This is a genomic window from Actinosynnema sp. NPDC049800, assembly GCF_040656635.1.
GTDB lineage: Bacteria > Actinomycetota > Actinomycetes > Mycobacteriales > Pseudonocardiaceae > Actinosynnema.
The window spans coordinates 1-56,860 of the sequence record NZ_JBFAMT010000042.1 but is presented as its reverse complement, the minus strand read 5'-3'; the positions used below and the strand labels follow the sequence as shown (position 1 = coordinate 56,860).

The 56,860-nt window shown below is 71.7% G+C and carries 55 protein-coding genes (1 of these 55 cut by a window edge); 17 read left to right on the top strand and 38 right to left on the bottom strand.

The annotated features are described in order from the left end of the window. From AB0I91_RS32895 to AB0I91_RS32825, 15 genes are all read right to left on the bottom strand, one after another. Positions 1-629, bottom strand: the 5' portion of a protein-coding gene (locus AB0I91_RS32895) for an NUDIX hydrolase (protein WP_498778797.1). It extends 349 nt beyond the left edge of the window; 629 of the gene's 978 nt are visible here — the first part of the coding sequence; the start codon lies at positions 627-629; the stop codon falls past the left edge of the window. Then, complete coding sequence (locus AB0I91_RS32890; RefSeq protein ID WP_498778799.1) at positions 626-1,747, bottom strand: glycosyltransferase family 4 protein; 1,122 nt, start codon at positions 1,745-1,747, stop codon at positions 626-628. Before AB0I91_RS32890 ends, AB0I91_RS32895 begins: the two co-directional genes overlap by 4 nt. After that, positions 1,744-2,676: a phosphatidylinositol mannoside acyltransferase gene (locus AB0I91_RS32885; protein WP_499640469.1), complete on the bottom strand. Its 933-nt coding sequence runs from the start codon at positions 2,674-2,676 to the stop codon at positions 1,744-1,746. Before AB0I91_RS32885 ends, AB0I91_RS32890 begins: the two co-directional genes overlap by 4 nt. Positions 2,677-2,687: 11 nt before the next feature. After that, entirely contained in the window at positions 2,688-3,296 is a 609-nt protein-coding gene (gene pgsA, locus AB0I91_RS32880; RefSeq protein WP_230565608.1) for a phosphatidylinositol phosphate synthase, read from the bottom strand. Positions 3,297-3,356: 60 nt separating this feature from the next. After that, positions 3,357-4,196 (bottom strand): helix-turn-helix domain-containing protein, encoded by an 840-nt coding sequence (locus tag AB0I91_RS32875; protein WP_499619121.1) that lies wholly within the window; start codon positions 4,194-4,196, stop codon positions 3,357-3,359. Between the two features lie 207 nt (positions 4,197-4,403). Further along, complete coding sequence (locus AB0I91_RS32870; RefSeq protein ID WP_498778805.1) at positions 4,404-5,126, bottom strand: zf-HC2 domain-containing protein; 723 nt, start codon at positions 5,124-5,126, stop codon at positions 4,404-4,406. Then, on the bottom strand, positions 5,123-5,632 hold the full coding sequence (locus AB0I91_RS32865) for a sigma-70 family RNA polymerase sigma factor (protein WP_498778937.1): 510 nt from the start codon (positions 5,630-5,632) through the stop codon (positions 5,123-5,125). The genes AB0I91_RS32870 and AB0I91_RS32865 overlap by 4 nt, the downstream gene beginning before the upstream one ends. Before the next feature lie 15 nt (positions 5,633-5,647). After that, positions 5,648-6,472 (bottom strand): enoyl-CoA hydratase/isomerase family protein, encoded by an 825-nt coding sequence (locus tag AB0I91_RS32860; RefSeq protein ID WP_499640447.1) that lies wholly within the window; start codon positions 6,470-6,472, stop codon positions 5,648-5,650. Positions 6,473-6,481: 9 nt separating this feature from the next. Continuing rightward, complete coding sequence (locus AB0I91_RS32855) at positions 6,482-7,696, bottom strand: hypothetical protein (protein WP_498778808.1); 1,215 nt, start codon at positions 7,694-7,696, stop codon at positions 6,482-6,484. Then, positions 7,693-9,204: an amino acid adenylation domain-containing protein gene (locus AB0I91_RS32850; RefSeq protein WP_498778810.1), complete on the bottom strand. Its 1,512-nt coding sequence runs from the start codon at positions 9,202-9,204 to the stop codon at positions 7,693-7,695. Before AB0I91_RS32850 ends, AB0I91_RS32855 begins: the two co-directional genes overlap by 4 nt. A gap of 230 nt (positions 9,205-9,434) precedes the next feature. Further along, positions 9,435-10,295, bottom strand: a complete 861-nt coding sequence (locus AB0I91_RS32845; RefSeq protein ID WP_499640446.1) for an alpha/beta fold hydrolase — start codon at positions 10,293-10,295, stop codon at positions 9,435-9,437. Positions 10,296-10,387: 92 nt separating this feature from the next. Next, positions 10,388-10,936, bottom strand: a complete 549-nt coding sequence (locus AB0I91_RS32840; protein ID WP_498778814.1) for an HIT family protein — start codon at positions 10,934-10,936, stop codon at positions 10,388-10,390. Continuing rightward, a complete protein-coding gene (gene thrS / locus AB0I91_RS32835) occupies positions 10,933-12,981 on the bottom strand; it encodes a threonine--tRNA ligase (protein ID WP_498778816.1) in 2,049 nt (682 codons plus the stop codon). Before thrS ends, AB0I91_RS32840 begins: the two co-directional genes overlap by 4 nt. 121 nt (positions 12,982-13,102) lie before the next feature. After that, positions 13,103-14,083, bottom strand: coding sequence for a hypothetical protein (locus AB0I91_RS32830; RefSeq protein ID WP_498778817.1), 981 nt, complete (start codon positions 14,081-14,083; stop codon positions 13,103-13,105). A 3-nt stretch (positions 14,084-14,086) separates the two neighbouring features. Continuing rightward, positions 14,087-14,299, bottom strand: coding sequence for a helix-turn-helix domain-containing protein (locus tag AB0I91_RS32825; RefSeq protein WP_498778818.1), 213 nt, complete (start codon positions 14,297-14,299; stop codon positions 14,087-14,089). Positions 14,300-14,443: 144 nt separating this feature from the next. Here AB0I91_RS32825 and AB0I91_RS32820 point away from each other — a divergent pair, with 144 nt between their 5' ends. After that, a complete protein-coding gene (locus AB0I91_RS32820; RefSeq protein WP_499640444.1) occupies positions 14,444-15,094 on the top strand; it encodes a hypothetical protein in 651 nt (216 codons plus the stop codon). 2 nt (positions 15,095-15,096) lie between these two features. Here the strand turns inward: AB0I91_RS32820 and AB0I91_RS32815 are convergent, their stop codons facing one another. From AB0I91_RS32815 to AB0I91_RS32795, 5 genes are read right to left on the bottom strand one after another with little or no spacing between them, the layout of a single operon-like run. Then, positions 15,097-15,795, bottom strand: a complete 699-nt coding sequence (locus tag AB0I91_RS32815) for a FadR/GntR family transcriptional regulator (protein ID WP_499616201.1) — start codon at positions 15,793-15,795, stop codon at positions 15,097-15,099. Beyond that, entirely contained in the window at positions 15,795-16,562 is a 768-nt protein-coding gene (locus AB0I91_RS32810) for a 3-oxoacyl-ACP reductase (RefSeq protein WP_498778822.1), read from the bottom strand. Before AB0I91_RS32810 ends, AB0I91_RS32815 begins: the two co-directional genes overlap by 1 nt. 11 nt (positions 16,563-16,573) lie before the next feature. Further along, positions 16,574-17,932 carry an aldehyde dehydrogenase family protein gene (locus tag AB0I91_RS32805; protein ID WP_498778824.1) on the bottom strand — a complete coding sequence of 453 codons (1,359 nt, stop codon included), beginning with the start codon at positions 17,930-17,932 and terminating at the stop codon, positions 16,574-16,576. Continuing rightward, positions 17,929-18,654, bottom strand: a complete 726-nt coding sequence (locus AB0I91_RS32800) for a gamma-glutamyl-gamma-aminobutyrate hydrolase family protein (protein WP_498778825.1) — start codon at positions 18,652-18,654, stop codon at positions 17,929-17,931. The genes AB0I91_RS32805 and AB0I91_RS32800 overlap by 4 nt, the downstream gene beginning before the upstream one ends. Continuing rightward, a complete protein-coding gene (locus AB0I91_RS32795; RefSeq protein WP_499640442.1) occupies positions 18,635-19,975 on the bottom strand; it encodes a glutamine synthetase family protein in 1,341 nt (446 codons plus the stop codon). The genes AB0I91_RS32800 and AB0I91_RS32795 overlap by 20 nt, the downstream gene beginning before the upstream one ends. A 178-nt stretch (positions 19,976-20,153) precedes the next feature. On the opposite strand from AB0I91_RS32795, the gene eat reads away from it, so the two are divergent. After that, positions 20,154-21,569, top strand: coding sequence for an ethanolamine permease (eat, locus tag AB0I91_RS32790; protein WP_499640440.1), 1,416 nt, complete (start codon positions 20,154-20,156; stop codon positions 21,567-21,569). Positions 21,570-21,612: 43 nt separating this feature from the next. Here eat and AB0I91_RS32785 read toward each other — a convergent pair whose 3' ends face one another. Both AB0I91_RS32785 and AB0I91_RS32780 read right to left on the bottom strand, forming a co-directional pair. After that, positions 21,613-22,260 carry a hypothetical protein gene (locus AB0I91_RS32785; protein WP_499640438.1) on the bottom strand — a complete coding sequence of 216 codons (648 nt, stop codon included), beginning with the start codon at positions 22,258-22,260 and terminating at the stop codon, positions 21,613-21,615. Continuing rightward, entirely contained in the window at positions 22,257-22,772 is a 516-nt protein-coding gene (locus AB0I91_RS32780; RefSeq protein WP_499640436.1) for a SigE family RNA polymerase sigma factor, read from the bottom strand. The genes AB0I91_RS32785 and AB0I91_RS32780 overlap by 4 nt, the downstream gene beginning before the upstream one ends. Before the next feature lie 145 nt (positions 22,773-22,917). On the opposite strand from AB0I91_RS32780, the gene AB0I91_RS32775 reads away from it, so the two are divergent. Next, positions 22,918-23,379 carry a CAP domain-containing protein gene (locus tag AB0I91_RS32775; protein WP_499640434.1) on the top strand — a complete coding sequence of 154 codons (462 nt, stop codon included), beginning with the start codon at positions 22,918-22,920 and terminating at the stop codon, positions 23,377-23,379. A gap of 50 nt (positions 23,380-23,429) precedes the next feature. Here AB0I91_RS32775 and AB0I91_RS32770 read toward each other — a convergent pair whose 3' ends face one another. Next, positions 23,430-26,609: an NACHT domain-containing protein gene (locus AB0I91_RS32770; RefSeq protein WP_499640432.1), complete on the bottom strand. Its 3,180-nt coding sequence runs from the start codon at positions 26,607-26,609 to the stop codon at positions 23,430-23,432. A 50-nt stretch (positions 26,610-26,659) separates the two neighbouring features. Then, positions 26,660-27,682 carry a serine hydrolase domain-containing protein gene (locus tag AB0I91_RS32765; RefSeq protein ID WP_499640467.1) on the bottom strand — a complete coding sequence of 341 codons (1,023 nt, stop codon included), beginning with the start codon at positions 27,680-27,682 and terminating at the stop codon, positions 26,660-26,662. 118 nt (positions 27,683-27,800) lie between these two features. On the opposite strand from AB0I91_RS32765, the gene AB0I91_RS32760 reads away from it, so the two are divergent. From AB0I91_RS32760 to AB0I91_RS32750, 3 genes are all read left to right on the top strand, one after another. Further along, positions 27,801-28,664, top strand: a complete 864-nt coding sequence (locus AB0I91_RS32760) for a 3-hydroxybutyryl-CoA dehydrogenase (RefSeq protein WP_498778834.1) — start codon at positions 27,801-27,803, stop codon at positions 28,662-28,664. Between the two features lie 431 nt (positions 28,665-29,095). Beyond that, complete coding sequence (locus AB0I91_RS32755; RefSeq protein WP_498778836.1) at positions 29,096-30,190, top strand: tryptophan dimethylallyltransferase family protein; 1,095 nt, start codon at positions 29,096-29,098, stop codon at positions 30,188-30,190. Between the two features lie 9 nt (positions 30,191-30,199). Next, positions 30,200-31,567, top strand: coding sequence for a tryptophanase (locus AB0I91_RS32750; protein ID WP_499640430.1), 1,368 nt, complete (start codon positions 30,200-30,202; stop codon positions 31,565-31,567). A gap of 58 nt (positions 31,568-31,625) precedes the next feature. Here AB0I91_RS32750 and AB0I91_RS32745 read toward each other — a convergent pair whose 3' ends face one another. The 7 genes from AB0I91_RS32745 to AB0I91_RS32715 all read right to left on the bottom strand — a co-directional run bounded on the left by AB0I91_RS32745 (position 31,626) and on the right by AB0I91_RS32715 (position 38,286). Further along, positions 31,626-32,219 (bottom strand): GTP-binding protein, encoded by a 594-nt coding sequence (locus AB0I91_RS32745; RefSeq protein ID WP_053718069.1) that lies wholly within the window; start codon positions 32,217-32,219, stop codon positions 31,626-31,628. Next, the gene (locus AB0I91_RS32740; RefSeq protein ID WP_498778839.1) at positions 32,200-32,571 is read right to left on the bottom strand and encodes a DUF742 domain-containing protein; all 372 of its coding nucleotides are present in this window, start codon (positions 32,569-32,571) and stop codon (positions 32,200-32,202) included. The genes AB0I91_RS32745 and AB0I91_RS32740 overlap by 20 nt, the downstream gene beginning before the upstream one ends. Then, a complete protein-coding gene (locus AB0I91_RS32735; protein ID WP_230565585.1) occupies positions 32,571-33,008 on the bottom strand; it encodes a roadblock/LC7 domain-containing protein in 438 nt (145 codons plus the stop codon). The genes AB0I91_RS32740 and AB0I91_RS32735 overlap by 1 nt, the downstream gene beginning before the upstream one ends. A gap of 41 nt (positions 33,009-33,049) precedes the next feature. After that, positions 33,050-35,470, bottom strand: a complete 2,421-nt coding sequence (locus tag AB0I91_RS32730) for a sensor histidine kinase (RefSeq protein ID WP_499640428.1) — start codon at positions 35,468-35,470, stop codon at positions 33,050-33,052. A 211-nt stretch (positions 35,471-35,681) separates the two neighbouring features. Beyond that, complete coding sequence (locus AB0I91_RS32725) at positions 35,682-36,611, bottom strand: SMP-30/gluconolactonase/LRE family protein (protein ID WP_499640426.1); 930 nt, start codon at positions 36,609-36,611, stop codon at positions 35,682-35,684. 89 nt (positions 36,612-36,700) lie between these two features. After that, positions 36,701-36,964 (bottom strand): hypothetical protein, encoded by a 264-nt coding sequence (locus AB0I91_RS32720; protein WP_499640424.1) that lies wholly within the window; start codon positions 36,962-36,964, stop codon positions 36,701-36,703. Beyond that, positions 36,952-38,286 carry a hypothetical protein gene (locus tag AB0I91_RS32715; protein WP_499640422.1) on the bottom strand — a complete coding sequence of 445 codons (1,335 nt, stop codon included), beginning with the start codon at positions 38,284-38,286 and terminating at the stop codon, positions 36,952-36,954. The genes AB0I91_RS32720 and AB0I91_RS32715 overlap by 13 nt, the downstream gene beginning before the upstream one ends. A gap of 245 nt (positions 38,287-38,531) precedes the next feature. Between AB0I91_RS32715 and AB0I91_RS32710 the strand changes: the two genes are divergently transcribed. Together AB0I91_RS32710 and AB0I91_RS32705 are read left to right on the top strand one after the other, a co-directional pair. After that, complete coding sequence (locus AB0I91_RS32710) at positions 38,532-39,944, top strand: DUF1996 domain-containing protein (RefSeq protein ID WP_498778849.1); 1,413 nt, start codon at positions 38,532-38,534, stop codon at positions 39,942-39,944. A 2-nt stretch (positions 39,945-39,946) separates the two neighbouring features. Further along, positions 39,947-40,300 (top strand): Imm1 family immunity protein, encoded by a 354-nt coding sequence (locus AB0I91_RS32705; protein WP_499616176.1) that lies wholly within the window; start codon positions 39,947-39,949, stop codon positions 40,298-40,300. Positions 40,301-40,364: 64 nt separating this feature from the next. Here AB0I91_RS32705 and AB0I91_RS32700 read toward each other — a convergent pair whose 3' ends face one another. After that, complete coding sequence (locus tag AB0I91_RS32700; RefSeq protein WP_499640420.1) at positions 40,365-41,816, bottom strand: PucR family transcriptional regulator; 1,452 nt, start codon at positions 41,814-41,816, stop codon at positions 40,365-40,367. A gap of 201 nt (positions 41,817-42,017) precedes the next feature. On the opposite strand from AB0I91_RS32700, the gene AB0I91_RS32695 reads away from it, so the two are divergent. The 7 genes from AB0I91_RS32695 (at position 42,018) to AB0I91_RS32665 (ending at position 49,882) form a co-directional block, all read left to right on the top strand. After that, positions 42,018-42,905 (top strand): FAD binding domain-containing protein, encoded by an 888-nt coding sequence (locus AB0I91_RS32695; RefSeq protein ID WP_498778854.1) that lies wholly within the window; start codon positions 42,018-42,020, stop codon positions 42,903-42,905. A 2-nt stretch (positions 42,906-42,907) separates the two neighbouring features. Then, the gene (locus AB0I91_RS32690) at positions 42,908-43,393 is read left to right on the top strand and encodes a (2Fe-2S)-binding protein (RefSeq protein ID WP_498778857.1); all 486 of its coding nucleotides are present in this window, start codon (positions 42,908-42,910) and stop codon (positions 43,391-43,393) included. Then, positions 43,390-44,745 (top strand): 8-oxoguanine deaminase, encoded by a 1,356-nt coding sequence (locus AB0I91_RS32685; protein ID WP_499640418.1) that lies wholly within the window; start codon positions 43,390-43,392, stop codon positions 44,743-44,745. Before AB0I91_RS32690 ends, AB0I91_RS32685 begins: the two co-directional genes overlap by 4 nt. Next, positions 44,742-46,967 carry a xanthine dehydrogenase family protein molybdopterin-binding subunit gene (locus AB0I91_RS32680; RefSeq protein ID WP_499640416.1) on the top strand — a complete coding sequence of 742 codons (2,226 nt, stop codon included), beginning with the start codon at positions 44,742-44,744 and terminating at the stop codon, positions 46,965-46,967. The genes AB0I91_RS32685 and AB0I91_RS32680 overlap by 4 nt, the downstream gene beginning before the upstream one ends. Positions 46,968-47,048: 81 nt before the next feature. Next, positions 47,049-47,531 carry a nucleoside deaminase gene (locus AB0I91_RS32675; RefSeq protein ID WP_499640414.1) on the top strand — a complete coding sequence of 161 codons (483 nt, stop codon included), beginning with the start codon at positions 47,049-47,051 and terminating at the stop codon, positions 47,529-47,531. A 168-nt stretch (positions 47,532-47,699) separates the two neighbouring features. Further along, the gene (locus tag AB0I91_RS32670; RefSeq protein ID WP_499640412.1) at positions 47,700-49,124 is read left to right on the top strand and encodes an NCS2 family permease; all 1,425 of its coding nucleotides are present in this window, start codon (positions 47,700-47,702) and stop codon (positions 49,122-49,124) included. Between the two features lie 362 nt (positions 49,125-49,486). Further along, complete coding sequence (locus tag AB0I91_RS32665) at positions 49,487-49,882, top strand: allophanate hydrolase-related protein (RefSeq protein ID WP_499640410.1); 396 nt, start codon at positions 49,487-49,489, stop codon at positions 49,880-49,882. Here the strand turns inward: AB0I91_RS32665 and AB0I91_RS32660 are convergent. The 5 genes from AB0I91_RS32660 to AB0I91_RS32640 all read right to left on the bottom strand — a co-directional run bounded on the left by AB0I91_RS32660 (position 49,855) and on the right by AB0I91_RS32640 (position 54,046). Beyond that, a complete protein-coding gene (locus AB0I91_RS32660; protein ID WP_498778869.1) occupies positions 49,855-50,472 on the bottom strand; it encodes a response regulator in 618 nt (205 codons plus the stop codon). The genes AB0I91_RS32665 and AB0I91_RS32660 overlap by 28 nt on opposite strands. Further along, positions 50,469-51,665: a sensor histidine kinase gene (locus AB0I91_RS32655; RefSeq protein WP_499640408.1), complete on the bottom strand. Its 1,197-nt coding sequence runs from the start codon at positions 51,663-51,665 to the stop codon at positions 50,469-50,471. The genes AB0I91_RS32660 and AB0I91_RS32655 overlap by 4 nt, the downstream gene beginning before the upstream one ends. Positions 51,666-51,677: 12 nt before the next feature. Continuing rightward, on the bottom strand, positions 51,678-52,403 hold the full coding sequence (locus tag AB0I91_RS32650) for an ABC transporter permease (RefSeq protein ID WP_499640406.1): 726 nt from the start codon (positions 52,401-52,403) through the stop codon (positions 51,678-51,680). A gap of 4 nt (positions 52,404-52,407) precedes the next feature. Continuing rightward, complete coding sequence (locus tag AB0I91_RS32645; protein ID WP_498778872.1) at positions 52,408-53,316, bottom strand: ABC transporter ATP-binding protein; 909 nt, start codon at positions 53,314-53,316, stop codon at positions 52,408-52,410. A 148-nt stretch (positions 53,317-53,464) separates the two neighbouring features. Next, positions 53,465-54,046, bottom strand: coding sequence for a TetR/AcrR family transcriptional regulator (locus AB0I91_RS32640; RefSeq protein ID WP_499640404.1), 582 nt, complete (start codon positions 54,044-54,046; stop codon positions 53,465-53,467). Between the two features lie 81 nt (positions 54,047-54,127). Between AB0I91_RS32640 and AB0I91_RS32635 the strand changes: the two genes are divergently transcribed. Next, a complete protein-coding gene (locus tag AB0I91_RS32635) occupies positions 54,128-54,442 on the top strand; it encodes an antibiotic biosynthesis monooxygenase family protein (RefSeq protein ID WP_498778876.1) in 315 nt (104 codons plus the stop codon). Positions 54,443-54,448: 6 nt separating this feature from the next. On the opposite strand, the gene AB0I91_RS32630 is transcribed toward AB0I91_RS32635, so the two are convergent. Then, a complete protein-coding gene (locus tag AB0I91_RS32630) occupies positions 54,449-55,072 on the bottom strand; it encodes a DUF305 domain-containing protein (protein ID WP_499640402.1) in 624 nt (207 codons plus the stop codon). Between the two features lie 223 nt (positions 55,073-55,295). Between AB0I91_RS32630 and AB0I91_RS32625 the strand changes: the two genes are divergently transcribed. Continuing rightward, positions 55,296-56,726 (top strand): LVIVD repeat-containing protein, encoded by a 1,431-nt coding sequence (locus AB0I91_RS32625; protein ID WP_498778939.1) that lies wholly within the window; start codon positions 55,296-55,298, stop codon positions 56,724-56,726. Positions 56,727-56,860 lie beyond the last annotated feature (134 nt).

The following is a 56,860-nucleotide window of genomic DNA, read 5'->3' as shown; positions in this document are numbered from 1 at the left end:
TCGACCCCACCGCCCGCGGTGAACCAGAACGGCTCGTCCGGCCGGCTCGGGTCGAACCCCTCGAACAACAGCACCCGGTCCTCGACGTCCAGCAGCACGACCCGCGCCGACACGCGCTGGGTCAACGTGGACGCCTCGGCGTCACCGCCGGGTTCGGCGATCTCGAAATAGGACGGCGTCGGCGCGGTGCCCGCGAGCCGCAACCACCGCACGGACCGACGCCGGCGCAAGGCCAACGTGTCGCGCACGGCGTCATTGTGCACCCGACGGGCCAGCACCACCCGCTGTTCCGCATCGGACAGCTCGGCCGCCAGCGCGGGCTCCAGGACGGACCGGTCGAGCGCGTCCAGCAACGCCGACAACCGGTTCTCCGCCGCCTCGCGGTCCGGCCGCGCCGACCGCTCGGCCCGGTCCGCCGCCGCACGCAGCTCCGGCTTGCCGCACACCGCCGCCACCGCTCGCGTCACCACCGCGCGCCGCGCCAGGGCGGCGTCCAGCGCCGCCCAGGCCGCGTCCGTGCGCACGTGCAGCCGGTCGAGCCGGTTGGCCGTGCCGAGCGTCCACGGGCCGACCAGCACGGCCAACGCCAGCAACACCAGGAACGTCGTCGCGACGCCGGAGCTCGTCACGCCTCACCCACCCGACGCGGGTCCGCCGCCATGGCGCTCTCGTACACCCGCACCACCTGGTTCGCGACCACCGACCAGTCGAACATCATCACCCGCTGCCGCGCCGCGTCCACGTAGTCCGCCCGCCGGCCGGGGTCGGTCAGCAGCTCCCCTAACGCCCGGGCCAGCGCCGACGAGTCGCCCACCGGGGTCAGCACGCCCGCCTTGCCGTCGTCGAGCACGCGGCGGAACGCGTCGAGGTCGCTGGCGAGCACCGCCGCGCCCGCCGACATCGCCTCGGTGAGGATGACCCCGAAGCTCTCGCCACCGGTGTTGGGCGCGCAGTAGACGTCCACGCTGCGCAGCGCGCGCGCTTTCGTCTCGTCGTCCACCATGCCGAGGAACACCATCCGCGACGCCAGCTCCGGCCCCGCCTGCTTGCGCAGCTCGTCTGCGTCGCCGCGACCCACCACCAGCAGCCGCACGTCCGGCGCGTCGAGCTCGCGGAACGCCTCGAGCAGCACCGGCATGCCCTTGCGCGGCTCGGTGAACCGGCCGACGAACCCGACCGTGCCGCCGGGTCGCGGGTAGCCGTCCAGGGGCGTCGCGTCGGCGAAGAACCCGACGTCGACGCCGTTGGGGATCTCCACCGCGTCACCGCCGAGGTGCTCCACCTGCACGCGGCGGGCCAGCGCGGACACCGCGATCCGGGCGGTGATCTTCTCCAGGAACGGCTGCAGCACCGCCTGGAACGCCGAGAGCATCTTCGAGCGCGGCGTCGACGTGTGGAAGGTGGCCACGATCGGGCCGTCGGCCACCATCAGCGCCAGCATCGACAACGACGGCGCGGTCGGCTCGTGCAGGTGCAGCACGTCGAAGTCGTGCTCGGCGATCCACCGCCGCACGCGGGTGAACGACACCGGTCCGAACGAGAGTCGCGCCACTGAACCGTTGTACGGGATCGCGACCGCCCGACCGGCCGAGGTGACGAATTCCGGCACCGGCGTGTCGTCGTCGACGGGCGCCAGCACCTCCACCTCGTGCCCGAGGCCGCGCAGCGCGCGCGCCAGGTCGACCACGTGCGCCTGCACTCCCCCTGGCACTTCGAAGGAGTACGGGCAGACTATGCCGACCTTCACGCGGATTCCCCCCGGCGGGCCAGGACCCGGCGCAGCGCCTTCTGCCTGCTCTCCGGCAGGTCGGCCAGCCACAGCTGCTGCATCATGTGCCAGTCGGTGGGGTGCGCGGCGATGTCGGCGGCGAACACGTCGGCCATCTGCTGGGTCGCCGCGGGCACGCCCGCCGTGCCGGGGACCCGGATCGGCGGGTGCAGCCGGATGACCCAACCGTCCTCGGTGAACCAGAGGCCGGCCGGGATCAGCGCCGCGCCGGTGGTCGCGGCCAGGTGCGCGGGGCCGGCGGGCATCATGGTGCGCTCGCCGAAGAACGTCACGGGCACGCCACCCGCGGTGAGGTCGCGGTCGGCGAGCAGGCAGACGACCTGGTTCGCCCGCAGTCGTTCGGCGAGCACGAGCGCCGGGTTGCGGTCGCCGCCCGTCAGCGGCACGACCTGGAAGCCCAGGCTCTCCCGGAACGCGATGAACCGCCGGTACAGCGACTCGGGCTTGAGCCGCTCGGCGACGGTGGTGAACGTGCCGCAGTGCCCGACCAGCCAGACGCCCGCCATGTCCCAGTTGCCGCAGTGCGGCAGCGCGATGACCGCGCCGCGTCCCTCGGCCAGCGCCGCGTCCAGGTTCTCGACGCCGGTCATCGTCCGGTCCAGCTCGGCGTAGAGCTCCCGCTGGTCCAGCGACGGCATCCGGAACGCCTCGCGCCAGTACCGCGCGTAGGAGCGCACGGCCAGCCGGACCAGCTCGTCCAGCTCGGCCTCGCCCGCCTGCGGCACGACCCGGCGCAGGTTGGACCGCAGCTGGCGCACGCCACCGCCGCCACGCCCGGCGGCCCGGTCGGCGACCGCGTCGAACAGCGCCCGCGCCGCCTTCTCCGGCAGCAGCCGCACCAGGCGCCACCCGGCCGCGTAGCCCAGGTCGACCAGGGTGCCCTTGATGTCGCGAGCGGTCACGTACCGAGCTCCTTCGCGGCGCGGCTCACGGCCAGGATGCGCTGCACCACGGTGATCGACACCAGCGCGGCCAGCAGGTACAGCGCCACCGGCAGGACGTAGGGCACGCCGAGCCCGTGCAGGCCGACGCCGACCAGGGCCACGATGAACCGCTCGGCGCGTTCGGCCAGCCCGCCGTCGGCGGAGAGCCCGGACGCCTCGGCCCGGGCCTTCACGTAGGACGTGACCTGGGCGCCGACCAGCGAGACCAGGGTCGCCGCGGCCAGGCCGTGCTCGCCCGCGCCGAACGCCCACCAGGCGATGGCGGCGAACAGCGCGCCGTCGGCGATCCGGTCGCAGCTCGCGTCCAGCACGGCGCCGAACTTCGTGCCGCCGCCCTGCGCGCGCGCCATCGCGCCGTCGATCAGGTCGAACAGCACGAACACGGTGACCAGCGCCGCGCCGGTGAACAGCTGCCCGCGCGGGATGAACCACAGCGAGACGGCGACGGAGCCGACGGTGCCCAGCACCGTGACGGCGTTCGGGGTGAGGCCGCGGCGCAGCAGCCACGCGCCGATCGGATCGGTGACGCGCGAAACGGACGCGCGGGCGAAGATGTTCAGCATGGGGTGGCGGGGCACCTACCGACGGGGACGAAGTGGTCACCGGCAGCCTAACCACCCAGCTCAGCCGAGCTTGCGGTGGTCCCTGGAGATGTGCTCCAGCAGGTCCTCCAGCGCGTCGCCGCGCACCGCCAGCCGTTCGAGCCTGCCGAACAGGGCCAGGTACTCGCGCACGTCGTGCGGGTCGGTGATGGTGGCGTTGCCGGTCAGCACGCTCAACGTCACCACCCGCTCGTCGTACACCTGGAACCCGTGCAGGGCCACCATGTTCGCGTCCGCCGTCCACGGCACCACGCCGAGCTGCACATTGGGTCTTCGGACGATCTGCACGAGGTGGTCGATCTGCTCGCACATCAGGTCCGCGGACCCCATCCGCCAGCGCAGCGCGCTCTCGGCCAGCAGGAACACGAACCGCTTGCCCAGGTCGTCCATCCGGGCACGGCGGCTGCGCAGGGTGGCGATCGCCGTGTCCTGCTCGTGCGGGGGCATCGTGTTGTGCACGACCCGCAGGTAGTTCTCGCTCTGCAGCAGCGCGGGCACACCCGCGTTCTGGAAGAAGCGGCTGGTGGTGGCACGGGCCTCGATGCGGGCCACGGTCTGCTGGTGGCGGTGCGCCCCGCGGTGCAGCACCACGCGGCGGGTCTCCGCCTCGGCGTGCAACTGACGGGCCAACTCCACCAGCTCGACCCTGGTCTCCCTGGTCGCGGACAGCTCGGCGACCAGGCGCTCCACGTCGGTCACGGACGGGAGGAGCATGCCGTTCTCGATCTTCGACAGCTTGGACTGGCTCATCCCGGTAGCGCGCGCCGTGGCCGTTCCGGTCATCTTGGCCTCGGTGCGCAGCCTTCGTAACTCGCGCGAGAGCCGTTCTCGGGCCAGCCGCGAACGCTCAGGTGCGGTCATGCAACGCACCGTATCGACGCTCACCCCTCTTGACGATCGGCCAGGAAGGTGTCTGAGGCCGCGCCGGCCGTCGCCCGGGGTGATCTGGGACACGTCGGCGGCCGTTTCGGCGAGCGCACGTGCATCCAGTCGTGCAGGTGCGCTTGCAGCAGGTCCCGGGCCTGCGGGTGATCGTCCTGGCGGCCGGCGGGCCGCCGCGGGCCGGGGTCAGAACGAGACGCGGAGCAGGACCAGGTCCTTCTGCACCAATCTGATCTCGACGCCGGTGATGTCGGACCGGGCCAGCTCGGTCGTCGCGGTCGGCCGGGTGGTCGAGCCGGGACCGGCCGTCCAGGTCGCGACCCGCACCGCGGCGCCGTCGGCCAGGAGCACGTGCAGGGAGTAGGCGAACACGGGCGGCGGCGGCCCGTCCGGCACGGCGTAGGAGCACAGCACGTCGATCCGGGTGCCCCACGGCTCGTCCACCAGCCGCACGCTGGCCGTCACGGGGCTCGGCATGGTCTGGTGCAGCTCGACGTCGGGCGGGGGCGTCGGCGTGGTGGTCGAGGTGGCCGGGACGGTGGTCGCGGCGACGGGGGCGGTCGGTCGCACGGCCGTCGCGACCGCCGCCCCCGTCAACGCCGCCACGACCAGCGCGGCGGCCACCAGGACCCGCGCGCGCCACCGTCGCGCCCGCTCCGCGGCCAGCAGGCCGACGAGCACCGCGGGCGGCGGCTCGGTGGCCGCGGCCTCGGGTTCGAGCAGGTCGAGCGCACGGTCACGGGGCACCGCCGAGAGGATGCCGGGCACGCCCGCGAACGACGCGACGTCACCCGAGCACTCCGGGCACCCCGGGAGGTGCCCCTCGAACTCCCGCCGTTCGCCGGGCGACAGCGAACCGAGGACGTACGCGGCACCCCAGTCCCGGTACGGATCGACTGGCGAGCTCAACGTCCGGTGACCCCCTTCTCCTCCAGCGCCACCCTCAGCGCCCGCAGACCGTAGTGCAGCCGGGACTTCACGGTGCCCTCCGGCAGGTCCAGCGCGACGGCCAGCTCGGCGACCGACTGCCCCATGTAGTACGCACGCACGATCACCGCGCGGTGCTCCGGCGTCAACTGGGTGAGCACGTCGGCCACCAGCCAGGCGTCCAGCGCGGAGTCGCTGTGGTCGTCGCGCGCCCGTTCGGGCAGCCGTTCGGACCCGATCTCCCAGCGCGCGCGTGCGCTGCGGCGCTCGTCGATCACCACGTTGCGCGCCACCGTGTAGAGCCACGCCCGAGCCGCCGTCGCGCCCTGTTCGAGCACCTTGGGGTTGCGCCACGCCCGCAGCAGCGCTTCCTGCACCACGTCGCGGGACAGCTCGTCGTCCCCGGTCAGCCGGCGCACGTACCGCCACAGGGCGGGCGCGTGCTCGTCGTGGAGGGAGCGCAGCAGGGCGATGTGAGTGTCGTTGATCGCGCACCTCCTCGGCTAGTCGTGGAGCAGCGGTTCCCGGGTCGTGCCCAGCGGGGTCGGGCCCGCGAAGGCGGGCGGGCGCTTGGCGAGGAAGGCCGCCGTGCCCTCCCGCATGTCGTCGGTGGTGAACGCCTCCCGGAACGCGTCGAGCTCGAGTGCCAGGCCGGCGGCGACGGTCGTGCCGTTGGTCGCGTTGACCGCGGCCTTGGCCAGCGACACCGCCGTGGCCGAGTTGGCGGCGACCCGGCCGAGCACGGTGCGTGCGGCGGTGAGCATCTCATGGCGGTCGTCGAACACCGCGTTGACGAGCCCGAGCCGCAGTGCCTCCGGCGCGTCGACGTGCCTGCCGGTGTAGATCAGCTCGCGGGCGACCGCGGGCCCGACCAGGCGCTGGAGCCGGACGCAGCCGCCGAAGCCCGGGATGAGGCCGAGCACGACCTCGGGCTGGCCGAACACGGCGTTCCGGGTCGCGTAGGCGAAGTCGCACGCCAGCACCATCTCGCACCCGCCGCCGAGCGCGTAGCCGTCCACGCACGCGACGACGGGGCACGGCGCCTCCTCCAGCAGCCGGGTGACGCGTTGGCCGAGCTCCCCGAACCTCGCGCCCTCGTCCGGCGTCATCGCGGCCATCTCGCGGATGTCCGCGCCCGCGATGAACGCCGGACCGGGCGCTCCGGTGAGGATGATCCCCCGCGGCGCCGGTCCGGTGAGGACGCCGGACAGGAAGTGGTCGAGTTCGGCCAGGACGCGGCCGGACAGCGCGTTGCGCGCCCGCGGCCGGGACACGGTGACCGTCGTGACGCCGTCCTGCTCTTCGACGACCAAGGTCGAGTAGTCCACGAAGTCTCCTCACGAGTCCCAGATGGCGCCGAACGCGGGCACGCCCCGCGCTTCCAGCTCCTCGACGACGTGCCAGGTGGTCTTCTTGTTCGAGATGCAGATGACGGCTTCGGCGTCGAACTCCCGGTGCGCGCGCAGCGCCAGCTCCACCAGGTCGGGCTTGCCGTCGCGGACGGTGTCCCAGACCAGCGCGTCCGGCTGCACGGCCTCGATCTCGTCGACCAGTTCGTCGCCGTAGGTGTCGCGGGGTGTGCGGGTGGACCACACCAGGCGCGACGGCGTCTCCCGCGACAGCAGGTGGGGCAGGCACGGCCCGATGCCGCTGCCGGTGGCCACCCACACCACCCTGGTGAACAGCTTGTCGATGTTGCCGACGCCCGCGGTGGGCACGCCCTTGACCCACAGGTGGCTCGGCAGGTCGTCGATGAGCGAGCCGGTCCAGTCGCCCGCGCGCGAGATGGTGAGCCGGAACCCCGTGCGGCCGGGCGTGGGCACGTTGGCGAACGAGTGCCACTCCAGCAGCGGGTGGCGGCTCACCGCGGTGGAGGAGCCCGCGAACGGCGTCACGCCGTAGTCGAACGACACCAGGGCGACGTGCCGCGACGGGCTGGCGATCCGCACCGGCACGCGACGCAGCCGCGTCCACGGCAGCGCGACGCTCGCGACGACCAGCAGGAGCAGCCAGAACTGGGTCGAGCCGACGAAACCGGGCTGCCGGGAGGAGTGCGCGGCGAACAGGGCGAGCACGGTCCAGCCGGCGAAGCGGTGCACGCGCTCGAACACGTCGTGCCGGCGTGCGCGCAGGGCGGGCAGGGCGAAGACCACCATCGCGACCATCAGGGCGAGGATCGTCCACGTGAGCGGGTCGGGTCGGACCACGGCGAGCGCGGTGAACCACGCGGTGGCGCTGAGGGCGGCGCCCACGTGCAGGCCGCCGAAGTGGTAGACCTTGCCCAGCGTCCAGCGGACCCGCAGCGGCCACGTCGTCGGCGCGCTCGTGGCGAGCCGGAACAGCAGGTTGATCACGTGCTGCTGGCGGATCAGGACGGCCAAGGTGACGTTGGCGACGACCAGGTCGGCGAGCGCTCGCGCGTCGTCCACCCCGAACGCCGCGATCACGTTGACCAGGACGACGGCGGCGGCGAGCCGGTTGTGGTGGGTGAACGGTCGCTTGCGGAGCCTGAGCCCCAGCGCGGACGGGGTGTCGGTGCGCGTGGTCGTCATGCGACGGTCACCAGCGACGACAGCGCGGCCCGGTCCACCTTGCCGCGCGCGGTCATCGGCAGGTCGTCCACCGCGACGACCAGCGACGGCACGCAGTAGTACGGCAGGGCGCCCGCCACCGCGTCGGTGGCCGCCCGGGGGTCGACGGAGGCGGGGCTGACGAACCCGACGAGCCTGCCGTCGTGCAGGACGGTGGTCGCGCGGGCGCAGCCGGGCGTGGTCTCCAGGGCGGAGGTGACCGCGTCCAGCTCGACCCGGAAGCCCCGGACCTTGACCTGGTCGTCGGTGCGGCCGTGGTGCTCCAGCTCGCCGTCCGGCGTCCACCGGCCCAGGTCGCGGGTGCGGAACATGAGGTGGTCGCCGCCGAGGAACGGGTCGGGGCGGTAGCGCTGGGCGGTCAGCACGTCGTTGCCGAGGTAGCCCGCCGTGACGCAGGCGCCGCCCGCCCACATCTCGCCGACCTCGCCGATCCGGCACGGCCGCAGGTCCTGGTCGAGCACGTAGACCGTGCTGTTGGGCACGGGGCGGCCGATGGTGAGGCGGCCCGTCGCCGGGTCGTAGCGCTGCACGGTGTTGACGATCGTGACTTCCGTGGGGCCGCAGGCGTTGTGGAACGCGGCGCGGGCGGACCAGGCGTCGGCCAGGGGCTTGGGGCAGCGTTCTCCGGCCACGGCGACGGTGCGCACGTCGGGGCACGCGTCGGGGTCCACTGTGGACAGGACGCCCGGTGTCGCGATGAGGACGGTGGCGGTTTTCGCCGTCTCCCCGATGTCCCGGCCGCGGATGACGGACGTGGCGCCGTGGGCCAGCGCGCCGAACAGCTCCCACACCGCCATGTCGAACGCGATGTTGAGCAGTTGCGCGACCCGGTCGCCCGGTCGGATGCCGAGGTCGCCCGGTGCGGTGAGCAGGACGTTGCACAGGTTCGCGTGGGTGACGCGGACGCCGTTGGGCACGCCGGTCGTGCCCGAGGTGAAGATGACGACGGCCGTGTCGCCGGGCTCCGCGCGCGGCGGGCCGACGCGGCGGTCCGGGAGCGCGTCGAGGGCGAGGACCTTCGGCGCGGCGAGGCCGCGCACGTGCCGGGCGTGCTCGTCGGTGGTCAGCACGACGTCGATGTCGGCGGTGCGGATGACGTGGTCGAGGTGGGCCTTCGGCGTGATCCGCACGTCCTGCGGCACGTACGCCGCGCCGACCTTGAGCACCGCGAGGATGCCGACGACGAGGTGGACCGAGCGCGTTAAGAAGACGCCGACGTGATCACCGGGGTGCACGCCCGCGTCCAGGAGTTCGGCGGCGACCACGTTCGCGCGGTGGTCGAGCTCGCCGTAGGTCAGGCAGACGCCCTCGTGCTCGACCGCCCGCGCGTGCGGCGATCGTGCCGCGTGCGACTCGAAGGCGTGGTGGATCCGGCGGAACGGCGGTGTCGCACTCGGGCCGCGGCCGAATCGGCGGAACAGGGGGCGGTCGTCCGGGGGCAGCGCCAGCACAGCGTCGGGCTCGGTCATGGCCGTCACAGGGTGTGCACCTCTCGTCAGCCGGGCGTGGACACCCGGTCTGAACGAGACAGCCCCACCGTCCGTTCAAGCCGAACCCAAAAAAGGTTGAACTTTCTCCCATCCGCGTGTCGAACACCCGGCGCCCGCGTGTCGAACGCCCAGGACCGGCAGGTCGAACACCCAGGACCTCCGAGTCGAACGCCCGGGATGCGGCCGTCGAACGGGCCGGGCCGTCGACGTCACCCAGTCGAGACGGGCGGGTGCACCCGGTCCAGGAAGTCCCGCGCCAGGGCGACGACCTCGTCGAGGTCGGTCTCCAACGCCCAGTGACCGCCGTCGAGCAGGTGCAGCTCGGCGTCCGGCAGGTCGCGGAGGTAGGCCCGTGCCGCGCCCTCGGGCATGTAGCCGTCGTGCGGACCCCACACGATGAGCGTCGGCGGTCGGTGTTCGCGCAGGTACGCCTGCTGCCGCTCGAACCAGTCGAGCGTGCTCACCTGGTCGGCCAGCAGGTGGACCAGGTTCCGCCGTCGCTCGGGCGTGCCCAGCAGCGCCCAGGACAACGTCCACAGGTCCGGGGAGACGCGCTCGACCAGCCGCTCGGGGATCTCGCCGACGAACTCGTCGCGGAAGCCGTCCGCGCTGACCGCGGCGTAGAGCCTGGACGTCCCCTCCTCGGTCGGGTCGGCCCAGTACTCCTTGAGCGGGCGGTACTTCGGGCCGTGCTGGTCCTCGTAGACGTCGCCGTTCTGGATGATCAGGGCGGCGACCCGCTCGGGCGCGTGCATGGCCAGCCGCAGCCCGAACTGGGAGCCGTAGTCGTGCAGGTAGATGGCGTACCGGGTGAGGCAGGCCTCCTCGGTGAACCGCCGGAGGAACTCGGCGTAGCCGTCGAAGGTGTAGGAGAAGCGCCTGCGGTCCGGCGTGCCGCTGTACCCGAAGCCGGGGTAGTCCGGCGCGATCAGGCGCCACCGGTCGCCGAGCGCGGCCATGAAGTCGCGGTACTGGAACGACGAGCACGGGTAACCGTGGGGCAGCAGCACCACCGGGGCGTCCGGTGGCCCTGCCTCGCGGTAGAAGATGTCGGTCCCGTCGACCTGCATCGTCCGATGGGCCACCGGGGCGGGCGTGTTCGGTGAAGTCACCCTTGTCCCGTTGCACGGGTCGCTCCCGGGTAAACCTCACCCGGCCCGGGTCAGTCCGCGCCCGCCCAGGCGTCGGCCAGGAGCTGCCTGGTCTCGCCGAGCAGCTGCGGCAGGACCTTGGTGTGGCCGATCACGGGCATGAAGTTCGCGTCGCCGCCCCAGCGCGGCACCACGTGCTGGTGCAGGTGGGCCGCGATGCCCGCGCCCGCCACCACGCCCTGGTTCATGCCGACGTTGAACCCGTGCGGCGAGGCGGCGGACCGGATCACCCGCATCGCCTTCTGGGTGAACGCGGCGAACTCCGCCGTCTCGGCCGGGGTCAGGTCGGTGTAGTCGGGCACGTGCCGGTACGGCAGCACCATCAGGTGGCCGGGGTTGTACGGGTACAGGTTGAGCACCGCGAACACCAGCTCGCCGCGCGCCAGGATCAGGCCCTCGGCGTCGTCCAGCCCGATCACCCGGCAGAACGGGCACCCCTCGGGCTCGTCGCCGACGGCCTTGCCCTCACCGCGCACGTACGAGAGGCGGTGCGGGGTCCACAACCGCTGCAACGCGTCGTCGACCCCGACCCCGTCCTGCTCCTCGTACTGGTCGGTCACTGGACGAGGTCCGCCGTGGGCGAGGCGTTCTCCCGCCGCGCCACCCAGTCGACCACCGTCTCGACGGCGCGCTCGACCGGCACGCCGTTGATCTGCGTGCCGTCGCGGAACCGGAACGACACCGCGCCCTGCTCCACGTCCTTGCCGCCCGCGAGCAGCATGAACGGCACCTTCTGCGTGGTGTGGTTGCGGATCTTCTTCTGCATCCGGTCGTCGGAGGCGTCGACCTCGACCCGGATGCCCTTCGCCTTGAGCTCCTTGGCCACCGCGAGCAGGTGGTCGACGTGCTCGTCCGCGATCGGGATGCCCACCACCTGCACCGGCGCCAGCCACGCCGGGAACGCGCCCGCGTAGTGCTCGGTCAGCACGCCGAAGAACCGCTCCACCGAGCCGAACAGCGCGCGGTGGATCATGACCGGGCGCTGCCGGCCGCCGTCCGGGCCGGTGTACTCCAGCCCGAAGCGCTCGGGCAGGTTGAAGTCGACCTGGATGGTGGACATCTGCCAGGTGCGGCCCAGCGCGTCCTTGGCCTGCACGGAGATCTTCGGCCCGTAGAACGCCGCGCCGCCCGGGTCCGGCACCAGGTCGAGGCCGGAGTCCTCGGCCGCGACGCGCAGCGCCTCGGTCGCCTGCTCCCACACCTCGTCGGAGCCGACGGACTTCTCCGGGTTGCGGGTGGACAGCTCCAGGTAGAAGTCGTCCAGGCCGTAGTCGCGCAGCAGCCCGAGCACGAAGCCGAGCAGCGACTTCAGCTCGTCCTGCACCTGGTCGGGGGTGCAGAAGATGTGCGCGTCGTCCTGCGTCATGCCGCGCACGCGGGTCAGGCCGTGGATCACGCCGGACTTCTCGTACCGGTAGACGCCGCCGAACTCGAACATGCGCAGCGGCAGCTCGCGGTAGGACCGGCCGCGCGACTTGAAGATCAAGTCGTGGAACGGGCAGTTCATCGGCTTCAGGTAGTAGTCCTGGCCGGGCTTGCGCAGCTTGCCGTCGTCGTCGTACTCGGCGTCGAGGTGCATCGCCGGGTACATGCCGTCCTTGTACCAGTCGAGGTGACCGGACGTCTCGAACAGGTTGCCCTTGGTGATGTGCGGCGAGTAGACGAACTCGTAGCCCTCTTCGGTGTGCCGGGCGCGCGAGTAGTCCTCCATGGCCTTGCGGATGATCCCGCCACGCGGGTGGAACACCGCCAGGCCCGAGCCGATCTCGTCCGGGAAGCTGAACAGGTCGAGCTCCACGCCCAGCTTGCGGTGGTCGCGCCGCTCGGCCTCGGCCAGCAGCTCCAGGTGCGCGTCCAGCGCCTCCTGCGACTCCCACGCCGTGCCGTAGATGCGCTGCAGCTGCGGGTTCTTCTCGTTGCCGCGCCAGTACGCGGCGGCGACGCGGGTCAGCTTGAACGCCGGGATGTGCTTGGTCGTCGGCACGTGCGGGCCGCGGCACAGGTCGCCCCACACCCGTTCGCCGGAGCGCGGGTCGAGGTTGTCGTAGATCGTCAGCTCGCCGCCGCCGACCTCCATCACCTCGGCGGTGTCGACATCGCTCTTGATGTCCACCAGTTCGAGCTTGAACGGCTCGGCGGCCAGCTCGGCCTTGGCGGCGTCGACCGACTCGACCACGCGGCGGTTGAACCGCTGCGCGCCCTTGATGATCGACTTCATGCGCTTCTCCAGCGCCTGGAGGTCTTCGGGCGTGAACGGCTTGTCGACCCGGAAGTCGTAGTAGAAGCCGTCCTTGACCGGCGGGCCGATGCCCAGCTTGGCGTCGGGGAACTGCTGCTGCACGGCCTGCGCCAGCACGTGCGCGGCGGAGTGCCGGATCACGCTGCGGCCGTCGGCGGTGTCGGCGGCGACCGCCTCGACCTCGACGTCGACCTGCGGGGCCCACGACAGGTCGCGCAGGTGGCCCTCCGGGTCGCGCACGACCACGACGGCGTCCGGCCCCTTGCCCGGGAGTCCCGCTTCACGCACCGCCGTCCCCGCGGTGGTCCCCGCCGTCACCACCACGCGCGGTGGGTTCGGGGCGGCTGCGGGGCGCGGTTCGGACACGGTGACTCCTCGGTGTGCGTCGGTCCTTTGCCCGAGATGTTATCGGTGCTCACCGAGTCGTTTTCCGGCGCACCGGGTCGGCCGGTCCGGTTTCCCGCGCATCACCCGGTCGGGTGGGTGCTCAGCCGCGGATCAGGGCGGGCAGCGCGTCGGCCGAGGTCACGGCACGTCCGGTGGTGCGCTGGTAGCGGCGGACGAGGTCGCGGTGGCGCACGCGGTGGCCGAGCCTGCGTTCGACGGCGAGCAGCGGGTTGCGGCGCGGCGGCGGGAAGGTCGCGGCGAGGTCGGCGAGCAGGGCTCGGCGGTCGACGCCGGCGGTCTTGAGCACCCACGCGACGCCGGGGTCCAGGGCGGTGAGGGCGAGGGCCAGGTGTTCGGGGCGGTGCTCGCGTTCGCGGCGGGCCAGGGCGAGGCGCAGCGACGCCGAGTAGGCCGCTTGGGCGTCCAGGCCGAGCGGCGGGGTGAGGCGGGCGCAGCGCGCGCGTGCCTTCGCCGCGCCGAGCGGGAGCAGCGGCTCACGGCCCGGCGGCCGGTCCAGGGCGGGTGTGCCGCCCAGCAGCCGGTCGAGGTCGACGCCCAGCGGTGCCAGGACGGCCCGATCCACCGCACCGCCCGCGCCGAGCGGGGCCGCGAGGTGGGCGGCGTGCCGGATGGCGTCCGGGGTCGCGCCGTGGCGGAGCAGGACTGCGGCGACGGTTCCGCCGGTCGGGGTGCCGCCCGGGGTCGGTCCGCCTGCGGTGGCTCGGTCGGCGAATGGGGTCGCGCTGGGCGGATCGTCGGTGGGGGCGCTGTCACCGACCGGACCGGCTTCACCGTGGCCGGCGGCGGTGGGGCCGGAGTCGGCAGGGCTAGCGGCGAACGGACCGGTCGCGGCAGGGCCGGTGGCAGTCGGGCCAGTGGCGAACGGACCGGCGGCGGTAGGGCCGGCGGCGAGCGGATCGGTGGGGGCAGGACCGGCGGCGAGCGGACTGGTGGCGAGGGAGCCGGTGGCCAGGGCGGCCAAGAGGTGCTCGCTGCCGGTGCGCGGGTGGCCGAGTTCCAGGGCCAGCTTGAGCGCGCGGCCGATGGTGCGGTTCAGGTCGGGGTGGTCGCCTCGGAACACCGGTCAGTCCTCTCGGCCGTACTTGCGGTGGACGGTCTGCTTGGTCACGCCCAGGCGGGTGGCGATGTCGCGCCACGACCAGCCGGCCCGGCGGGCGGCGGCGACGTGCTCGGCTTCCAGCTGTTCGACCAGTCGGCGCAGGCGGGCCACGGCGCGCAGCCCGGCGTCCGGGTCGGAACCGTGCGCGGCCTGGTCGAGATCGGCGATCGAAGCCATGTCGTCAACATATGCTGACGCTCGACCGATCGTCAACACATGCTGACGGCAGGTTCACAGCTGACGAACAGCCGACCATCAGGCTCTGCTCAGGTCGGTCGCGCACCATGGCGGACACCAGCACGGGAGAGCAGGAGTTCCGCCATGTCAGACCCGAACCAGCCACCGCACGCCGACCCCGACCCGGCGGACCGGACTCCCCCCGCACCGCCCGCCGCGAACCAGCCGCCCGCCGACGCCACCACACCCATGGCCAGCCCGACGCCGGACCCCACCCACCCGAGCCCGACCGGCGCCCCTGGCCAACCGGCCGCGCAGCCCGCAGACGCGCAGCCCGCAGACGCCGGCGCACAACCCGCCGCTGCCTCGCAGCCCGCCGCCGGCAAGCAAGCCTCCGCGCAGCCCACCGCCGAACAGCCCGCAGCCACCGACCAAGCGTCCGGCCGGCCCACCGCTGCCGACCAACCGGCCGCTGCCGCCCACCAGGCACCCGGCGCGCCGCACCCCGGCCACTATCCGCCACCGCCCGGCAAGGGCGCGGCGGTCGGCCGGGTCGGCCGGCACCGCGCCACCCAGCTCGTCGCCGTCGGCCTGCTCGGACTCGTCCTGGGCGGCGGGATCGTGGCGTTGGCCGACCGCGACCACCACCCCCGCTACGGCGTCGGCTCCGACCGACCCGGGCACTCGCGGTTCGACGAGCGCGGCGACCGGCCAGACCGGGGAGACCGACCAGACCGGGGCGAGCGGGGCGAACGCGGTCCGGACCGCGTGCCGGACCGCGACTTCGAGCGCTGAGGTCAGGACAGGAAGCCGCGCAGCAGCAGGGCCGTGCCGTCCAGGTGCTCGGCCATCGCCCGCCGCGCGGCCTCCGGGTCGCCGGCCAGGATGGTGCTCACGATCACCTCGTGCTGGTCGTTGGAGTGCGCCAGGTTCGGCGGCAGCAGCGGTATCCGGTCCAGCAGCGCGTTGACCCTGGTCCGGGCGTCGGCGACGGCCGCCGTGAGCGACGGCGACCCGGTCGCCTCGGCGATCGCCAGGTGCAGCCGCGAGTCCTTGCGCCGGTAGGAGTCCACCGACGCGTCACGGCACTCGGCCAGCCGCGCCAGCAGGTTGCGCCGCTCCACCGGGCCCAGCGCACGACCCGCCGCGCACTCCGCCGCGCCCGCCTCCACCGCCGCACGCAGCGTCAACGCGTCCGCCAGCTCACCGGGGTCGACCCGGCGGTCCGGCGCGACCACCGGCAACGGCGAGTTCACGAACGTCCCGCCGTACCGGCCGCGCCGCGACTCGACGTACCCGGCGTCCTGCAGTGACCGGATCGCCTCCCGCAACGTCACCCGGCTGACACCCAGCCGGGCCGCCAGGTCACGCTCCGCAGGCAGCCTCTCCCCCGGACCCACGACGCCGAGCCGGATCGCCTGCACGAGCCGCTCCACCGTCTCCTCGAACGCGTTGCCCGCCCGCACGGGGCGGAACAACGCGTCCCGCAGCGGCATCACAGCGGTGTCACGTAGGCACCGGCGATACCGCCGTCCACCAGGAAGTTCGACGCGGTGATGAACGACGAGTCGTCACTGGCCAGGAACGCCACCGCCGCGGCGATCTCCGCGGGCTCGGCGAACCGGCCCAGCGGCACGTGCACCAACCGCCGCGCGGCCCGCTCCGGGTCCTTCGCGAACAGCTCCCGCAGCAACGGCGTGTTCACCGGTCCGGGTGACAGGGCGTTCACCCGCACCCCCTGCCGGGCGAACTGCACGCCCAGCTCGCGGCTCATCGCCAGCACACCGCCCTTGGACGCGGTGTACGAGATCTGGGACGTCGCCGCGCCCATCGTCGCCACGAACGACGCCGTGTTGATCACCGAACCGCGACCGCGCTCGAGCATGTGCGGGATCGCGTGCTTGCAGCACAGGTACACCGACGTCAGGTTGACCTTCTGCACCCGGTCCCACGCCTCGATGCCCGTGGTCAGGATGGAGTCGTCGTCCGGCGGCGAGATGCCCGCGTTGTTGAACGCGACGTCCACCGAGCCGTAAGTGTCCACAGTGGTCTGGTACAGCGCCGACACCTGCTCCTCGTCGGTCACGTCGACCTGGACGAACAGCCCGTCGACCTCGTCGGCCGCCGCCTTGCCGGACTCCGCGTCGACATCCGCGACGACCACCCGCGCGCCCTCGGACGCCAGCCGCCGCACCGAGGCCAGGCCGATGCCGCTGCCACCGCCGGTGATCACGGCAACCCGGCCCTCAAGTCGCTGAACCATGTCTCTCCCAATCAGTGAGCGATGAAGACGTTCTTGGTCTCGGTGAACGAGTCGAGGGCGTCCGGCCCCAGCTCGCGCCCCAGCCCGGACTGCTTGAACCCGCCGAACGGGGTCCAGTACCGCACCGAGGAGTGCGAGTTGACCGACAGGTTCCCCGCCTCGACGGCCCGCGAGACGCGCAGCGCCCGCCCCACGTCCCGCGTCCAGATCGACCCGGACAGGCCGTAGGCGCTGTCGTTGGCCAACCGCACCGCGTCCTCCTCGTCGGTGAACGGCAGCACCGCCACCACCGGGCCGAAGATCTCCTCGACGGCGGCGCGGTCACCGGGCGCGACGGGCGCCAGCACCGTGGGCGGGAACCAGAAACCCGCGCCCGACGGAGCCGAGCCGCGGAACGCCACCGGCGCGTCGGCGGGCACGTAGGACGCGACCTTCTCCCGGTGCGCGGCCGAGATCAACGGCCCCATCTCGGTGGCCTCGTCACCCGGCGCGCCGACCACCACGCCCTTGACCGCGGGCTCCAGCAGCTCCATGAACCGGTCGTAGACCGACGCCTGCACCAGGATCCGGGACCGCGCGCAGCAGTCCTGGCCCGCGTTGTCGAACACCCCGTACGGCGCGGTGGCCGCGGCGCGCTCCAGGTCCGCGTCGGCGAAGACGATGTTGGCGGACTTGCCGCCCAGCTCCAGCGTGACCCGCTTCACCTGCTCCGCGCAGCCGGCCATGATCTGCTTGCCGACCCGCGTGGAACCGGTGAACACGACCTTGCGCACGTCCGGGTGCGTGACGAACCGCTGCCCCACCACCGGCCCCGCGCCCGGCACCACCTGGAACACGTCAGGCGGCAGGCCTGCCTCCAACGCCAGCGAGGCCAACCGCAGGGCGGTCAGCGGCGTCAGCTCGGCCGGCTTGAGCACCACCGTGTTGCCCGCCGCCAGCGCGGGCGCGAAGCCCCACACCGCGATCGGCATCGGGAAGTTCCACGGCACGATCACGCCGACCACGCCGACCGGCTCGTGGAAGGTCACGTTCAGCCCGCCGGGCACCGGGATCTGCTTGCCGAACAACCGCTCCGGCGCGGCCGAGTAGTAGTGCAGCACGTCGCGGACGTTCCCGGCCTCCCACCGCGCGTTGCCGACGGTGTGCCCGGCGTTGAGCACCTCCAGCGCCGCCAGCTCCTCCACCGCGCCGTCGACCGCCTCGGCGAACCGCCGCAGCAGCCGGGCCCGGTCGCCGGGCGCGACCGCGCGCCACGCGGGCAGCGCCGCCGACGCGCGGGCGATCGCCGCGTCGGTCTCCTCCAGCGTCGCCAGCGGCACCGAGCGGACGACCTCCTCGGTGGCCGGGTTGATGACGTCGAACGTGGTCACTTCGCTCCCCTGTCCCGTGCTGCCCGGTCCCGACCCGCGCCGACGAGCGCGGCGAACAAGCGGTCGTCCTCGGTGTCGGCCTCCGGGTGCGACTGCACGCCGAGCACGAACCGCGCGCCCGGCAGCTCGACCGCCTCCACCGTGCCGTCCGGCGCGCTCGCGACCACCCGCAGGCCGTCGCCGAGGACGTCCAACGCCTGGTGGTGGTGGCAGAACACGGTGGTGGCGAGGCCGACGATCCCGGCGAGCGCCGAACCGGGCGCGACCGCGACCCCGGTGTGCTCGAACACGCCGGGCGCCGGGTTGTGCCCGTCGACGTGCTGGACCAGCGTGCCGCCCAGCGCGACGTTGAGCACCTGCATGCCGCGGCACACCGCGAGCAGCGGCAGGTCGAGCTCCAGCGCCGCGCGGGCCAGGCTCAGCTCGACCTCGTCGCGCTCGGGCCGCGCCGGTCCGGTGCGCGGGTCGCGCGGCCGCCCGTACCGCGCCGGGTCGACGTCCGCGCCGCCCGCCAGCACCAGGCCGTCGAGGAAGGCGGCGCTGTCGGCGTCCCACGTGCCGACCGGCGGCAGCAGCACCGGGTTGCCGCCGGCGCGCACCACGGAGTCGAGGTAGTCGCGGTGCAGCACCGCCGCCTCCACGTCCCAGACGCCGAACCTCGCGCGTTCCAGGTACGTCGTGACGCCGATCAAGGGCCGTGCCCTAGAGCCGTTCGAAACCACGGATCCGCTCCCAGTCCGTCACCGACTTCTCGAACGCGGCCAGCTCCACCCGGGCGGCGTTGAGGTAGTGCTCGACCACGTCCGCCCCGAACGCCTCGCGCGCGAGCTCGCTCTTGGCCAGCAGGGAGGCGGCGTCGCGCAGCGTGGCGGGCACGGTCGGCTTGTCGGAGGTGTAGGCGTTGCCGGTGAACTCCTCCTCCAGCGGCAGCTCGTTCTCCACGCCGTGCAGACCGGCCGCGATCAGCGCGGCGACGGCCAGGTACGGGTTCACGTCCGCGCCCGGCACCCGGTTCTCGAACCGCAGCGACTGGCCGTGCCCGACCACCCGCAGCGCGCACGTCCGGTTGTCCCTGCCCCACGCCACCGCGGTCGGCGCGAAGCTGCCCTGCGCGTACCGCTTGTAGGAGTTGATGTTCGGGGCCAGGAAGTAGGTCAGCTCGCGCAGCGCGGCGAGCTGGCCCGCCATGAAGTGCTCCATGAGCTTCGACCTGCCGTGCCCCTCGGCGAACACCGGCTCGCCGTCGGCCGAGCGCAGGCTGAGGTGGATGTGGCAGGAGCTGCCCTCGCGCTCGTTGTACTTCGCCATGAACGTCAGCGCCTTGCCCTGCTGCGCCGCGATCTCCTTGGCACCGGTCTTGTAGATGCTGTGGTTGTCGCAGGTCGCCAGCGCCTCGGTGTAGCGGAACGCGATCTCGTGCTGGCCGGGGTTGCACTCGCCCTTGGCCGACTCGACCACCATGCCCGCGCCCGCCATGTGGTTGCGGATGGCGCGCAGCAGGGGCTCGACGCGCGCGGTGCCCAGCAGCGAGTAGTCCACGTTGTACTGGTTCGCCGGGGTGAGGCCGCGGTAACCGCGGTCCCAGGCGTCCTCGTAGGTGTTGTCGAAGACGATGAACTCCAGCTCCGTGCCGACGAACGCGCGCAGCCCCCGTTCGGCGAGCCGGTCGAGCTGGCGCTTGAGGATCTGGCGCGGCGAGGCGACCACGGGCGCGCCGTCCTCCCAGACGAGGTCGCACAGGACCAGCGCGGTGCCCTCGTGCCACGGCACGCGGCGCAGCGTGGACAGGTCGGGCCTCATCACGAAGTCGCCGTAGCCGCTGTCCCACGAGGACATCGCGTAGCCGCCGACGGTGTTCATCTCCACGTCGACGGCCAGCAGGTAGTTGCAGCCCTCGGCGGAGTGCGGCAGGACCTCGTCGACGAAGTAGCGGGCGGCGCAGCGCTTGCCCTGGAGGCGGCCCTGCATGTCGACCGCGGCGACCAGCACCGTGTCGATCTCCCCGGCGTCCACGAGCACGCGCAACTCCTCCACGGCGAGCATCCGCAGTACCTCCAAAGGTATGTCAGCGAGCCATTGGACGCCTCATCTTGACACCTTCGAGTGAAGGCCGCCACACCCTCGCCGCCCGACCCTTCCGGCGGAACGGCTGTTGACACGATCCGGTGACGCGCGCCACTCTCCCTGCAAAGGAGCGCGACTGACCCATTAGGGAGCGCAGATGGCCAAACACGTCGAGTACGAGAAGGTGGGCAGCGACTACCTGGAGCACCGGCAGCTCAAGCGCGGCGCCGCGGGCTGGGTGCTGTTGGCGGGCCTGGGGGTCTCGTACGTCATCTCCGGCGACTTCGCCGGGTGGAACTTCGGGCTCGCCCAGGGCGGCTGGGGCGGCCTGCTGGTCGCGACGATCCTGATGGGCGCCATGTACACGTGCATGGTGTTCGGCCTGGCGGAGCTGGCCGCCGCGCTGCCCGTGGCCGGCGCGGGGTACGGCTTCGCGCGCCGTGCGCTGGGACCCCTGGGCGGTTTCGCGACCGGCGTCGCGATCCTGGTCGAGTACGCCATCGCGCCGGCCGCGATCGTCGTGTTCATCGGCGACTACGTGCAGGCGCTCGGGCTGTTCGGGCTCACCAGCTCGTGGCCGGTGTACCTGGTCTGCTACGCGATCTTCGTCGGCGTGCACCTGTACGGCGTCGGCGAGGCGCTGCGGCTGATGTTCGTGATCACCGGCGTCGCGGTGGTCGCGCTGATCGCGTTCGTGGCCGGGATGATCCCGAAGTTCGACTCGGCCAAGCTGTTCGACATCGGGGACGGCGGGTTCCTGCCGTTCGGCGTCACGGGTGCGCTGGGCGCGCTGGTGTACGCGATCTGGTTCTTCCTCGCGGTCGAGGGCGTGCCGCTGGCGGCCGAGGAGGCGCGTGACCCGAAGAAGGACATGCCGCGCGGCATCATCGGCGCGTTGGTGGCGCTGCTGGTGTTCGCGGCGCTGATCCTCGTGTTCGCGCCGGGCGGTGCGGGTTCGGCGGCGTTGATGTCGTCCGGCAACCCGCTGCCCGAGGCGGTGCGCGCGGCCTACGGCGGCGACAACGTGCTGGCGCAGGTCGTGAACTACGTGGGCCTGGCCGGGCTCGTGGCGTCGTTCTTCTCGATCATCTTCGCGTACTCGCGGCAGCTGTTCGCGCTGTCCCGGGCGGGCTACCTGCCGCGCTGGCTGTCGAGGACCGGCAAGCGCAAGACGCCGTACCTGGCCCTGATCGTGCCCGGCACCATCGGGTTCGTGCTCGCGGCGATCCTGAAGAGCGGCGCGACGCTGATCAACATCGCGGTGTTCGGGGCGGCGCTGTCGTACGTGCTGATGATGGTGTCGCACATCGTGCTGCGGGTGCGCGAGCCGGGGTTGGCGCGGCCGTACCGGACGCCGGGCGGCGTCGTGACCACCGGGGTGGCCCTGGTGCTCGCGGTGGCGGCGGTCGTGGCGACGTTCTTCGTGGACGAGCTGGCCGCCGGGATCACCGCGGGCATCGTCGTGGTGGCGCTGGCGTACTTCTGGTTCTACAGCCGCCACCACCTGGTCGCCGCCGCGCCGGAGGAGGAGTTCGCGGCCATCGCGCAGGCCGAGCAGGAGCTGAAGGACTGACGGGCACGTCGGGTGGCGGCTCGCACCGCCACCCGACCACCGGTCACCGGTCGCCGGGCAGGTACGGCGGATCGCCGCCGTCGGCGCGCACGATCGCGGCGAACACATCCACCGGCCGCGTGATGTCGCCGAAGCGGATGAGGTCGTCGCGGAACAGCGTGCCGCAGTTCAGGTCGACGCGGACCTGGTGCCGCGTCCCGTCCGGGTAGCCGAAGACGATCGCGTAGTACGGGCGCCCATCCATCGGGCAGACGTCGACCTTGTACGGGTAGGGGTACTCGGCGGACAACTCGTTCATCGCCCGCACCACGGTCGCGACGTCGTGCCGGATCTCGGCGCGGTAGTAGGCACCCGGCGGCGAGCCGTAGACGCAGAGCAGGGCGTTCACCGCCGACTCGTCCGCCACCGGACCCTCCGATCCTTGCCGCGGGGGCTTATGCCGCACCTCGGCCGGGCAGTCGAGCGCGGGGATCACCGCGATCGGCGGGGTGGCGACCGGGCGCTCCTCCCGCACGGAGCCGAACCACTGGGTGCCGACCAACGCGCCCGCGGTCAGCGCGACGACCACGCCCGCCGCCACCACCCCGCGGGTCCGGCGTCGCCTTCGCACCCGTCGGCCCACCTCCGCCACCCGGTCAACCTCCGGCAGGTCCGGCACGGCGTCGGCCAGCACTTCGCGCAAGCCCCTCACAGCACTACCCCCTCGTCCATCAACGTCCTGAGCACGGCGTCCTCCCGCAGCACGGCGAGCGCACGTGACGTGTGCGTCTTGATCGACCCGGTGGAGCAGCCCAGCACCCGGGCAGCGTCCTCCACGCTGCAGTCCTCGAAGAACCTCAGCACCACCACCGCCCGCTGGCGGCTGCTCAACCGCGCGAGTCTGGCCCGCACGGCCAGCCGCACGACCGCGTCGCCCTCCACGTCGTCCCGCGTCACGGTGTCCGGCACCGCGACCGACGGCGTCTCCGCCCGCCACCGCCGCCGCCACCAGGTCATGTACGTCGTGTAGAGCACCCGCCGGGCGTACGCGCCCGGCTCGTCGACCTTCCACCAGCGCTCCCACAGACGCACGAGCACCACCTGCACAAGGTCCTCGGCCTTGTGGGCGTCGCCGGTGAGCAACCACGCCGCGCGGACCAGCGAGTCGGACCGTTCGGCGACGAACTCGGCGAACCCCTCGGGGGACCCCGGATCACTGCGCATCGTTTACCTCCACCCCCAAGACGACGGGGCCCCGGGAGTCGGTTGACACGAAGTCACCACGGTTCCACCTATCGTGGAGTACAGGTCCTCTCGTAGGTGGGAACCCCTTGACAACAGGGACCCGCCCACGAGGAGGCACAGAGACATGAAGCGCAGGACGTTCACGGCAGATTTGGCGGTCGCGGCACTCCTGGCCACGGCCACGCCCGCCCTCGCCACCCAGACCTTCGAAGAGCAGGTTTTGGCCCTGACAAACGGGGAACGCTCCGCCGTCGGCTGCCCGGCCCTCGCCTCCAACGCCCAGCTCGCCGCCGCGGCCAAGCGGCACAGCGACGACATGGCGCGCACCGGCAACTTCAGCCACACCGGCACGGACGGCAGCACAGCGGGGCAGCGCGTCACCGATGCGGGGTACCACTTCCGGCTGATGGCGGAGAACATCGCCGCTGGTCAGGGCACGGCCGAGGAGGTCGTGCGGTCCTGGATGAACAGCGAGGGCCACCGGGCCAACATCGTGAACTGCGAACTGCGCGACCTGGGCGTCGCCCACGCCGTGGACGGCAGCAACAAGGTCTACTGGACGCAGGACTTCGGCGTCACGGGCTGACACGTCACCGGCTGACACGTCACGGGCCGGCGCGTCACGAGGCAGGCGCGTCACGGACTGGCCTTCTGGGACACCGACGAGACGACCTCGACGGCGCTGCCCTCGCCGAGCAGCTCGGCCCCGACCACCTTCGTCAGCAGGCCCTGGACCTTCACCACCAGCCCGCGCCGCCCGGCGAACGCCGCCAGGTTCACCGGACTGCCCTCGGTGAAGGAGATCTCCTTCAGGTTGGGCAACCCGGCGATCGGCGCCAAGGCCCGCGCGTCCCGCGCGGAGCCGACCACCAGCCGTTCCAACCGCGACAGCCCGGCCAACGGCCGCAGGTCGAACACCGTCGTGTGCGCCAGGTCCAGCTTCACCAGGTTCCGCAACGCCGCGATCGGTCCGATGTCGAGGGTGCCGCACTTGCGCAGCACCAGGTGCAGCAGCGTCCCGGCCCACCGCTCGACCGCGTCGACGTCCACCAGGGGCGCGTCCTCGATCCGCAGCTCCCCCGGACCCGCCAGGAACGCCAACGGGTGCAGGTCGCGCAGGCCGCGCACGCTCGCCAGCTTCAGCACCCGCAACCCCCAACCACGCTTCAGCGAGGCCAGCTCGGTGGCGTCGCAGCCTCCGATGAGGTTCAGGCGGGACAGGTCCGCCCTGCGGCGCAGGCCGTCGAGACCGGTGGTCTCGGCGGCCGTCGCGCGGACCGAGCGCAGCGCGGGCAGCAGCCCGAGCGGCGCGAGGTCCAGCCTGCCGGGGCGCACGATCCTCAGGTGCGTCAACGACGGCGTGTCCAACGTAGCCAGGTCCACCTCGCCCTGTGCGAGCAGTTCGAGCACGTGGACTTGGGGCGGCACGAAGTCGAGCGCACCCCGCGGCGCGACGCACGACACCCGGCGCACGTGCGTCAGGTGGCGCAGCCCGCGCGTCATGTCGGGGTCGGTGAGGCTGACGGACTGGACCGGCACGTCGGCGAGCACGGTCGCCGCGTAGGTCTCCGGGTCGAAGTTGCTCCACGCCAGCACCAGTTCCTGCCGCACCCGTGCCCTGGGATCCGATCGGTACGCGGCCAGCAGCGGCAACGCGTCGTCCAGGCCGATCGCGGCCGCCGCGCGGATGGTCGCCGCCACCTCGACCTCCGTGCGGGGTCGGGAGGCGGCGAGCAGGTCCAGCACGAACGCGCCCGCCGAGGCGAACGACTTGGCCGCCGTCACCGAGCGCGGCGGCAGCAGGCGCGCGACCCGGTCCTGGATGCGGTCGCGGATGCCCGGTGTCAACTCCGGCGCGGTCTCCAGGCACGCCACCGCGAGCAGGTGCAGGGTGGCGCGGTGCGCCTTGACCGCGTCACCGCGGGTCAGTACCTGGTCGAGCAGTTCATCGCGCCGACCGCGCGAGGCGTGGCCCGCGGCCATCACGACGACCTCGTGCCACTGGTCCAGGTGCGCGTGGGACACGAGCGTGCCGATGTCGTCCACGTCCATCGCCGCGCCCGCCGCCAGGTACTCCTGGAACGTGCGGTGCACGAAGTCGACCCGGCCCTCGACCGGCTCGCGCAGCAGGCCGCTGCGCTCCAGCAGGTGCCGGTACACCTCCTCCGCGGACGCCTCGACCTCCGGCATCGAGGTCAACCGGCGCTCGACCTGGCCGATCGCGCGGTCGACCGGCGCGTCGGTGAGGTCGTTGCGGATGAACCAGTAGGCGAGGTCGCCCAGGAGGATGATCTTGCGGGTCCGGGACAGGCCCGGCAGCGGTTCGATGCGCCGCTCGGCGTCGCGGCGTTCCAGCAGCATCTGCAACGCGGTGTCGTACAGCTCCATGCGGCTGTCCGGCAGGTGGCCGCGCCGGTCGCGGTGCAGGGCGCACAGCAACGCGCACAGCAGCGGGTACCCGGCGAGCTTGCGCAGGTGGTGCCGCGCGCGGAACTGCTCCAGCAGCCGTTCCTGGTAGTCCGCCGGCTCGGCGCGGGCCAGGTCGTCGGACAGGTGCGAGCGCATGGCGTCGTGCCAGCGCTGGACGAACACCCGCACGTCGGTCGACGTCATCGGTTGCAGGGACGCGACCGCGAACTCGTCGGCCGCCAGCCAGTCCGGGTCGACGGCGCTCGGGCGCGAGGTCACCACGAACCGCGCGGCGGGGAACGCGAGGACCAGCGACCGGAGCCACTCGCGGGCCTCCTGGCGGCGGTGCGGCGCGAGCTCGTCCACGCCGTCGACCAGGATCAGGCCGTGGCCGGAGCGCAGTTGCCGCTGGACCCAGCCCGGTGGCATCTCGTCGGCGATGTGGCGGCCCACCTCGTCCAGGAAGCGCTCGGCAGGCGGCAGCTCGCGGTCGGCGTAGCGGCGCAGCGGGACGAAGAACGGGACGGTGTCGTTCCACCTGGTCAACGGCTCGGTGAAGTCCCGTTGGGCGCTGCGGACCGCGATCCACTGCAACAGGGTCGTCTTGCCCAGCCCGGCCTCGCCGCGGATGAAGATCCGGTCGCCGGAGGCCAGCAGGTCCTCCACCCGGCGGCCGGGCGTGAAGTGGTCGGTGGCCCGGCCGTCGGCGGTGAGGCTGAGGTAGGCCACCGACAGCGGGTAGCGGCGGCTCGCCTCGGACAGCGTCGCCCCGAACATCTCGACCTGGTCGAGCGTGCGGGCGACGAGTTGCCGGTAGTCGTAGGAGAAGTCGGTGGAGCTGCGCCGTTGCGGCAACCGGGCCAGCACGTCGCGGATGCCGGCGATGACCTCGGTCTCCCGGCGCAGGATCTCGGTCAACGCGCTCGGGCCGAACGGCGGCAGCTCGCGCGCGATCTCGATGACGTACCCGGCGCACTCGCGCAGCAGCAGGCCGTAGAGCTGGACGCCGTCCGCCGGCAGGCCGTCGAGGGCGTCGGCCGCGCGTGCGCGCAGGTGCCGGTCGAGCCGCCGCGCGTCGAGGTCGGCGGCGAACAGGTCGTCGTCGTCCAGCGCGGCCCGCTCGAAGGTCTCGCGCACGGCTTCGATCGCGGCGAGCCGTTCGTGCTCGGGTAATCGGCGGTACTCGGTGTCCATGATCGGCTGCACCCGCTCGACCACGGCGTCGGTGAACTGCTCGCCCATCCGCCGCAGCTTGCGCTGGTCGAGCGCGCCGGTGAGCCGCTTCTCGAGCAGGTCGACCCCCGTGCCGCCGACGGCGGCCGTGATCGACTTGTCCCCCAACCACAGCTTCAGCGCGCTGCGCACCACCGACGCGCCCAACGGGATCAGCGCCACTTCGAGGCCCATGCCGACCAGCCTGGCACCCGCCGTCGCCGACGGGTGCCGGACCCGGTCATCTACCGGCAGTAGACCGAGCCGAACAGGCCGATGACGGCTTCCCCGGGAACCTCGGCCGGCAACGGGTTGTAGGACAACGTGGCCCGCGTGCCGTCGTCGGCGCGGGTGGCGTAGGTGAGGTAGCCGATCAGCTCGCCGCCGTGACCCCACACCGAACGGCCGCACGGCAGGTCGAACCGCTGCAACCCGAGGCCGTAGGCGAAGATCGTGCCGGTGTCGTCCACCGTCCGCCGCATCTCGGCGAGGGACGCCGCGCTGGTCAGCCGACCGCCCAGGAGCGCGTCGAAGAACCGGTTGAGGTCGTCGGCGGTGGAGATCATCTCGCCCGCCGCCCAGTCCAGGGTCGGGTTCATCAGGGTCGCGTCGACCAGTCGGCCGTCGACCTCGGTGTAGCCGCGGGCGTGCGGGAGGGGCAGGCCGGGCCACCACCCCGGCACGGTGGTGCGGGTGAGGCCGAGGGGGCGGAGGATGCGTGAACGCACCTCGTCGCCGTAGGTCCGGCCGGTCACGCGTTCGATCAGCATCCCGGCGACGATGTAGTTGGTGTTCGAGTAGTGCCAGCCCTCGCCGGGTTCGAAGTAGGGCGTGCCGGCGAACGCCACGTCCAGCAGCTGCCGGGGCTGGTAGGTGCGGAACCGGTCGGCGCCGCGCCAGCGGTTGGTCGAGTAGCCCTCCTCGTGCGCGTAGTCGTACAGGCCGCTGGTGTGGTTGAGCACCTGGCGCACCGTGATCAGGTCGCCCTTCGGCACGCCGGCCACGTACCGGTCCACCGGGTCGTCCAGCCCGACCCGGCCCTCGTCCACGAGCTGCAGCACGACGGTGGCCACGAACGTCTTGGTCGCGCTGCCGATCCGGAAGTGCCCGCCGACCACGGCCTCGCCCGCCGCGTCCGCGCGGGTCCCGGCGGAGTCCTCCACGGTGAGCAGGGCACTGGACGCCCATCCTTGCTCCACCCACCCGTCCAGGGCGGGGAACGTGCCGGTCACGGCCAGCAGCGCGCCGGCAATCGCAGTGTTGATCATCACGCGGTCGACGCTAGGCGTCACCGCGACGGCCGACCATGAGGAGCACCACCCGGTCGGCTGTGGAAAACCCCAGTGGTGATGTGCCCCCGACCGGCGCCCCTGGCAGGATCGGGGCGTGAGTGACATTCAACGTGTTGGAGTGGTGGGATCGGGCCTGATGGGCTCCGGCATCGCCGAGGTCTGCGCGCGGGCCGGGCTGGACGTGCTGGTGGCCGAGGTCAGCCCGGACGCCACGGAGGCCGCGCGGGGGCGGATCGCCTCTTCGCTCGGCCGGGGTGTGCGCAGCGGCAAGCTGTCCGCTGAGGACCGGGACGCCGCACTGGAGCGCCTGCGGTTCACCACCGACCTCGCCGACTTCGCCGACCGGAACCTGGTCGTGGAAGCCGTCGCGGAGAACGAGCAGGTCAAGACCGAGGTGTTCGCGGCGGTGGACAAGATCGTCGTGGACCCGGACGCGATCTTCGCGTCCAACACCTCCTCGATCCCGATCATGAAGCTGGGCATGGCCACCAGCCGTCCCGAGCAGGTCATCGGCGTGCACTTCTTCAACCCGGTGCCGGTGTTGAAGCTGGTGGAGCTGGTGCCGTCGTTGCTGACCGGCGACAAGACCAGGGCCAGGGCCGAGGCGTTCGTGACCGGGGTGCTGCACAAGGAGGTCATCCGCTCGCAGGACCGGGCCGGGTTCGTGGTCAACGCCCTGCTGATCCCCTACCTGCTATCGTCGATCCGGATGCTGGAGTCCGGGTTCGCCAGCGCCGAGGACATCGACAACGGCATGGTGCTCGGCTGCGCGCACCCGATGGGTCCGCTGCGCCTGACCGACCTGATCGGCCTGGACACCACCAAGGCGATCGCCGAGTCGATGTACGAGGAGTTCAAGGAGCCGCTGTACTCGCCGCCGCCGTTGTTGCTGCGCATGGTGGACGCGGGGCTGCTGGGCAAGAAGAGCGGGCGCGGGTTCCACAACTACGCGTCCTGAACCCGGCGCCGGGCGCCCGCGGGGCCGTCGATCCTGGTGATCGGCGGCCCCGTCCGCGTGTCCGGGTCGCTTTACCACACCGCGGTCGCCGCCGTCACGCCGAACGCGCCGCGAACAATTAACAGCAGCGTCTTGAATGGCTAACAATATTAGCCGGCAAACGATCGACCGCGCTTCGGGTAACGGTCGGTACAAAATAACACGATCCGTCATCGGTCCGCGCCGGGTCATTAGTGCGAAAGACTGACGCACACCTCGTCAATAGGCCGTTCGGAGTATCCTTGATTACCGTCGTCTTCCTCGGGGTTACTGATCGACAGGACCTGTGACCTGCCTTTAGAGTGCCCTACGTCACGCTACGGCCGCCTGGTGGACAAGATTGCTTCGCCTAGCGTAACTTTCGACTCGCCCCCCACGAGGAGAACCCCGCCTTGGACCCTCAAAAAGTATCCATACGCGATTTCACGGGCCGCCAGCTCAGCGCCCTGTTGCATTCGCTGGGTATCACCGAAAATAGCTTCAACTCCGTGGGACTGCTCGCGGACGCCCTCGGACCCGGCGGCCTCCGGCCGGTTTCCACCAGCCCGGCCTGGCCTTCCGACGTCGCCGACGACCACACCCCGGTCGAGTTCTCGACGGCGTTCGCCGCGGGTGAGTCCCCGACCCTGCGCACCATCGTCGAACCCACCGCGACCAGGCCTTCCCGTGCGGCCAACACGTCGGCGGCGCTCGCCGCGCTCGACCGGATGAAGCGCCGCGGCGACCTGGACACCAGTCGTTTCGACGCGGTCAGGAGCTTGTTCCTGCCGGAGCACCCGGAAAGCGATTTCACGTTCTGGTACTCACTGGTTTTCCGGCGCGACGAGGCACCCGCGGTGAAGGTCTACTTCAACCCGGAAGTGCGCGGCGAGGCGGTCGCCGAAGAGTTGGTGCGCGAAGGCCTGGAGCGGACCGGTTTCGCCGCCGGTTTCCCGACCCTGCGCTCCCACGCGGTCACCAGGCCCGGACTTGACAAGTATTCCTTCTTCGCACTCGACCTGGTCGAACAACGGCGGGCGCGGGTGAAGGTCTACATCTCCCACCACGCAGCCGATGTAACGGACGTCACGCGTGCGGCGAGCGCCGCCCGGGGTGTCGATGTGGACAGGGTGCCCGATTTCTGCTTGCTCACCGGCGGCAGCACCGGAACGTTCGACAAGCGTCCGCTCATTTCCAGCTACACGTTCCTGGACGGCGACGCGGACGCGCCGAGCGGCTATTCCCTGTACGTGCCGATCCGGGACTACGTGGCCGACGACGAAGAGGCCCGGCGCCGGGTGCTCGCGGTGATGGCCAAGTACGACCTGGACCCCACGCAGTTCGACAGCGCGCTGCGCACCATCGCCCGACGTCCGCTGGACGAAGGCGTCGGCCTGATCGCCCACGTGTCGCTGCGCATGGGCAGGCCCCGCCCCGGGATCACCGTCTACCTCTCGTCCGAGGCCTACGACGTGGCCTCGCCCCGTTCGGTCAGCCTGGCAGGCTAGGAGTCACCCATGCCCACGATGGAGCCGTACCGCATCAAGGTCGTGGAGCCCATCCCGATCACCACGCGCGCACACCGCGAACGGGCGTTGGCCGCAGCCGGGTACAACCCGTTCAACCTCGCCGCCACCGACGTGACGATCGACCTTCTCAGCGACTCGGGCACCGGCGCCCTGTCCGCGGAGCAGCAGGCGGCGGGACTGCGTGGTGACGAGACCTACGCCGGTGCGCGCTCCTACTACCGCTTCCACGACGTGGTGCACGACCTGACCGGCTACCCGCACGCCTTCCCCGTCCACCAGGGGCGTGCGGCCGAGCGGATCCTGTTCACCGCCCTGCTCAAGCCGGGCCAGGTCAGCGTCAGCAACACGCACTTCGACACCACGCGGGCGAACGTCGAGATCCTCGGCGGCCAGGCCGTCGACCTGCCGTGCCAGGCCGCCAAGGACCTCGACGACGACGCGCCGTTCAAGGGCGACATCGACCTCGACGCGCTGGAAGCCATCCTGTCCGGCCCGCAAGACGTCGCCGTCGTGCTGCTCACCATCACCAACAACGGTGGTGGTGGGCAGCCGGTGTCGATGGCCAACCTCAAGGCGGTGGCCGGGATCGCCCGCCGCCACGGCGTGCCGTTCTTCCTCGACGCGGCGCGCTTCGCGGAGAACGCGTGGCTGGTCACCCAGCGGGAGCCGGGCTACGAGCACCACACACCGCGGCAGGTCGCGGAGGAGGCGTTCCGGCTGGCCGACGGGTGCGTGGCGAGCCTGAAGAAGGACGCCATCGTCCACATGGGAGGGTTGCTCGCCCTCCGCGACCCCGAGCTGGCCGCCAAGTGCGAGCTGCTGCTGATCGCGACCGAGGGCTTCCGCACCTACGGCGGTCTCTCCGGCCGTGACCTGGAGATGCTGGCGCAAGGCCTGCTCGAGGTGACCGAGCCGGAGTACCTGCGGGCCCGGGCGGACGCCACCGCGTACGTGGCGGAGCTGGCCCGGGCGGCGGGGGTGGACAGCGTGCGGCCGACCGGCGTGCACGCGGTGTACCTCAACGCCGGTCGCCTGCTGCGGCACCTGCCGGCGAGCCGGTTCCCGGGGTTCGCCCTGGCCACCGAGCTGTACCTGGCGGGCGGCATCCGGTGCGCCGAGCTCGGCTCGCTGTACCTCGGCGAGCTGGACGACGCGGGTGAGCTGGTCAAGCCCGCGCCGTACGAGCTGGTCCGCCTGGCCATCCCGCGCCGGGTCTACACCCAGAGCCACCTGGAGTACGTCGGCGAGACGCTGGCGGAGATCGCGAAGGACCCCGAGCGGGTGCCCGGCTACCGGTTGACGCACGTGCCGAAGCTGTTGCGGCACTTCAACTGCAGGCTCGAACCGGTGGTGTAGGCGGACGGGTGACCGGTGTCCCGGTCACCCGCCTCCGGCCGCGGTGGCCGTCGACCGGTCAGGCCATGGCGTCGAGCCGGTCCATGGTGTGCTGGATCAGGCTCACCAGCACGGTCTTGGCCGACTCGCGGTCCCGCGCGTCGCACAGCACGAGCGGGATGGCGGCGTCCACGTCCAGCGCGCGGCGCACCTCGTCCACCTCGTAGCTGTGCGCGCCCTCGAAGCAGTTCACCGCGATGATGAACGGGATGCCGCGCCGCTCGAAGAAGTCGATCGACGGGAAGCTGCTGTCCAGCCGCCGCGTGTCGACCAGGATCACCGCGCCGATCGCGCCGTAGGCCAGCTCGTCCCACATGAACCAGAACCGGTTCTGGCCCGGGGTGCCGAACAGGTACAGCACCACCTCCGGGTTGATGGTGATGCGGCCGAAGTCCAGCGCGACCGTGGTCGTCTCCTTGGACTCCAGGCCCAGCACGTCGTCGACGCCGACACCGGCCTCGGTGAGCAGCTCCTCGGTGTGCAGCGGGGGTATCTCGCTGACCGAGTTGACCATCGTCGTCTTCCCCGTGCCGAAGCCACCGGCGATGACGATCTTCACTGGGGTGGGTACGAGCAGTTCCCCACCCGGCCGCTCAGATTCCACGGACACCATCCAACACCGCCTGGAGCAGGTTCCGGTCCGGCACTTGCGGGACTCGGGAGGGGTCTCGGATCACGACGTCACCGCGCTGGATGAGATCGCTCAACAACACCTTGACGACGACGAGCGGCACATCGAGGTACGCGGCGACCTCCGCCACCGACAACGGGCGCCGGCACAGCTCCATGATCTCCAGGTGCTCGACCGACAACGCGTCCGGGTCCGACGCCGACGGCATCGCGCGCACCTGCGTCACCAGGTGCAGCTCCGGCCGCAGCGGGCGGGTCCGACCGCGCACCATCGCGTACGGGCGGACGAGCGGGCCCGCGGCCTCGTCGTACCACCAGTCCTCGCGGCCCGCCATCAGGAGGACCTTCGAGCGGCCGGCAGGCTCGCCGCGGCGGTGCCGCGCGGCGCCGACGACAGGTACGTGCCGACGCGCTTGACGAGCATGTTCATCTCGTAGGCGATCATGCCCATGTCGGAGTCCTCTTCGCCAAGGACGGCCAGGCAGGCGCCGTGGCCGGCCGCGGTGACGAAGAGGTAGGCGTGCTCCATCTCGACGATGGTCTGCCGCACCGCCCCGCCGCCGAAGTGCCGTCCCGTGCCGCGGGCCAGGCTCTGGAACGCCGAGGCCATCGCGGACAGGTGGTCCGAGTCGTCCTTCGACAGCCCGGGCGAGCGGCCCAGCAGCAGACCGTCGGCCGAGAGGACCACCGCGTGCCGAGCTCCGACCACCCGGTTGACCAAGTCCTCCAACAACCAGTTCAGTTCGTTGTGCTGGCTGGTCATGTCGTTCATCGGGTTGCCTTTCCGGTTTCCAGTCGTCCGGCCACTGCTGGTCAGGGTTCGAGGTCGTCGGCGGGTGTCCGACGGGCGTCGCGTGTGCCCCGTTGGAACGCCGACAGGCCCTTGCGGACCCTCTCGGCGGACTTCTCGGGGTCGACCTCGGGGAGCGGTTCGGGCGAAGGGTGGAAATCGTTGCGCACCAACTGCGGCGCCAGGTTCTGCTGACGGCGCCTGCGTGGCAGTTCGGGTCGGTCGGCGACGGCGGCGGCCGACTCCGGCTCGTCCGCGGGCCACTCGGACGTGGCCCGCTTCCGCTGCGGCAGGTCGAGCTCGCCGCTGCGCTGCGACAGGTCCAGCCCGCCGCTCAGTCGTTCGACCTCTGGAAGGGGATGCTCGTTGGCCGCGGCCTCGGCCTGGGCCCAGAACCCCTCGAGGTCTCGGGAACTGTCGGGAAACCTGGCGTCTCGCACTGAGTCGTCGCCCTGCTCCGGGATGTCGTGGAAGGAGCGGCGGGGCAGTTGCCGGGTCTCGGCGGGCTCCGTCGCCGTGGTGGGGCCCGCGACGATCGCGGACGGGATCAGCACCAGCGCCAGCGTGCCGCCGTAGGGCGAGTCGCGCAGTTCGACGTGGATGCCGCGGCGGGCGGCCAGCCGGGCGACCACGAACAGCCCGAGCCGGGACTCGCCGCGCAGGCGCATCGCGTCGAACTCCGGCGGGTCGGCCAGCATCGCGTTGTGCTGCTCGCGGTCCTCGGGGTTGATGCCGAGGCCGTGGTCCTCGATCTCGACCACGATGCCCTGCGGTACCTCGCTGGCGTGCACCTGCACCTGGGAGCGCGGCGAGGAGAACGCGGTGGCGTTGTCGACGAGCTCGGCGATCAGGTGGATGGTGTCGGCGACGGCCGCGCCGACCAGCGCGGTGTCCGGCACCGGGTTCACCTTGACCCGCACGTACTGCTCGGTCTCGGCGACCGCGGCGCGCAGCACGTCGAGCAGGCGCACGGGCTTGCGCCACTGCCTGCCGGGCTGCTCGCCCGCGAGGATGATCAGGTTCTCCGCGTTGCGGCGGGCGCGGGTGGCGAGGTGGTCGAGCTGGAACAGCGCGTCGAGCTGCTCGGGGTTCTCCTCCTCGCGCTCCAGCTTGTCCAGGATCTTCAGCTGGCGGTGCACCAGGCCCTGGTTGCGGTGCGCGATGTCGAGGAAGACCCGGTTCACGCCCTCGCGGGCCTGGCTCTCCTTGACGGCCGCGGCGACGGCGGTGTACTGGGCGGCGTTGAACGCGTCCGCCACCTGGCCGATCTCGTCGCTGCCGTAGTCCAGCGGCGGCACCTCGACCTCGACGTCGACGTGCTTGCCCTCGCGGAGCCGGTCGACGATGTCGGGCAGCCGTTCGTGCGCCAGGGTCAGCGAGTCCTTCTTCAACGCGGTGAGGCGCGTGATCAGGGCCCGGTTGACCAGGCGGTTCGACGTGCGGATCGCGATCAGGATCCCGATGATCACGGCGAGCAGCGCGACCAGGCTGCCGATCAGCACGGTGCGGAACTTGCTCTCGCCGCGACCCATGGTCACGTTCACCGCGCTCGACGCCTGCTCGCTGACCAGCGCGGTCAGCTCGTCGGAGATGGGGCCGCTGACGTTCTGCCACTCCTGCAGCGACCCGGCGTTGCTCGGCTTCGAGCCGTTCTGGATCAATCTGCCCTCGAACTCGACCAGCCGCTTCCACTGGTCGCCCTCGATCATGAACTGGTAGTGCTCGCGCACTTCCGGCTGGGCGTAGGGCGCGATCGAGTCGTAGGAGGAGTGGTAGGCGCCGACGAGGTTGGCGAACTCGATGTGCTCCTCGGGCGTGAACTGCCCGGCGGCCAGGGCGCTCGACGCGAGCGACGTGGCGCGGGACATCCAGTCGGCCGCCTTGAAGTACTCCTCGGCGGTGATGGCGCCCTTCACGGACTCGTGGTCGGGCACCACGCGCGCCTGCACGCTGAACAGCGCGTCACCGGCGTCGAGGAGGCTGTTGTAGTAGGTGTAGATCTCGGACTTCGAGGCGCGTCCGGCGTCGAGGGCCGAGCGGCGCTGCGGCAGCTGGTCCAGCAGCACGTTCAGCGCGTTGATCTTGTCGACGATCTCCTGCGGCGCCTGGGACGCCAGCTCGTCGAACGCCGCGCGCATCCCGTCGACCGCGCGGTCGGTCTCGGCCTGCTGCACCTCGAGGTTGCTGGTGCCGAGCGTGGGCTGGCTCAGCGCGGTCATGCTGAGCTCGCGCTCCTTCTGCAGCGCGGCGAAGGTCTGGACCGCCGGGATCGACGCGTCCTTCACACCGGAGGCGACCGCGCGGAGGTAGAAGCCGTCGAACAGGGTGTACGACGAGAACAGCGCCCACATGATGAGCAGGACGATGCTGGGGACGACGACGACACCGGTGAGTCGTGAGCGGATCGTCTTGTAGTTCGTCTCCGTGGTGCTCTTCTGCTTCACAGCGCTCCGCAGCCTCGTCCGTTGCCAGGTCAGGCGCAGCACTAGGAACGCTGACTCTTCTTCACCCGATCGGCGACGGAACGGTAACACTCAAGATCATTATTACGAAGAGACAGCGATCACTTGCGCGACGCGACGATGAGGTTACCCAGTCGAGTGATGCCACGAACAGGGGGCCGATGTGAACTTCTCGCCACCGGCCCCCTGTGTTTCACGGCTTCGGCACCGAAACGGCGTTGTACGTCGTCGTGGGCGTGGGCGGCGTGGTGAAGCGGGCGTTGGGCAGGTAGAGCCGGCCGGCGAACGACGCGACCGTGGTCGGCACGTCGAACCGCGCGTCGGTGATCTTGGTCACGAGCGCGCCGCTCGACCCGTCCTTGGCCAGGGAAAACACCGCGACGGTGTTGAGCCGGTTCTGCACGACGTAGAGCGTGCGGCCCTCGACGAGCAGCCCGTCGCCGTTGGTCAGCACCTCGCCGCCCAGGTCGACGGCGGTCGTCACGCCCGTGCGCGCGTCGACGCGGTGCAGTTGACCGGTGTTGCTCTGGACGACCAGCAGCGCTTTGCCGTCGGGCGTCTCCGCGATCCCGTTGGCGTTGTTCACGCCGGGGGTCAGGACGAAGTCGCCGGTCAGCGGAATCGCGGTGTGCGAGTCCGGCAACGACCCGTGCCGGCCGAACGGGACGCGATAGAGCACCGCCTTCCGCGAGTCGGTGAAGTAGGCGGCGTCGTCGGTGATCACGACATCGTTGACGAAAGTATTCACATCCGCCGCGAACCGGTAGGACTTGAGGATCACTCCCGTTCGAGCGTCGACGACCCGCCCGTCACCACCCGCGCCACCGGCCACGAACAGCCGCTTGCGCCGATCGACCTTCACCCCGACCGAAGCCGTGCCGGGCCCCTGGCTGAACACCTCCCCGCGTCCGGTGCGGAGGTCGACGCGGAACAGGTCCCCATCGGCCCGCGACCCGAAGTAGGCGGTCGGCGCGTCCCCGATCGCGATGCCTTCCGGCAGGAACCCGTCGGGCAGGGGGAACTCCGTGGGGAACGGGTGTGCTTGCGCGGCGGTGGCGGGCGCGGCGGTGACGAGGGAGACCCCGAGCACCACGGCGGCCAGCGCACCGAGTGTGCGTTGCATGAACACTCCTTCTCGCGTTGCGGCGGTCCGGCGAGTGTTTCGCAGCCCTCGTCACCCGGTGAAGCCCACGGCGCGCGTGGTGCGGGCATCTACAGCAAACCGACAGGAGCCGGATCGGCGTGCGCCAAAGAGGGAAGGCGCGGGGTTTCCGACGGCAACGCGCGCTCCGCCTCCCGAGCCGCGTCGGACGGGCGGCCGTCCTTGAGGTAGCCGACGGCGAGCCGCATGCGCAGCTGGTGTTCGGCCGCCGTGTTGCCCGCCGCACGCGCCGCGCGCACCCCTGCCTCGTGAACGGCGATCCAGTCCGACAAGTGCTGCCGGTTCGGGAAGAAGCCCCACATCACCTCGACCAACCGCCAAGCGAGGTCGTGCCACCCGTGGTCGGCGGCCGTGCGGACCACCGACACGAGGTTGCTCCGTTCGGCCTCCACCCAGTCCGACGCCCGGTGGACGTCACGGAACGCGGCGACCTCGTCGCGGGGTCGAAGCGCGGCCGGTCCGGTGACACCGCGAGGTCGGCGGCCACCGCGCGTTCGAGGTACCACTCGGTCACGCGCAGCACCGCGGCGCACAGGTCGTCGGGCGGATCGCTCTGGGCGTGCTTCCGCGCGTGGGCGCGGACCAGGTCGTGATAGCGGAAGCGCTCTTCACCCACTCCGCCGAGGAGGTTCCGCTCCACCAGGTCGGACAGGACCTCCTCCACGTGCGCCAAGGGTTCGTCCACGAGCGCCGCCGCGGCTTCCGCTCCGAACGACTCGCCCAGGTGCAGGGCGCACAGCCGGTAGACCTTGGCGTGCGACGGCGGCAGATCCAGGTACGACGAGTCGAACACCGCTCCGACCGACACGTCGTCACGCAACGCCAGGTTCCCCAGCAGGTCGTCGCGCAGGGCTTCGACCTCCTTCGACAGCGATCGCGCCGGCTTGGTCGACAGGCGGGCGCCCACGACGGACAGCGCGATCGGCAGGCCTCCGCACAAGCGGGCCAGTTCCCGGGCCGCTTCGGGCTCCGCCGTGACACGCGGACCGAGCGCGCGCTCGAGGAGTTCGAAGGAGGTGTTCTCGTCGAATTCGCCGACCTGGACGAACCGCGCGCCGTCGATCGCGAGGCCGCTCAGCCGCCACCGGCTGGTGACGACGACCGCGCTGCCGGGCGATGTCGGCAGGAGCGGGCGGACCTGCGCCGCGGTGACCGCGTTGTCCAGCAGGACCGAGATCGACCGCTCGGCGGTGAGCGAGCGGAAAGCGGCCTGCCTGGGCTGGAGTCCCGCCGGGATCGCGGTGGCCGGCACGCCCAATCCCGACAGGAACCAGTCGAGCACGTCCTCCGGCGTCACCGGCCCGTCGCCGCCGTCGGGGTCGAGATCGGCGTAAAGCCGGCCGTCCGGGAACCCGTGCCGGGCGCTGTGCAGCCATCGCAGGGCCAGCGCCGTCTTGCCCGCTCCGCTCGGACCGCTCACCACGACTACGAGCGGGTGCCCTTCGTCCTTCGAGAGCCACCCGTCCAATTCGGCCAGTTCGCGCGTCCGGCCGGTGAAGAACCTGGGTGACGGCGGCAACTGGTGCGGCAGGGATGGTTCCGCGTGCCGATGGAAGTGGACCTGGCCGACGCGGTCCGCTTGGACCACCGACCCGTGGGCCGTGCCGGTCATCACGTTCTTCCTGCCTTGCGGCAACGCGCCCTCCTCCCTCGTGCGCAACGTGGTTCGAGTGTCACAGAAATGGCAGGAACCTCATTGGCCTCGGCGGGCGGCAGCGCAAGCGATCGAGCGGTAGGGAAGGTTAGGGGTCGGTTCGGATAACGAAAAGGTAACGGTCAGGTCGCGGACTGGGTTCGGTACGTATGCCACTGTGTCCACCGCCCACCGGCGGTCGGGGTTCAACGCACACAGGCGCGTACCTACGACGAGGTGACACATCCATGACGCGAAACCAGGGGCGGCACCGCTTCTCCCGGCGCACGAAGCTGACTGCCGGCGTGACCGGGTTGGCGCTCACGATCGGCCTGGCCGTCGCGATCAGCACCACCGGTGATCAGGGCACCGCCCAGGCGGACGGGGCCGACATCTCCCTGTTCGTCGACATCACGAAGCAGCAGCGCAACGTGCGGGCGCCCCGGCCGCAACGGGGCGCGAGCACCGGCACGTTCACGGTGGACTGCGGCCGCAACGAGAACGGCCACTTCAACCCGGACAACTTCATCGCGCAGCCGGGTGTCCGCAACGGCGCGGAGCACCTGCACGACTACGTGGGCAACGTGTCGACCGACGCCGACTCCACCGACGAGAGCCTGCTCGAAGCCGACACCACCTGCAAGAACGGCGACAAGTCCGCCTACTTCTGGCCCGTGGTCCGGATCGACCGCGAGAACGAGGACGACGAGCCGGGCGAGCCGGCCGGCGCCGAGGTCGAGTGCCCCGACGTGCAGCGCAAGCTGCGCAACGTGCCGCGCCAGGCCAAGGCCGAGGTCGACCGCAACCTCCAGGCGTTGAAGGACCAGATCGCGGAGGCCAACACCAGGCTGAAGGCGGCGGCGAACGTCGACGACCCCGGCTTCGTCAACAACGCCGTGCTGCGACCGCTGCGGGACAAGCGGACCGCGACGATCGACCGCATCGTGCAGGCCGTCGACCGGGTCGCCGAACGACCGCGAGGGCTCAAGAGGCTCGCGCCGTGCACGGTGAAGGACGGCGACGCCAACGACGCCCAGGTCGCCGAGGCGGCGCAGGAAGCCGAGGCCGACGCGCCGGAGAAGGGTGACGGCAAGAGCGCCAGCGACGAGAACGAGCTGCCCGGCAACGAGGGCGAGATCCAGCGCCCCGAGGTCGTGGACATCACCTTCCGCGGCAGCCCCGTCGGCAAGGTCGAGCCGATGCCGCAGTTCCTGCGGATCCTCTACGGCGACGCGAAGGTCTCCACGAACGGCCCCAAGAACGCGCGCAACTCGTGGACCTGCACGGGGTTCGAGGACAAGGTGCTGATCAACAAGTACCCGATCTGCCCCGAGGGCAGCAAGGTCAAGCGCATCCACGACTTCAACAGCTGCTGGGACGGCAAGAACACCGACAGCGCCAACCACCGCGACCACATCGTCGCGCCGAACCAGGACGGCAAGTGCCCCAAGGGGTTCAAGGCCGTGCCGCAGCTGCGGATCAGCCTGACCTACAACATCCCCCGTGACGTCCAGGTCGCCGGGCAGTACGCGGTCGACGCCTTCCCGCAGGAGGAGCACAACCCGTTCTCCGACCACGACGACTTCGCGAACGTGATGTCCGAGGAGATCATGAACCGACTGGTGCAGTGCGTGAACTCCGGTCGCCGGTGCAAGGAGTGACGATGATCCAGGCCAACTTCGCGTCCGGTGTGGACGAACTGCGCGCCGCGGGCGACGTGCGCCGCCTGCTCGACCGCCTCGCGGTGGCGCGCGAAGCCACCCTCGTGCACGGCGACCGCCCGGACCACCGCGTGTGGGTCGGCGTGCGCGGTGACCGCGGTGCGATGCTGTTCACCGACGTGATCACCGGCTCGTGGGCCAGCCTCGGCGAGGGCCCGCGCCGACGCCCCCGGTACGCCGGGGTCCGCTTCCCCACCCACTGCGAGATCCCGGTCGCCGACCTCGCGGTCGCGATCGAGGAGTTCCTCGCCACCGGACAGCGCCCGACGCTCGTCCCGTGGCAGCAGGTGAGGTGAGGAGGACGTCGTCCCCGACCCGCGCGGCGGCGGGTCGGGGACGGCGCTCGTGCGCGGACCGGGTTCAGCCGGCTTGCAGCGCCAGGTACAGGTCCACCCGTTCGGTGAAGTCCGACAGGTCCACGCCCAGCAGGTCCTCGACCCGGCCGACCCGGTACCGCAGGGTGTTCACGTGGACGTGCAGGCGCGCGGCGGCGGTGGTCCACGAGCCGGAGCAGTCCAAGAACACCCGGAGCGTGCCGACGAGGTCCGAGCCGTGCTCGGCGTCGTAGTCGAGCACCGGGCCCAGGAGCCGGCGGCGCAGCGAGCGGCGCAGTTCCTCCGGCACGCCGGCCAGCAGCAGTTGGTGCAGGGCGATCTCCTCCCCCGCCACCACGCACGTCCGCCCGGTCCGCCGCTCGCCCAGCCGCCGGGCGTGCGACGCCTCCTCCGCCGCGCCGCGCAGCCCCGAGTGCCCGACCGGTGACGAGATCCCGACCAGCACCCTGGTCGAGCGCAGGCCCGGTTCCAGCGTCCGCAACGCCGACCGCACACCGTCCGCCCACGCCCCGGACGGCACCAGCGCGTACACCTCCCCGTCGACGGCGGACACCAGGAACGCCGACGTGACCGACGCCAGCACCTCCTCCACCAGCGCGACGGCCTGCTCCACCTGCCCGTCCGAGACCGAGGCGGCCAGCACCCGCAGCGGCTCGTCCGGGTCCCACCCGACCGCCGCGATCCGCGCCGCGAGGTCACCGCCCGCGAACACCTGCCGCAGCAGCGGCCCGGCCGCGCGGTTCTCGATCTCGCGCCCCTGCACGACCCGCGCCCGCTCCACGCCGACCAGGCTGGCCAGCTCGGTGGCCACCTCGTCCTGCGCGCGGTCGCCGGAGACCACCAGGATCCACGACGTCAGCCGCGAACCCCCGCGCGCGGACACCGGCAGCAAGGTCGTGCCGCGCACGACCCGGGGCAGCCGGTCGGCCAGCAGGTACTCCCGCACGAGCGTCGCCGCCTCCGGCAGTTCGGGCCCGGCGACGACGTGACCGGTGCACGACAGCACCCAGCAGGGCACGCCCAGTTCCGACGCGCCCGCCGCCACCAGTTCGGACAGCCCGCCGCCGTCGGCGACCACGGTCAGCAGCCGCCGGTGCCTGCCCAGCAGCGCGCCCGCGTCGCCGACCCGTTCGGCCGCCAGCTCCGACACCACCCGTTCGGTGATGGCCGCGAACGACAGGTCGACCGGCACCTCCAGCAGCGGAACGCCGTATTGTTCGCACGCCCGCACCAGCGCTTCGGGCAACTCGGCCGCGTCGGGCGAGCTGGCCGCCAACGCGGCGACTCCCGCCGCCGCCAGGGAAGCGACAAACTTTTCACAATCGGCGGCCCTCCGGTGCCACAACAGCCCGGAGAGCACCAGCTCGCCACCGGAGAGGTAGCGGGCCGGATCGGGCAGTTCGGTGCCGTAGAGCCTGGTCACGGGCCTGTCCAACGACTCGGCGCCGCTGACGAGGCGGAGCCGGAGCTCCGGCATCCCGAGCAGGCTCCGAACCAGCAACACAGGCGCCCCCTCCACGTCATCCGGCCGGTTTACCTTCGTCCGATCGTGTTTGTAGGAAAGCACAAATCCACTCGTCGTAGGAGCCTGGGATTCATCCACACCGCTCTAGCCGATCACCGCCCCGGGTCTGTGTACTGGCTCACACACCGCGCACTCCACCCACCGAGGTAGCCGATGGATTTCCTCCGCCCCGACACACTCGCCGAAGCGCTGGCCCTCAAGGCGCAGCGCCCGGACGCCGTGCCCATCGCCGGCGGCACGGACGTGATGGTGGAGCTGAACTTCGACCACCGCCGCCCGACCGCCCTGCTCGACCTGACCCGCATCGCCGAACTCCGCTCCTGGGACTCCGAGGGCGGCAACGGGGACGGCGGCACGGTGCGCATCGGCTCCGGGGTCCCGTACACGCGGATCATCGACGAGCTGGGCGACCGCCTGCCGGGGCTGGCGATGGCGTCCCGCACGGTCGGCTCGCCGCAGATCCGCAACCGGGGCACGGTCGGCGGCAACCTCGGCGCCGCGTCACCCGCCGGTGACACGCACCCCGTGCTGCTGGCCGGGGACGCCACCGTGGAGGCCGCCTCGACCAGGGGCACCCGGCTGATCCCGGCCACCGCGTTCTACCTGGGCGTGAAGCGCAACGCGCTGGAGCCGGACGAACTGATCACGGCGGTCCACGTGCCGGTCACGCGGGCACCGCAGCAGTTCGCCAAGGTCGGCACGCGCAACGCCATGGTGATCGCGGTGTGCTCGTTCGCGGTCGCCCTGCACCCGGCGCGGCAGCGGGTCGGGGCGGCGGTCGGCAGCGCCGCGCCCACGCCGCGCCGTGCGTCGGCGGCCGAGGAGTTCGTGTCCGCCGAGCTGACCGCCACCAACCAGTGGGATTCGCCGAAACCATTGCTGGACTCGGTGAAACGGCGGTTCGGCGAACTCGTGGCGGAGGCCGCGAGCCCCATCGACGACGTGCGTGGCTCGGCCGCGTACCGCAAGCACGCCCTCTCCGTGCTGGCCCGCCGCACGCTCGACTGGGCCTGGCGCGACTACTCCGAGAAGGTGGCCTGACCATGCGCGTGAACGTGACGGTGAACGGCGAGCCGAGGCAGGCCGACGACGTGTGGGAGGGCGAGAGCCTGCTGTTCCTGCTGCGCGAGCGGCTGGGTCTGCCCGGCTCGAAGAACGCGTGCGAGCAGGGCGAGTGCGGCTCGTGCACGGTGTACCTGGACAACACGCCGGTGTGCTCCTGCCTGGTGGCCGCGGGCCAGGTGCAGGACCGCGAGGTTCGGACGGTGGAAGGCCTGGCCGAGGGCGATCGGCTCGACCCGGTCCAGGAGGCGTTCGTGGAGGCGGGCGCGGTGCAGTGCGGGTTCTGCACGCCCGGTCTCGTGGTCGCCGCGCACGACCTGCTCGACCGGGTGCCGCGGCCGAGCGACCCGGAGATCCGCGAGGCCCTCGCCGGGAACCTGTGCCGCTGCACCGGGTACGAGAAGATCCTGGACGCCGTGCGCCTGGCCGCGACCCGCAAGGCGGACCCGGAGGCCGCGGCCCGATGACGCCGACCATCCTCGACGGTGTCGCGGTGGCCACGGTGGACACCGCGGGCACCGAGCACGCGTTCGGCCACGTCGTCATCGAGAACGGCCGGATCACCGCGGTGGGCGCGGGCCAGGCGCCCAAGCCGACCGGCCCGCACACGTGGGTCGACGGCAGCGGCTGCCTGGTCACGCCGGGCCTGGTCAACACCCACCACCACCTCTACCAGTGGGCCACCCGGGGCCTCGCCCAGGACGCCACGCTGTTCGAGTGGCTGACCACGCTGTACCCGGTGTGGGGCGGCCTGGACGCCGAGATCACGCACTCGGCGGCCTCCGCCGGGCTGGCGAGGCTCGCGACCACCGGGTGCACGACCGCCGCCGACCACCACTACGTCTACCCGCGCGACGGCGGCGACCAGTTCGCCGCCCTGGTCGAGGCGGGCAAGCGCGTCGGCCTCCGCCTGCACGCCATCCGCGGCTCGATGGACCGCGGCCGGTCGCACGGCGGCCTGCCGCCGGACAACCTGGTCGAGGACACCGAGGCCGCGCTCGTCGCCACCGAACAGGCCGTGAACGACCACCACGACCCGAGCCCGGACGCGCTGATCCGGGTGGCCGTCGGGCCGTGCTCGCCGTTCTCGGTCAGCGCCGAGCTGATGACCGGCGCGGCGCGGCTGGCCCGCGCCAAGGGCGTCCGGCTGCACACCCACCTCGCCGAGACGGTCGACGAGGAGGACCAGTGCCAGGCCGAGTACGGCTGCACGCCCACCGAGTACGCCGAACGCCTCGGCTGGCTCGGTGACGACGTGTGGCTCGCGCACACCGTGCACCTGTCGCCCGACGCGGTGAAGCGGCTGGGCGCGACCGGCACCGGCAGCGCCCACTGCCCCACCTCCAACGGCCGGCTCGGCACCGGCATCGCCCCCGTCCGCGACCTGCTCGACGCCGGCGCCCCGGTCGGCCTCGGCGTGGACGGCGCGGCGTCCAACGAGTCCGGCGGGATGGTCGAGGAGCTGCACCAGGCCCTGTTGCAGGCCAGGCAGCGCGGCGGCCCCAAGGCCTTGGACGTCCGCCAAGCGCTGTGGCTGGGCACCATGGGCGGCGCGCGCTGCCTCGGGCGCGACCGGGAGCTCGGCTCGATCGAACCCGGCAAGCTCGCCGACCTGGCCGTGTGGCGGCTCGACGGTCTCGACCACGCGGGCATCGACGACCCGGTCGCCGCCCTGGTGCTCGGACCGCTGCCGAAGCTGAAGCTCCTGCTGGTGGGCGGCCGGACCGTGGTGGACGACGGCGAGCTGCGCACCGCCTCCGAAACCGATCTCGCGCGCGACCTGCGCGCCGCCGCCGAGCGACTGAAGGGGACGCGATGAGCCTCACCCCCGCCGAACTGACCTCCGCCGTGACCGGCGGCATCGGCTCCAGCCCGCAGCGGCCCGACGGGAGCCTCAAGGTGCGGGGCGAGTTCGCCTACGCCTCGGACCTGTGGCACGAGGACATGATCTGGGGCGCGACCCTGCGCAGCCCGCACCCGTACGCGCGGATCCTCTCGATCGACCTGACCGAGGCGCTCAAGGTGCCCGGTGTGCACGCCGTGCTCACGCACGAGGACGTGCCGGGCCGGAACCGGTACGGGTTGGAGCACAAGGACCAGCCGGTGCTCGCCGAGGACGTCGTCCGCTACCAGGGCGAACCGGTCGCCCTGGTCGGCGCGGACCACCCGGAGACCGCGCAGCGCGCCATGAAGCGCATCAAGGTGGAGTACGAGGTGCTCACCCCCGTCGTGGACATGGAGACGGCGATCGACGACACGCCGCTGCACCCCGGCGGCAACCTCGTGCGGCACGTGCCCGTGCGGCGGGGCGACCAGCACGCGCGGGCCGAGGTCGTGGTCACCGGCCGGTACGAGGTCGGCATGCAGGACCAGGCGTTCCTCGGACCCGAGTCCGGGCTCGCCGTGCCCGACGAGGAGGGCGGCGTCGACCTCTACATCGCCACCCAGTGGCTGCACGTCGACCAGGGCCAGGTCGCGGCGGCCCTCGGCCTGCCGCTGGAGCAGGTGCGGCTGACGCTGTCCGGCGTCGGCGGTGCGTTCGGCGGGCGCGAGGACCTGTCCATGCAGGTGCACGCGTGCCTGCTGGCGCTGCGCACCGGCAAGCCGACCAAGATGGTCTACAACCGCGAGGAGTCGTTCTACGGCCACGTGCACCGGCACCCGGCGGTGCTGCACTACGAGCACGGCGCCGACCGCACCGGCAAGCTCGTGTACGTCAAGGCCCGGATCCACCTCGACGGCGGCGCGTACGCCTCCAGCACCTCCGCCGTGGTGGCGAACGCGGCGACGCTCGGCGTCGGGCCCTACGACGTGGACAACGTGACGGTCGACTGCTGGGGCGTCTACACGAACAACCCGCCGTGCGGCGCGATGCGCGGGTTCGGCGCGGTGCAGTCCGCTTTCGCCTACGAGTCCCAGATGGACAAGCTCGCCGAGGCGCTCGGCATGGACCCGGTCGACGTGCGGATCGTCAACGCGATGAGCGAGGGCTCGGTCATGCCGACCGGTCAGGTGGTCGACTCGGCCGCGCCCGTCGCGCAGTTGCTGAAGCTGGTGAAGGACAAGCCCATGCCACCGCAGGCGACCGCGGTCGACCTGCGCGACATGCCCGGCGGCGTCTCCAACACCACCCACGGCGAAGGCGTGGTGCGCGGCGTGGGGTACGCCGTGGGCATCAAGAACATCTGCTTCTCCGAGGGCTACGACGACTACTCCACCGCCCGCGTCCGGCTGCAGGTCATCAACGGCGAACCGGCCGCACTCGCGCACACGGCGGCGGCCGAGGTCGGCCAGGGCCTGGTGACGATCATGCAGCAGATCGTGCGCACGGAGCTGGGCGTGCAGCGGGTGACGATCCTGCCGATGGACACCACCATCGGCAACGGCGGCTCCACCTCCGCGTCCCGCCAGACCTACGTGACCGGCGGCGCGGTGAAGGCCGCGTGCGCTGCCGTGCGGGAGAAGCTGACCAAGCTCGCCGGTGGCCGCGACCCGTCCACCGTGGACCTCTTCGAACTGCTGGGCGACGACGTGATCGACGAGACGGTGGAGTGGCGGCACCGCGCCACCGAGCCCATCGACCCGGAGACCGGGCAGGGCAACGCCCACGTGCAGTACGGGTTCGCCGCGCACCGCGCCGTGGTGGACGTGGACGTGGAGCTCGGCCTGGTGAAGGTGGTCGAGCTCGACTGCGCGCAGGACGTCGGCAAGGCGCTCAACCCGCAGGCCGTGCTCGGCCAGATCCAGGGCGGGTCGGCCCAGGGCCTCGGCCTCGCGGTGATGGAGGAGATCCAGACCCAGGGCGGCAAGCTGCGCAACCCGTCGTTCACCGACTACCTCATCCCGACCGTGCTCGACATGCCGCCGATGAGCATCGACGTGCTGGAACTCGCCGACCCGAACGCGCCGTACGGTGTGCGGGGCGTCGGCGAGCCGCCCACCATCTCGTCCACCCCGGCCATCGTCGCGGCCATCCGCGCCGCCACCGGCCTCGCCCTGACCCGCGTGCCCGTGCGACCGGAGCACATCACCGGCACCTGACCCGCGCACAGCCCCCCGCACCGAACCGCGCACCCGCCACGGCCGCCGTGGCGCGCTCGCGCACGCCCTGAGGAGCACCCCATGACCACGTCCGTGTCCCCCGACCACGCCTGGCTGCGTGAGTCGATCGACCTCGCCACCCGCAACGTCGCCGCGGGCGGCGGCCCGTTCGGCGCGGTGATCATCCGGGCCGGCGAGGTGATCGCGACCGGCACCAACCAGGTCACCACGACGCTCGACCCGACCGCGCACGCCGAGGTGGTCGCCATCCGGGCGGCGTGCCGGGTCGTCGGCGACTTCCGGCTCACCGGCTGCGTGCTCGTGTCCTCCTGCGAGCCGTGCCCGCTGTGCCTGTCCGCGGCGCTGTGGGCGCGGGTGGACCGGGTCGTCTACGCCGCGGACCGGCACGACGCCGCCGCGGCCGGCTTCGACGACCGCGAGTTCTACGAGCTGTTCGGCCGCCCGCGCGAGACGTGGAGCCTGCCGGTGCACCAGGTCTCCACGGGCGAGGACACCACGCCGTTCACCGCGTGGCTGTCCCGGACCGACCGCGTCGACTACTAGCCGGAGGACACCCGGAAGGCGGAACCGGAGCAGGCGGCGGATCCCGGCGCGGCCACGAGCCGCTGGTGCTGACCGGAGCACCGAGAACACCGACCCGAACGCGTTCGGCGGGGCCGTGCTCGACGGCCTCGCCCGGCCGAACGCGCCCACCGGCATGGGAAGGACGTCATGACCCGGATCACCGATGGCATCCCCACGCGGACCACCCGACTCGACCGGTTCTTCCGCGTCAGTGCGCGCGGCAGCACCATCGGCCGGGAAGTGCGCGGCGGTATCACCACCTTCGTGGCGATGTCGTACATCGTCCTGCTCAACCCGCTGATCCTGGGCGCCTCGGCCGACATCACCGGCACCCGCCTCACCGTCGAACAGGTCACGACGGCGACCGCGCTGGCCGCGGGCGTGATGACGATCCTCATGGGTGTCGTCGGCAACGCGCCGCTGGCGCTGGCCGCGGGCCTCGGGGTGAACGGCGTGGTGGCCTTCCAGCTCGCGCCGACCATGACCTGGGCGCAGGCGTTCGGGCTCGTGGTGCTGGAGGGCCTGTGCATCGTCGTGCTGGCCGCGTCCGGGGTGCGGGAACGGATCATCAACGCCATCCCCGCGCCGCTCAAGACCGCCATCACCATCGGCATCGGCCTCTACATCGCGCTGGTCGGCCTGGTCAGCGCCGGGTTCGTGACCCGGACGCCGGACGCGGCCGGCTCCACCGTGCCGGTCCGGATGGGGCTGGACGGCCACCTGGTCGGCTGGCCGATCGCGGTGTTCTGCCTCGGCCTGCTGCTGATGATCGTGCTGATGGCACGCGGGGTGCCCGGCGCGGTGCTGATCAGCATCGCGGTGGCCACCGTGCTGGCCGTGGTCGTGAACGCGGTGTTCGACGTGCCCGGGTGGGGCCTGGTGACGCCCGACGTGCCGGACTCGGTGGTGGCCGCGCCGGACTTCGGGCTGTTCGGCGAGGTGGACCTGTTCGGCGGGTTCGCCTCGGCGGGCGCGATCACCGCGACGGTGTTCCTCTTCACGCTGGTGCTGTCCGGGTTCTTCGACGCCATGGGCACCATCACGTCCGTGTCCGACGAGGCCGGGCTCACCCGGGACGGCAAGGTGCCGGGCATGGGTCGGATCCTGCTGGTCGACGGGTTCGGCGCGGTCGCGGGCGGGGTCACCGGGTCGTCGCCCAACACGGTGTTCCTCGAATCGGCCGCGGGCGTCGGCGAAGGGGCCCGGACCGGTCTGGCGAGCGTGGTGACCGGGGCGATGCTCGCCGCCACCCTGCTCTTCACCCCGCTCGCGGCGGTGGTGCCCGCGCAGGCCGCCGCACCGGCACTCGTGGTGATCGGCGGTCTGATGATGGCGCAGTGCCGGCGGATCCCCTGGGACGACGCGGATTACACGATCCCGGTGTTCCTCACCGCGGCCGTGATCCCGTTCACCTACTCGATCACCAACGGCATCGGCGCGGGCCTCGTGTCGTACGTGGTGATCAAGACCTGCAAGGGCCAGTGGCGCTCGGTCGGCTGGCTGATGACCGTGATCGCGGTGCTGTTCGTCCTGTACTTCGGGGTCGAGGGGTTCACCGCCGTCCTGCGTTAGGGAGGGTGGGGTGCGCTTGTCGGCCGCTTCGGTGCCGGCGTGGACCAGGCCGCTCGCGGTCGATCTCACGGTCGAAGGGCGTCCGGTGGTGTCGTCGTGGTCGTTGGCCATGGGCCCAGGTTCGGTGCGATTCCCGACCTTCGCAGCAACTTCTTCCTCGGTTGTGGACAACTCCCTTGTGGAGTAACGGGGAACGGCTCCGCGAGCGCTGGTGCTCCGCGCCGTCGACCGCGCTCGATCGCGGCTCTACCACGAAGTTCCTGGAGTACCACGTCTTGGTGCGCGATGCCCGACCTGTCTTCGCGACTGTGGACAAGGGCCCGGCAACTGGACCTACTCCCCGATCCGCAAGGAGGCCCACGATGACGTTGATCTTCCTCAACGGCGGCGGCATGCGCGGCGGCCCGCTGCACCACCAGTTGCAGGGGACGCCGCTGCTGTGCGTGGCGCGCAGTGCCCCCAGGTACCGCTACTTCTCCGTGGGCGACCGGTTCCCCGCGATGCACGCCTCCGGTTCGGGCCGCGTGGTGGGCGAGCTGTACGACGTGCCGCTGACCGTGCTGCGCGACCACCTGCTGCCCGCCGAGCCGCCGGAGCTGGAGCTCGGCGTGATCGAGCTGGCGGACGGCAGCGCCGCGCTGGCCACCGTGCTGCGGGACGCCTGCCTCGACAGCCCGGAGCTGACGGACATCACCCGGATCGGCGACTGGCGGGCCTACCTGGCCCCGGGTCAGGCGCCCAGCAGTCCCCGCTCGTAGGCCACCGCGACGGCGGCGGCGCGGTCCTTCACGCCCAGCTTGGCGTAGACGTGCACCAGGTGCGTCTTCACGGTCGCCTCGCTGATGAAGAGCTTCGCCGCCGCTTCGCGGTTCGTGCACCCGCGCGCGATCAGCCCGAGCACCTCCACCTCGCGGTCGCTCAACGGCTCCGCCATCGGCTGCCGCACCTGGCCCACGAGCCGGGTCGCCACGGACGGCGACAGCACCGCCTCTCCCCTGGCCGCCGAACGCACCGCCCGGAACAGCTCGTCACGCGGGGTGTCCTTCAGCAGGTACCCCGTGGCGCCGGCCTTGATCGCGGGCAGCACGTCACTGTCCGTGTCGTACGTCGTCAGCACCAGCACCTTCGTCGGACAGCCGCGCAGCCGCTCTATGGCCGTGACGCCGTCCACGCCGGGCATCCGCAGGTCCATCAGCACGACGTCCGGCCGCAGTGCCCGCACCACGGTGACCGCCTCCGCGCCGTCCGCCGCCTCGCCCACCACGTCCACGTCACCGGCGCTCGCGAGCATCCCGCGCAGCCCGTCGCGCACGACGGGGTGGTCGTCCACGATCACCACGCGGATCACGGCGCCACCTCGGCGGGGATCGCGGGCACCGACGCGGACACCGCCGTGCCGCCGCCCGGCTCGGACTCCACCACCAGCGCGCCCGCCAGGCGTGACACCCGCTGGCGCATGCCGACCAGCCCGAACCCGTCCGTCCTCGCCTCCGGGTCGAACCCCGCGCCGTCGTCCCGCACGTCCAACGTCACCACGTCCTCCATGTACGACAACGTCAGCCCGACCCGCGACGCGCGCGCGTGCTTGGCGACGTTCGACAAGGCCTCCTGCGCGGCGCGCAGCAACGTCACCTCCACCTCGGGGTGCAGGGGCCGTGCCGCGCCCGTCGTGCTGATCGACGCCGCCACGCCCGTCTGGTCCGTCCACCCCGCCGCGACCTCGGCCAGCGCGTCCGGCAGGTTCGCGTCCACCAGCGCGGGCGGGCGCAGGGCGTGCACCGAGCGACGGGCCTCGGCCAGGTTCTCCCGCGCCAGCCGCAACGCCGTCTCGACGTGCCGCGGCGGGTCCTCGTCCGCCTGGAGCTGCGTGATGATGCCGGCGAAGCCCTGGGCGAGGGTGTCGTGGATCTCCCGCGCCAGCCGCTGCCGCTCGTCCAGCACGCCCGCCTCGTGGGCCTGGATCAGCAGCTGGGCGTGCAGGCCGGCGTTCTCCTTCATCATCGCCGCCATCTCGGCGACCAGCTCCTTGCGACGCCGGGACTGCTCGGAGGTGATGTGGCCGAACGCGGTGAACGTGCAGGCGATGACGACGATGAACACCACGATGAACAGGTACACCACGATCGGCCCGAGCTCCGCCGGCGGGAGGCCGCCGTACAGCGACGTCGCCGCGAGGACACCGGTGGCCGACACCCCGACAAGCTTCCACCGGCCGGGCAGCACGTCGATGGCGTAGATGTACCCGGCGAAGGAGAAGAAGCCGAACATCGGGTCGCGCAGCCCCAGCAACGCGTACGAGACCAGGATCCCGACGAAGAACAGCGCCATCAGGCCGGTCCGGGAGCGCCAGCCCGGGTGCAGGGTGTGCCACCACAGCATCCACAGGCCGGTCGCCGCCGCGATCCCCACGTTGACCGCCGTGGTCGAGCCGGAGTCCGTCCCGACCACCAGGTACATGCCGGTCGTCAGCACGAGCACGAAGTACGGGATGACGTGCCCGGCGACGTCCAGCCGCCGTTCCCACGCGTCCAGCACGTCCATCGCGCGCAACTCCTACTCCCAGCGGAACGACTTCGCCGCGACGGTACCCGCCACCACCGTGACCAGCGCCAGCACGCCGAGGTGGACGGGGTCCGGGGCGGCGCCCAGCCACGACTGCTGCAACGCCTCGACGCCCGGCGGCAGGTACGCGCCGATGACGTTGAGGAAGTCCGGCAGCAGGAACCGGGGCAGGTACACGCCGCCGAAGAACATGACCAGCATGAACACGACGGTCGCCCACCCGCCGGCGGACCGCGCGCTCGGCGCCCAGGCCGCGACCAGCAGGCCGATGGCCGACAGCGACAGCATGCCCAGCAGGAACGTCACCAGGAACCAGAGCGGGTGGTGCGGCAGGTCGATGTCGAACACCGCCCGGGCCACGACCACGAGCAGCACGATCGCGATCACGCCCGCGACCAGGTTGACGAGCACCTGCGCCACCAGCAGGCGCGCCGGGTGGACCGGGGTGGTGGAGAAGCGGCGCAGCACGCCCTTCTCGCGGTAGGTGGCGACCGTGGCGGGCAGCTTGTTCAGGCCGAGGAACGCCAGCGTGGTCACGACCAGCGACGACATGAAGGCGTCGATGAACCGCTGGTTGCCGAAGTTCGGGTCGGGGGTGCGCAGCGCGGGGATCGCGCCGAGCACCAGGAGCAGGATGGTGGGGAAGAGAACCGCGAACACGACCATGCTCGGCTCGCGCAGGAACAGCTTCCACTCGGTGTTGACGATCTTCAGCATTCTGCTACTCCGTGAGCGCGCGGCCGGTGAGGCGGATGAAGGCGTCGTCCAGGCCGGCCTGCTCGATGCGCAGGTCGGCGGCGACGATCTGGTTGCGGGCGAGGACGGACGTGACGGCGTGCAGCAGGTTGCCCGTGCCGGTCACGACGAGCTGCGGACCGTGCTGCTCGACGTCCGAGACCTCGGGCAGCTCTTCGAGCAGCTTCACGTCCAGCGGCGCGGTCGGCCGGAACCGGACCCGCTGCTCACCGTCCACGCGGGACACGAGCCCGGCGGGGCTGTCGACCGCGACGAGCTTGCCCGCGTCGATCACCGCGATCCGGTCGCACAGCCGCTCGGCCTCTTCCATGAAGTGGGTGACCAGGACGACCGTGACGCCGGCGTCGCGGACCTGCTCGACCAGGCTCCACGTGTCGCGGCGCGCCTGCGGGTCCAGGCCCGTGGTGAGCTCGTCCAGCACGGCGACCTTGGGCTTGCCGATCAGCGCCAGCGCGATGGAGACGCGCTGCTTCTGGCCGCCGGAGAGCTTGCGGTACTCGGTCTTGGCGCGGTCGGCCAGGCCCAGGCGTGCCAGCAGCTCCCGCCAGTCGGCCGGGTCGCGGTAGAACGACGCGTACAGGTCCAGGGCCTCGCCGACCCGGATGCGGTCGGGCAGCTCGCTCTGCTGGAGCTGGACGCCGAGTCGCGTGCGCAACTCCGCCCGGTCACGTCGCGGGTCCAGCCCGTCGACCCGGATCGTGCCGCCGTCCGGGGAGCGCAAACCCTCCATGCACTCGACGGTCGTGGTCTTCCCGGCCCCGTTCGGGCCGAGGATCCCGAAGATCTCCCCTTCGTCGACGGAGAACGAGACACCGTCCACCGCGACCTTCCGGTCGTAGGTCTTGACGAGGTCGACCACCTCGATGATTGCCATGCCACCAGCGTCGTCGCCGGGGCGTTCGACCGGATCACACGGCGGGCCACACCTCGCATCAACCGATCGGTTGATCTTCCCGTAGACCACCCTGATCCACCCTCAGGGACGCACCCTGAGCGTCGAGCCCGGGGGTCCGAGACAGGGGTCAGGGGTGGAGGCCGCGGAGGACCTGGGTGACGAGGGCCGTGACGACCTGGTCGTTGTGGGCGGTGTCGCCGGGGCGGAGGGTGCGGGAGGCGGCCTCGACGGCGCCGTGGACCAGGACGGCCCGCAACCCCGGTGAGGGGATGCCGGCCTCGGCGAGGACGTCCGCCAAGGGGGCGAGCAGCTTGTCGTGCTCGGCGCGGATCGCGCTGCGGGCGGCGTCGGGCAGCGCGTGGGCGGAGAGGGCGACGACCGCGCCGTGGCGACCGTCGGCGATGATCTCCAGCTCGGTGCGGAGGTAGGCCTCGACCTTGGCCTCGAGCCCGTGGGCCGAGCACACCGCCTCGGCCAGCCTGCGGCCCCACTCGGGCAACTCGTCGGACACGATCGCGGCGACCAGCTCCTCGCGGGAGCGGAAGTACTCGTACAGGCTCGGCCGCGACAGACCGACGCGACGGGCCAGCGACGCGAGGGTCAGCGCGTCCGCGCCCTCCGAGGCGACGATGTCGCGCCCCGCGTCCAGCAGGGCCCGCAGCCGGTTCGCGCGGTGCTCCGCGAGCGTGTCGGCGCTGATCCTGGGCACTCGCCCGATCCTAGCCCTTGCCTTGCCTACGCACCGTTGGAATAGTTCCCTACGCAGCGTCGGGAACCACGGAGGTGCCGGGTGTTCATCGCGACCAACCGCTTGTTCGTCCCCGCCGAACGCGCCGAGGAGTTCGAGGCGCACTTCCGGAGCTCCATGCGCGAGCACCTGCCCGGCGTGCCGGGCCTGCGTCGCAGCACGCTGCTGCGCCCCACGCGCCCCGACCAGCCGTACGTGTCGGTCAACGAGTTCGACACCGAGGACGACTTCCGCGCCTGGGTCGCGTCGGACTCCTTCAAGGAGGCGCACCGGCGCAACGCCGGCATCGCCCGCCACGTGACGGGCAACGCGGTGGAGACCTTCCGACCGTCGGAAGACCTGCTGCTCAGCCCGTGATCGCGGTCAGGGGATCGTGATCGCCCTCATCCGCTCGATCTCGTCGGTCTGGGTGACGGAGACGTCGTTGGCCATCTCCTCGACCCGCACGTCGCTGCCCGAGGACAGCACCTCGACCGCCATTCGCACGGCGCCCTCGTGGTGGGCGATCATCAACTGGAGGAAGAGCCGGTCGAAGTCCGCGCCACGGGCGGCCTTCAGGGCGGCCAGCTGCTCGTCGGTCGCCATGCCGGGCATCGAGCCGTGGTCGACCTCCGGCAGGTCGGCGCTGTGGCCGTGCGCGGGCGCGCTCTCCGCGTACTGCCGCTGCCACTGCTCCATCGCCGCGATCTCGGGGCCCTGCGTGTCGTGGATCCGCGACGCCAGGCCGCGCACCGTCTCGTGCTGCGCGCGTTCCGGCGCCAGCGCGGTCATCTCCAGCGCCTGCTTGTGGTGGACGATCATGCCGGCGACGTACTTCAGGTCCGCCTCGCTCGGCGCGACCCACCGATCCGTGCCGAAATCCTCCGGGGCCAGGGTTTTCGCTTGCTCGCCCGGCCCTTGCGGCGCAATGATCGGAGCCTGGTCGTCCGACTGGGACGTACAGCCCGCGAGGACGGCCACCAACACCGCGACGAACACCATCCGCATCCCGCTACCCCCTAGAACCTCCGGTCGGCCGTCAACGTACCCGGCCGTTCCACCGGCCGGAAGCGGAGAAAGTTTCCGACGATCGGGTCTGGTCCTTAGCCATGCGAAGGGGTGATACTGCGGGCCCTGCAGTGGGTTGGAAGGGGAACCTGAAGTGGAAGTACGCGATTTGACCCGCCGGCGCAGAACGCCGGCCGCGGTCTTGGGGGCGTTCGCGCTGAGCCTGTCGGTCGTGGCCTGGGCGCCTCAGGCGACCGCCGCGCCGGACGACGCCGACCTGGCCGGACTGTCCGAGACCCAGCTGTCGAGCCAGGAGCAGCCGGCCACCGGCATCCCCGGCGTCGACGAGATCCGCAACAGCCGCAACGTCAAGCACCTGGCGAACCTGCCGAAGCCGGCCCCGTTCACCGCCTCGTCCACGTGGTCCGACCTGGCGTTCCAGAACGGCTACGCGTTCGACGGCAACTACGACGGCTTCGTCATCTACGACGTGCGCCAGCCGCACAAGCCGTCCATCGTGAGCACGGTCTGGTGCCCGGGCTCGCAGAACGACATCTCGGTCAAGGACAACCTGCTCTTCCTGTCCACGGACTCGTCGCGCAGCGACAACTCCTGCGCCAGCACGCCGCTCTCCGCGACCAACAAGGACGCGTGGGAGGGCATCAAGATCTTTGACATCAGCGACAAGAAGAACCCGAAGTACGTCGCCGCGGTCGAGACCAAGTGCGGTTCGCACACGCACACGCTGGTGCCGGACAAGAAGGGCAAGAACGCCTACCTGTACGTCTCGTCGTACGGCCCCAACGACACCTTCCCCGACTGCAAGACGCCGCACGACCTGATCAGCATCGTCAAGGTGCCGCTGAAGGACCCGGCGTCGGCCTCCGTGCTGTCGGAGACCGTGCTGTTCCCGGACGGCGGCAACCCCGGCCGTGACGGCACCATCGAGGACGGCTACGTCCGCGCCACCTCGGGCTGCCACGACATCACCGTGTACCCGTCGAAGGACCTCGCGGCCGGCGCCTGCATGGGCGACGGCGTGCTCTGGGACATCTCCGACCGGGAGAAGCCCCGCGAGATCAGCCGCGTCCAGGACAACGTGAACTTCGCGTTCTGGCACTCGGCCACCTTCAACAACGAGGGCACCAAGGTCGTCTTCACCGACGAGCTCGGTGGCGGCGGCGCGCCGACCTGCAACGAGAAGATCGGCCCGACCCGCGGCGCGGACGGCATCTACGACATCACCGGTCGCGGTGACGATCGCGAGCTGGAGTTCCGCTCGTACTACAAGATCTCCCGGACCCAGGGCGACACGGAGAACTGCGTGGCGCACAACGGTTCGCTGATCCCGGTCCAGGGCCGCGACATCATGGTCCAGGCGTGGTACCAGGGCGGCATCTCGATCTGGGACTTCACCGACTCCCGCAACCCCAAGGAGATCGGCTGGTTCGAGCGCGGTCCGCTGCCCAACGGCGCGGGCGGCGGCTCGTGGTCGGCGTACTACTACAACGGCTACATCTTCTCGTCCGACATGGCCAAGGGCTTCGACGTCCTCGACATCCGCGACCCGCGGACGGCGACGGCGAAGCTCGTCCGGGTCGGCGAGTTGAACGTGCAGACGCAGGGCTCCTACCGGGACCTGTTCCCGCGCTAGCCCGGACGGTCCGACCGTCGTGACACCAGGAGGGGGCGCCCCCCCCCCCGGCGGGCGGCGCCCCCCCCCCCGGCGGGGCCGCAACGTCGTCGGCCCTGCCGGTCTGGGGGCGGGCTGGGCGGCGGCGGGGGGGG

Coding starts and splice junctions, on each gene's coding strand:
- pgsA (WP_230565608.1), bottom strand. CDS start 3,296: ATGCTGAACATCTTCGCCCGCGCGTCCGTTTCGCGCGTCACCGATCCG.
- AB0I91_RS32875 (WP_499619121.1), bottom strand. CDS start 4,196: ATGACCGCACCTGAGCGTTCGCGGCTGGCCCGAGAACGGCTCTCGCGC.
- AB0I91_RS32855 (WP_498778808.1), bottom strand. CDS start 7,696: ATGACGACCACGCGCACCGACACCCCGTCCGCGCTGGGGCTCAGGCTC.
- AB0I91_RS32850 (WP_498778810.1), bottom strand. CDS start 9,204: ATGACCGAGCCCGACGCTGTGCTGGCGCTGCCCCCGGACGACCGCCCC.
- AB0I91_RS32845 (WP_499640446.1), bottom strand. CDS start 10,295: ATGCAGGTCGACGGGACCGACATCTTCTACCGCGAGGCAGGGCCACCG.
- AB0I91_RS32825 (WP_498778818.1), bottom strand. CDS start 14,299: ATGGCTTCGATCGCCGATCTCGACCAGGCCGCGCACGGTTCCGACCCG.
- AB0I91_RS32820 (WP_499640444.1), top strand. CDS start 14,444: ATGTCAGACCCGAACCAGCCACCGCACGCCGACCCCGACCCGGCGGAC.
- AB0I91_RS32815 (WP_499616201.1), bottom strand. CDS start 15,795: ATGCCGCTGCGGGACGCGTTGTTCCGCCCCGTGCGGGCGGGCAACGCG.
- AB0I91_RS32810 (WP_498778822.1), bottom strand. CDS start 16,562: ATGGTTCAGCGACTTGAGGGCCGGGTTGCCGTGATCACCGGCGGTGGC.
- AB0I91_RS32795 (WP_499640442.1), bottom strand. CDS start 19,975: ATGCTCGCCGTGGAGGAGTTGCGCGTGCTCGTGGACGCCGGGGAGATC.
- eat (WP_499640440.1), top strand. CDS start 20,154: ATGGCCAAACACGTCGAGTACGAGAAGGTGGGCAGCGACTACCTGGAG.
- AB0I91_RS32780 (WP_499640436.1), bottom strand. CDS start 22,772: ATGCGCAGTGATCCGGGGTCCCCCGAGGGGTTCGCCGAGTTCGTCGCC.
- AB0I91_RS32775 (WP_499640434.1), top strand. CDS start 22,918: ATGAAGCGCAGGACGTTCACGGCAGATTTGGCGGTCGCGGCACTCCTG.
- AB0I91_RS32770 (WP_499640432.1), bottom strand. CDS start 26,609: ATGGGCCTCGAAGTGGCGCTGATCCCGTTGGGCGCGTCGGTGGTGCGC.
- AB0I91_RS32765 (WP_499640467.1), bottom strand. CDS start 27,682: ATGATCAACACTGCGATTGCCGGCGCGCTGCTGGCCGTGACCGGCACG.
- AB0I91_RS32750 (WP_499640430.1), top strand. CDS start 30,200: ATGCCCACGATGGAGCCGTACCGCATCAAGGTCGTGGAGCCCATCCCG.
- AB0I91_RS32745 (WP_053718069.1), bottom strand. CDS start 32,219: ATGGTGTCCGTGGAATCTGAGCGGCCGGGTGGGGAACTGCTCGTACCC.
- AB0I91_RS32740 (WP_498778839.1), bottom strand. CDS start 32,571: ATGGCGGGCCGCGAGGACTGGTGGTACGACGAGGCCGCGGGCCCGCTC.
- AB0I91_RS32735 (WP_230565585.1), bottom strand. CDS start 33,008: ATGAACGACATGACCAGCCAGCACAACGAACTGAACTGGTTGTTGGAG.
- AB0I91_RS32725 (WP_499640426.1), bottom strand. CDS start 36,611: ATGCAACGCACACTCGGTGCGCTGGCCGCCGTGGTGCTCGGGGTCTCC.
- AB0I91_RS32710 (WP_498778849.1), top strand. CDS start 38,532: ATGACGCGAAACCAGGGGCGGCACCGCTTCTCCCGGCGCACGAAGCTG.
- AB0I91_RS32705 (WP_499616176.1), top strand. CDS start 39,947: ATGATCCAGGCCAACTTCGCGTCCGGTGTGGACGAACTGCGCGCCGCG.
- AB0I91_RS32700 (WP_499640420.1), bottom strand. CDS start 41,816: ATGCCGGAGCTCCGGCTCCGCCTCGTCAGCGGCGCCGAGTCGTTGGAC.
- AB0I91_RS32695 (WP_498778854.1), top strand. CDS start 42,018: ATGGATTTCCTCCGCCCCGACACACTCGCCGAAGCGCTGGCCCTCAAG.
- AB0I91_RS32690 (WP_498778857.1), top strand. CDS start 42,908: ATGCGCGTGAACGTGACGGTGAACGGCGAGCCGAGGCAGGCCGACGAC.
- AB0I91_RS32685 (WP_499640418.1), top strand. CDS start 43,390: ATGACGCCGACCATCCTCGACGGTGTCGCGGTGGCCACGGTGGACACC.
- AB0I91_RS32680 (WP_499640416.1), top strand. CDS start 44,742: ATGAGCCTCACCCCCGCCGAACTGACCTCCGCCGTGACCGGCGGCATC.
- AB0I91_RS32675 (WP_499640414.1), top strand. CDS start 47,049: ATGACCACGTCCGTGTCCCCCGACCACGCCTGGCTGCGTGAGTCGATC.
- AB0I91_RS32670 (WP_499640412.1), top strand. CDS start 47,700: ATGACCCGGATCACCGATGGCATCCCCACGCGGACCACCCGACTCGAC.
- AB0I91_RS32665 (WP_499640410.1), top strand. CDS start 49,487: ATGACGTTGATCTTCCTCAACGGCGGCGGCATGCGCGGCGGCCCGCTG.
- AB0I91_RS32655 (WP_499640408.1), bottom strand. CDS start 51,665: ATGGACGTGCTGGACGCGTGGGAACGGCGGCTGGACGTCGCCGGGCAC.
- AB0I91_RS32650 (WP_499640406.1), bottom strand. CDS start 52,403: ATGCTGAAGATCGTCAACACCGAGTGGAAGCTGTTCCTGCGCGAGCCG.
- AB0I91_RS32645 (WP_498778872.1), bottom strand. CDS start 53,316: ATGGCAATCATCGAGGTGGTCGACCTCGTCAAGACCTACGACCGGAAG.
- AB0I91_RS32630 (WP_499640402.1), bottom strand. CDS start 55,072: ATGCGGATGGTGTTCGTCGCGGTGTTGGTGGCCGTCCTCGCGGGCTGT.